This window comes from Gluconobacter sp. Dm-62 (genome assembly GCF_018256155.1).
Classification (GTDB): Bacteria; Pseudomonadota; Alphaproteobacteria; order Acetobacterales; family Acetobacteraceae; genus Gluconobacter.
The window spans coordinates 57,672-115,342 of sequence record NZ_JAERLY010000007.1 but is presented as its reverse complement, the minus strand read 5'-3'; the positions used below and the strand labels follow the sequence as shown (position 1 = coordinate 115,342).

The following is a 57,671-nucleotide window of genomic DNA, read 5'->3' as shown; positions in this document are numbered from 1 at the left end:
GGATGCGAAGAAGTGACCGAGGCGCCCGAAGGCGGTGACCACTTCGTCTGCGATGAATTTGATGTCGTATTCCCGGCAGAGTGCCTGAATGCGTTTGTGGTATCCTTTGGGAGGAACAATGACGCCGCCCGCCCCCATGATGGGTTCACCAATGAAACACGCGATGTTTTCTGCGCCAAGGCGTTCGATTTCGTGGCGCATGTCTGCGACGAGCACGTCTGTGAATTCTGCTTCCGTCATGCCGTCACCGTCGCGCCAGTAATGCGGCTTCTTCAGGTGGTGCACGATCCCTTCGGCTTTTGACCACCCTTTCGAGTAGGCTGGTGTCGTCATTGCGATCGAGAGATAGGTCGAGCCGTGATAGGCCCCATGGCGGCTCAGGACGAGTTTCTTGGTCGGTCGGCCCAGACGCTCGTAATAATGGTGCAGGATGCGCACGGCACCGTCATTCGCGTCTGACCCCGATGTGGAGAAATGCACGCGGTTCAGGTTTCCCGGTGCCAGTTCTGCCAGCTTTCGGGCCAGCGCGGCTGCTGTGGGATGCGTGAAGGTGTAAAAGGTTGAATAAAAATCCAGTGTTGAGAGCTGGTTTGAGATGGCATTGATGATTTCACGGCGTCCGTGGCCGACATTGACGCACCACAGGCCGCCAATTCCGTCGATCAGTTCATGACCGTTACTGTCGCGTACCATGACGCCTTTTGCAGCGACGATTGCAGTGCGTGCATGGGGTTCTTTCAGGCCGTTGAGATCAGCCCAGGACTGAACGAGATGTGCATCTGCCGCGAGAATATCATCTGTGGTCTGGGGTAGTTTGGACGACATGTGCATCTCTTCCATCCGAATTCGCTGCCCTGGGGTGCAGCCTCTGATACGTGATGGTAGGGTGCTGCCAGATGGGAAGTATATTGCCCTAAAGGGGTATAAGCCGGGTGTCAGATCAGCAGGAACAGCAGCTTGGTGCCGTCATTTCGGCTCTGATGACGCCTGCATTCGAACAGCAGTTTGTGGCGTGGTTTGAGAGTTGTGTCCTGATCGATAATCTGACTGTTCTTGCATATGTGGGAGAGGGGCGGCCGAGATGTCTGTTTGCCCATTCGAAAGAGACAAACGTTCACGCCAGTTTTGACAGTGCCTACTGCGCAGGAATTTATCTGCTTGATCCATTCTTTGTTGTGGACAGGGCAGGCGCGGCTTCCGGATTGTATCGCCTCGAGGATATTTCTCCGGACTATTTTGCCCAGTCAGATTACTACCTGAAATACTACAGGGACACGAATATTCTGGATGAGATGACGTATCTGGTCCGGGTTTCTGCTGAACTATCCATTCATATCTGTCTGGGGCGCGATATCAGTTCCGGCAGGAAATTTGTGCCTGAGGAGTGGGAGAAGGCTTTGGCAATCCGGCCGGTTGCTGAGGCTCTGGCTGTTCGACACTGGTCTGATCTTGCGGAGGATCAGGGTGAGTGCGTGCGTGATGGAGAAAATGCCATGACGCAGTTCTGGGAGCAGTTCAGGAAGACATACGGAGTGGTGCTGACGGCACGTCAGTCACAGACAGCGTTGCTGATCCTGCGTGGACATTCCTCGGGTTCGATTGCAAAGCTGATGGGGGTCAGTGTGCAGACTGTGAAAGTGTTCCGCAAACAGATCTATATGCGATGTTCCATTTCATCGCAGGCTGAGCTTTTTGCGATGATGATGCCGATATTGGTCAGGCTCGGTGAACGATAATTGGGTGGTAGAACCTAGTAAACGAACGGAAGGCAGGCATATCTCCGGCCTGCTGTGACCGGCTGAACGGCGTGCAGGAGGGCGCACGAAAATACAATGGCGCCACCTGCGGGAGCTTTGAATGTCTGTTGGCCGAATTCAGGGAAGATCAGTTCTCCTCCGTCGTATCCTTCATTCAGATTGAGTGAGACTGCAAACTGCCGATGCGCGGAGCTGGGGACCGTATTGTCGCGGTGGGCATCGAAGAAGCCGCTGTCCGTAGCGTCGTAGGAACTGACCAGCATTCTGTCCATTTGCGTGGCCTGGAAGCGGAAAGCCCGGAAGATTTCCGGTACGACGCGGCGGATGATGCGGTTCTGTAGATCCGTAACGATCTGTCGGTCGCGCAGAGGGGTATCCAGACGTCGTTTGAAGCTGGGAGCGATGGTTCGGATTGGATGTCCTGCGGCATCAGAAGTCAGGATGGGAGAGGGCTGGGGATTGTGAGACAGGTGATACTGGATCAGGGTCTCACAGAATGCCGGTTCAAGGACATGGTCGAGCATGAGCACCGGAACAGGCCTGTCGCGCTGCGAAGCCGTGGCCTTTTGCAATAATGCCGGGAACAGGAGCTGTTCCAGACCGGGGCTGTGAAGGTGGGTGTTCAGGACATGCATCATTGGATCAAGTTCGATCCAGCCCGGAGGTGCATTTTTAGCAATGCCGAACGCATCATGACACGTACGGTCAGAGTCATAAAGAAAGCAGACCGATTTGAGCCCGGACCGGGTTTTGAGGTGTTCAGCATCTGCAGCGTCGAGGGTAACCCCCAGGAACAGACAGTCTTTACGGTTCAGAACATCGGCATATCGGGACAACTGCTGCAGGACGTCGTTGATTGCGGGATCGGTAGAGGACGGGAAGAACAAGAGAAGGGTTCTGCGACCACCGGTCATGTCGAAGGAAAGTGCCCCGGAACTGGTGCTGGCTTTCTGTACGAATGGCGGAATGGGGTCGCCCGTTTCAACCGTGGTCCAGGACATAGGCGCTCTCATGGGTGGAGACGTATTTGGACGGGCAGCATGCCCAAAGCGGCGACTGATCACAAGATCAATATGTCTATACAAGTTGAAAAAGAAGGATCAATGAGCGAGGCGGAAATCTTCTCCGGTGAAGATTATGTCAGATTCGCAAGGGGGGGAGGTGCCGTTTTCGCGTTAAAACTGGCGGAATATCATTGTTTTTCGATGGAGGTCTGAGGCAAGGAATTCTTTGCATCCTGTTGAAGTGTTTTTTGAGCATGGACACTTAAGGTGAGGGTAGAAAATTTTCTGAAACGAATTTTCTTGATTTAAGTCACTGTTATAAAACATGAAAATTGATTGTATGGAAGGAGTCGGGGATATGTCCTGTCATGTTATGGTAATTAAACAGTTGCATATGCAACCAGACATGACATTGTGACTTCGATACGAAAATAACCCTGAGCAGGTGCCATGCCAATCGTCAAAAGCCGTCATGCTTGTGTTGCTCTCTCCACCATGACGTTTCTGGCGTCGACCTCTCTGGCTGGAGCTGCGGCACCGACGCATTCGCATACCAGATTGCCGGCCCATGTTGCTGCGACCCCGCAAAAAAGAAAACCGCACGCTGTCAGTGCACATGATCCTGAAGTCATTTCCGTTCATGCTGCGGGTGAGGATGGTGCGTATGGCAAGGTCCGGCATATCGCGGGTGGCGGACTGATGGCAGTTCAGACGGGCGGCGACATGCGCAGCACCGTGACCTCGGAATATATCAACAAGCAGGCTTCGACGACGACGGCCTATCAGGCTGTTTCGCTGGCTCCCGGCGCCAATCTTTCCCAGAGCGATCCTTATGGGTTTGCCGCCAATTCCCTGCTCAGCGTACGTGGACTTGGCGGGAATGAGATCGGGCAGGTCTGGGAAGGGATGCCTGTCAACGATATCGAAACTTACAACGGTTATCCGACCTACTGGGCCGATGGGGAAGATATTGATTCCGTCAGCCTGACGCAGGGATCGTCATCCATTACCGCGCCTGTGGTTAATGCGTCGGGCGGGCAGGTCACGACCTCAATGCGCGATCCTGCCCATAAAATGGGCGGCCTGATCGACTACAGTTACGGAACGCTGAACCTGCAGCGTTTCTATGGACGTTTCGATACCGGGGATATCGGGAATACGGGCCTGTCCGCCTATGTCTCGTTTTCCAACGGGACCGCGAAAAACTCGCTTGGCCCGGGACGACAGATGCGTCGGCATATCGATTTCGGGTTCAAGAAGGAATTTGCGAACGGGGACCAGATGAAGCTGGTCGGTTCCTATGTCGATATGAACTACATGTACAACCCGAACCCGACACTGGCTGACTGGCAGGCTTCGGGGCGGAGTTATGCGTGGAACGGGACATTTTCACCTGGGAGCTCGGATTACTGGCGCCAGAACCGCTGGAAATGGGAGCAGATCATGATGAGTCTCCCGTCCGACTTTACGCTTCCGGGCAAGGTGAAGCTCAATGTCACGCCGTATTTCCTGTATGCGATGCAGAATTCACCGGCATCTTCCACGCTGTCGTCTGATGGAAATTATTACGGGACACAGCCTGTTTCCGTAAATATTCCGGATGCTCAGGCCTCGGGAGGGAGCGTGCGAAGCGATTATGTGGGCGCGCAGTCTGTCGGCGGGTTCAACGCGTCGCTTTCGCGCCAGTTCGGTGTTCAGAAGGTGACGCTGGGATACTGGTATCAGTACAGCGTTGATGATCTGTCGATGCCGTTTTCGTCGGTTGATTCGATTGGAAATGCTGCTTCGGCCTGGAGTCTGCAGAATGTGACCATGGGCAATGGTCAGCCATATCTTGCCGAGAAGGAGCATACCGTTACGCAGACGAATGCGCTTTATCTGCAGGACGAGATCTCGCTTCTCAATGATCGCCTGAAGATCGTGGGTGGCATCAAGACGCTGATGATGAGCAAGGCGGGAACCAATGGTCTGCCGGGGACGCAGTATCATGTGGGCGCCAATAATTTCCAGCCGCTGCCCCGTGTCTCGGCGACGTACAAGATTGATTCCCACAATCAGGTCTTCATCAATGCGAGCACCAATACATTAATGCCGATTGATGACACCCTGTATAATTCCTATTCCGGCGGGGCGGTTTCAACGCAGGGTAATCCGGCGATCAAACCTGAATATTCGATCTCTGAAGAGCTGGGCTACCGGTATCAGGACAAAACCGTTCATGCCAGCCTGGCGCTGTTCAACTACAACTTCACGAACCGTCAGGTTTCCAGCCTTCGCTATGTCAATAACGTCCCCGTCTATTCGACGATCAATGGTGGCGGGCAGACGTCTCGCGGTGTGGATTTCGAAGCCGGACTGATGCCGTTTTATGGCTTCTCCCCGTATGTTTCCGTCGAATATCTTCACGCAACCATCGATAACAATATTCAGGTTGGAAACGACTATCTGCCGACGGCGGGGAAAACGGCGGTCCGCAGTCCTTCGTTCCAAGGCTCTTTCGGCCTTGTGTATGACTACAAGAATTTCTTCGGAACGTTTTCGTTCAAGTACACCGGGTCCCAGTATTCGACGTTCATGAACGACGAGAAAATGCCCGCTTACAAGACGTTTAATCTGTCGCTGGGATATCGGCTGCCGAGTGTCGGATTTGTCAAACATCCGGAAATCCGGGTCGCATTCATCAACCTGACAGACGAGAAAGTCCTGTCCGGTATTGCGTCGCCCCAGCTGAATGCCCAGACCGCAAGGGGCATTTACGGGACCTCGATTGATGGAAGTTCTCCCGGATATTACATCGCGCCGCGATTTACGACTGCGATGACCGTGGCGGCCGGCTTCTGAACTTTTCCAAACCTCTTTCTGTTCCTGTGAAAATGGAGACCTTACTCATGGTCAATTCTCCTTCCGTGTCTTCCCGCCTGTCGAATGATCGTGTGATCCGTGCCGACCATGGCTCCGAAATCACTGCGAAGTCATGGCAGACTGAAGCGGCCATGCGGATGCTGATGAATAACCTCGACCCGGAAGTCGCGGAGAAGCCTTCGGAGCTTGTTGTCTATGGCGGTATCGGTCGGGCAGCACGCAACTGGGACTGCTATGACCGGATCGTGGAATGCCTGCGGGAACTTGGCGATGAGGAGACGCTGGTTGTGCAGTCCGGCAAGCCGGTTGGGGTGTTCCGGACGCATTCCAATGCGCCGCGTGTCCTGATTGCGAACTCAAACCTCGTGCCGCACTGGGCCACCTGGGAGAAGTTCAACGAGCTCGATCGGGCGGGTCTGATGATGTACGGCCAGATGACGGCCGGGTCCTGGATCTATATCGGAAGTCAGGGAATTGTTCAGGGAACGTACGAGACCTTCGTTGAAATGGGCCGTCAGTATTACGGCGGTGACCTCAAGGGGCGCTGGATCCTGACGGGTGGTCTGGGGGGCATGAGCGGTGCGCAGCCGCTGGCCGCCGTGATGGCGGGTGCATCCATGCTTGCCGTGGAATGTGAGCCGTCGCGTATCCAGAAGCGTCTGGAGACGGGGTATCTGGACCGGCAGGTGCAGGATCTGGATGAGGCGCTGGAAATCATTCATGAGGCCTGTGCGAAGGGCGAGGCTGTTTCCGTGGGTCTTTTGGGAAATGCTGCTGAAGTTTTTCCGGAACTGGTGCGGCGTGGCGTCCGTCCGGATGGGGTGACGGACCAGACGTCCGCCCATGATCCGTTGAACGGCTATCTGCCTGCGGGCTGGTCGCTGGAGAAGGCGGAGAAGCTGCGGATCACGGATCCGGCGGCGGTTGAAAAGGCGGCGCGGGAGTCCATGCGGCTTCAGGTCGAGGCCATGGTGGCGTTTCACCGGATGGGCGTACCGACGTTCGATTACGGCAACAATATCCGCCAGATGGCGCTCGAAGAGGGGCTGGAAGATGCCTTTGCGTTCCCGGGTTTCGTCCCTGCCTATATCCGGCCGCTGTTTTGCCGTGGGATTGGTCCGTTCCGCTGGGCGGCGCTGTCGGGTGATCCGGAGGACATCTACAAGACGGATGCGAAGGTCAAGGAACTGCTTCCGGACGACAAGCATCTGCACAACTGGCTCGATATGGCGCGGGAGAAAATCCAGTTCCAGGGCCTTCCGTCCCGGATCTGCTGGGTAGGTCTCGGGGATCGTCACCGGCTGGGTCTGGCGTTCAACGAGATGGTGGCCAACGGAGAGCTGAAGGCTCCGATTGTAATCGGGCGCGATCATCTGGACAGTGGTTCGGTGGCGAGCCCCAATCGTGAAACAGAGGCTATGCGCGATGGGTCCGATGCCGTTTCCGACTGGCCTTTGCTGAATGCACTGCTCAATACCGCTTCGGGGGCGACCTGGGTGTCGCTGCACCATGGCGGCGGTGTGGGCATGGGATTTTCCCAGCATTCGGGCATGGTCATTGTCGCAGATGGCACAGAAGATGCCGCGGCCCGTCTGGGGCGTGTGCTGTGGAATGATCCGGCCACGGGCGTGATGCGCCATGCCGATGCCGGCTATGACATTGCTGTTTCCTGTGCGCATGAAAAGGGCTTGAACCTGCCCATGATTACGAACAGGAAATGAGGCCTCAAAGGCGCATTCTTTCGGGGATGCGCCTTTTTTTGATTATGACAGGATAACTGCGATCATTATGACAGGGATACACGCGACCCGTTCTTTCCCGGGGCGGCAGCTTCTGCTTCTCGCTCTGGGGCTCAGCATCTGCTCCGGGTGTGCGTATCTCGGTTCATCCGTCATGCCCTTTCAGATCGATGCGCTGATGTCGGGGCTGCATCAGTCCGCCAGTCGGGCGGGGATGTTTGGCTTTTTCGAAATCATGGCCTTTGCGGTTTTCATGATGGTGCTGTCCCGTCTGAAGGGGCGGGTTTCAGTTGTCATGACGGCTTTTCTGGGGGCAGGGCTGGCGGCTGTTTCGTCGCTCCTGACGGCGGCTGGCCCTGCATCATCGCTGTGGACATGGGGCTGCGCCATCCTCTTTGGTCTGGGAGAGGCATTTCTGGGACGGTCCTATGTCTGTGCGGCATCGGCGAGTAAGAACCCGGACCGGATGTACGCCATTTCAAACGGTGGGGGACTTATCGTTCTGGTTGCGGTGATCGATGCCATTCCTTACGCAACCCGGAGTTTTGGCGCGCTGGGCGTGTTTGTTGGTATCGCGGCCATTGTTGCGCTTATTGCGCCTTTCATGGTGACGCTCCGTCATGCCCCGCCGCTCCCTACTCGCCAGAGCACGGAAAAGATGCGTCTGACGCCCGGCGGGGTAGCCCTGCTGTTTATTTGGGTCGGATCGTCTCTGGGATCGAGCATGGCATGGTCTTTTGCCGAGCGCGTTGGCCGGGCCATTCATCTTTCAGCTGACTATATTGTCTTTCTCTCGACGGTAGGGATCGTGTCGAGTGTTCTGGTCAGCTTTGTTGTCGGAGCGCTGGCGGGCAGCCTTCGCAGGGAGATCATTCTGCCTCTGACGCTCGTGGGAACGGGGGTCGGAGGGCTTCTTGCGTGTTCAGCGTGGGATTCCTGGAGCTATACGGCGGGCGTCATCATCTACTGGAACTGCTCCATGCTGTCTTACGCATGGCTGCTCGGCAGTGCGGCTGCGCTGGACCATACGGGGCGGACCGGGACGTTCTGTGGTGGTATGGACCGTATGGGATATGCTTTGGGGGCGCCGTTTGGAGGGCTGATCATTGATCATTCCTCCTTTACGATGCTGGGTATTGCAGGCTGTGCGGCTTGTGTTGTCAGTATTCCGTTCGGGTTGCCGGTGCTGCTCAGGGAAATCCGACAGTCCGAAGGGAACGCACGGCAGGATGCTCCTCTGACCGAAGCCTGCTGACTTCTCGCGTCAGGGGGAGGGGCCTTCCTGCATCAGGACTTCGAGACGGGCGATATCGGCCGCCAGAGGATGGTCTTCTTCATAGAGGGGGATGATGCCCCGCACGCTGTTGTAGAGAGCCCGTGTATGAGGGGCGACTTCCTGAGTGAGGTCTGCGAGATCCCTGGCCTGACAGAGGGCCAGCAGTTCGATGGCGAGAATGGAACGTGTATTGGTGACAACGTCGCGCGCCTTGAGGGCGGCGGGTGTTGCATGCACCAGAATATCTTCCTGAAGCCCTGAGGTAACGCCGCCGTCCAGACTGGCTGGTAAGGCATTGCGGCGGTTGGCGCTGACAAGTGAGGCGGCCGTGTACTGGGCGATCATGAAGCCGCTTCCGGTTCCGGAATCGCTCGACAGGAAGGCCGGGAACGGGCTGGTCAAAGGATTGACCATGCGGTCCAGACGCCGTTCGGAAATTGCGCCCAGAGAGGCCAGCGCGATGGAGGCCTCGTCCATGACTCGTGCGATGCTCGCACCTACCGCATGGGCTTCGGAAAAGGCGCCGATGCCTGTTTCGTCTTCGAGAATGGCAGGGTTGTCGGACAGGCTGGCCAATTCCTGTGTGATGGTCTGGCGGATACTGGCGAGCGCATCGTGAACAGATCCGTGAATATGGGGAATGGCGCGCAGGCTCAGGGCATCCTGCGTTCGCTGGCCCTGAGACTTCGCTATCCGTGCCGAGCCTGCCAGGTCCCTGTTGAGGGCGTGCGATACGGTCTGATGGCCGGGCATGGTGCGCAGTCTGGCTGATCGAGGATCGAATGCACGCTGCTGTCCTCCAAGGACGTCAAAGGTTGCGGCGGCGATCCGGTCCGCCCACTGCAGACAGGTGGTGGCCTCTTCGGTGACGAGGCTGGCAATTCCGGTGGCGCAGGACAGGCCGTTGACCAGACACAGGCCTTCTTTTGCTTCCAGAACCAAGGGTTCGAAACCGAGCCGCTTGAGAACTTCCGCGGCGGGCTGTTCCGTGTTGTCCACCTTCAGAGTTCCGTACCCGATCAGGGTCAGGGAAATATGGGCCATATGGGTGAGATATCCGACTGAGCCATCTCGTGGGACGATCGGAAGGCAGTCGTAATTCAGAAGTGCAACAAGGCGATCGACGATTTCTGCGCGCAGGCCTGAATAGCCCAGACAATATTCATTGACGGCGCAGGCCATGATGGCGCGTGTTGCTTCGGCGCTGAGCGGTTGCCCAATGCCGGTGGCATGGCTGAACAGAATTTTGCGGGACAGGGTGGACTGTTTTTCCGGAGTGATCAGGATGTCGGAGAGGCCGCCAACACCCGTATTGAGACCGTAGGCGGCCGCTTCTCCCTCCACCAGGATGCGCAGGCGTCTGTGCGCGTCCTCAAGCCGCTTTCGTGATGCTTCAGAGAGCCGGAGCTTTTTTCGGTTTCGTGCAATGTCGCAGATGTCCTGCGGAGAAAGCGGCTGATCGAGCAGGAGTTCGGTCACGAAGGCACTCTTGGTTGTCTATACAATAAGAAACCTTAAATGCCCTGTGTTGCGGCCGTCAATCCACCGCAGCAGCCGATCCGGAACTGTTTTTCAGGGCCGGTAACGTCCGCCGAAACTGTAGCGGTTGCCCGAATATGTGAAGATGCCCTTCATGACGACCCGGCCTTCGACCCAGGTCCGGCGCATCAGTTGCAGACAGGCTTCGGGCTTTTGGAGTTGGAGAAGGTCGCAGATGTGCTGGGGCGGGGTTACCGCGAACACGACATGCTCGATCTCTTCCGGGCCGGCGATGCCGTACAGGTGGCGGTGAGGATTGATACGGGTGAAGTCCTGCTCCAGATAATCCGGCGCAAAATGCGGCGAGACATACCGCTCTTCCAGCTGAAGTGGCAGGTCGTCCTCGTAATGGACGATCAGGGAGCGGAACAGGCGCGCGCCGGGGCGTTGCTCGAATGCGGTTGCAAGATCGCTGTCGGCGCGGACGGTCTCGATGGCAATGACTTCAGCACGATGCTGGTGGCCGCTGGCGACGATGTCGTCAATGATATCGCGGATTTCCAGAAGCTCGACGCGTTTTGCGGGCTGGGCGACGAATGTTCCAACCCCTTGGGCGCGGCGGACAATGCCGTCGGCCGTCAGTTCACGTAGCGCCCGATGAATTGTCATCCGCGAGACGCCGAGCTGTTCGACGAACTCATGTTCTGATGGCAGCCGATGGCCGACCTTCCACTCTCCACAGTCGATGCGTTCAATGATGAACGCCTTCACCTGTTCGTAGCGTGCAACCGTCTTCGTCTTGTCCAGGATCTGCGACACGTCTCCCCTGCCTTTTCTTCTCTTGAGGACTGATCTGCCACCTGAAGACGGGAGATCATGTTTGATCCTGCCGGGTTGTTGTACTTACATATGATACACACCCCTAAGCAGGCGTAGGACCATATGAAGCCGGATCCGGAAAATGACAATCTTTTCCCGCTGAACCGTATGCCGCAACCTGTTGACGGTGTTCCGTCACAGCCTTGGCGAAACGGTGGTGGGCTGACCAGAGTCATCGCCAGTCATGAGGGCTGGCGCCTGAGCGTAGCGGATATCACGCGGGACGGCGCATTCTCGCGCTTTCCGGGGATTATGCGGCATATTGCCTTGTTGAAGGGGCGTGGTGTGCGGCTTCTCCTTTCCGATGGTACGGAGCGGGAGGTTGTTCGGGCTGGCGAAATCGTCACGTTTTCCGGAGAGCTCGGTGTTGATGCTGTCCTTGTGGATGGTCCTGTGCAGGTGGTGAACCTGATGCATCCATTTTCGCATGCCGGTCGGCTGATGGCCTTCACGGCAGCGGATGATCAGGATTTCGATGTGCCCTGCGGTGCCGCGTTTGTCAGTGTGCGGGGGCGGTGGAGGTTCGCAAGCGCTACCGGACAGGTGCGGATCTGTCGGGAAAGGGAAGTTCTTGTTTTGCCCGATGAGGTGGGCGGAATTCTCAGATCAGAAGTCGGGGATGATGCTCTTCTGTATCTCGTCATCCCCGATTAATCATGCTGGCGCTCAAAACTTGGAAGCAGGGCGCCAGTCGGTAGCGGCATCAAGCAGTTGTTCGATCGCCGTGGAGAGATGCGCGGCGGTCTGAAGATTGATCGGCCACGGATCACGTTCGGAAGCCAGATAGGTGGATTGTGCGATTTCCAGCTGAATGGCGTGGATGTCAGAAGCGGGTTGGCCATAGTGACGGGTCGTGTAACCGCCTTTGAAGCGGCCATCCCGGACATGGGTGTAGGACGGCAGTGTTTCTGCACGGGCCATGATTGTTTCGGCCAGAGCCGGGGCGCAGGACTGGCCGCTGTTGGTGCCGAAATTCAGGTCCGGGAGGCGTCCTTCAAACAGTCTGGGAATTTCCGAACAGATGGAATGGGCGTCCCACAGAATGGCCCATCCAAACTGTTCTTTCAGGCGGTTCAGTTCAGCCTGTACGGCGTCGTGATAGGGCTTCCAGTAGCGCTCCGTCCGTTCGGCGATCTCTGCTGCATCCGGCTCTTGCCCTTCCAGATAGATGGGCTGGCCATCGAACCCCAGCAGGGGCACCAGACCGGTGCTTGGCCGGCCGGCGTACAGGGCGGCGTCATCCCGGCCGCGGTTCAGGTCAACGACATAGCGGGAGAAATTCGCACGCAGGATACCGATCCCCTTTGAAAGGGCGAAGGCATACAGGTGCTCCATGTACCAGTCGGTATCGGGCAGTCTTCTGCCGCGTGGGGTCATGCGCTCGTCCATGCCGGGCGCTAGACGGTCACCCGCATGGGGGATTGTGACCAGGATCGGGAGGGTGCCGGAGGTAAAGGAGAATATGTTCGTCATGGTTCTGGTCCGAAAATATCAGGCAGCCATCAGGGTGCGCAGTGTTGCGTGGAAAGCCTGTGTCAGCCGCACTTCGTCGGCATGGTGGCCGTCGGTGATGCGCCATTGTCCGGCGCACATGACGTGGCGGACCGGGGGATGTGAGGTGGCGAAAATGGCTGAATCGAGAATGTCGTCTTCCTGCAGGTCCGGCAGGGACAATGCCTGCTCGTCGATGACGCAGAGATCTGCGCGGGCGCCTGGACGCAGGCCATCAAGGGATACGCCACAGGCCTGTGCGCCTCCGGCAAGGCACTGATGATACAGCCAGGCGCCGATTGATCCTTTCTGGCCCGGGGGCAGGGCGATGCAGCGTTTCTGGCGTTGCAGGCGCAGGCCATATTCCAGCAGGCGCAGCTCTTCCCACGGGCTGAGCAGGACGTTGCTGTCGCTGCCGATGCCGAAGCGGCCACCCTGGGCAACATAGGCTTCGAACGGGAAGATCCCATCGCCAAGATTGGCTTCGGTAATCGGGCAGAGCCCTGCCACGGCTGTGGAGCGCGCGATGGCGGTGACTTCGTCGTCTGAGAGATGCGTAGCGTGAACCAGACACCAGCGGGCATCGATGGAAGCATGGCTCATCAGGTGATCTACGGGGCGCTGTCCCGTGATGGACAGGCATGTGTCCACCTCACGCTGCTGTTCGGCAATGTGGATATGGATTGGTGCGCCTGGCCCTGCGGCCTGCAGGAGAGGTGAGACACTTTGGATGTCTACCGCTCTTAGCGAATGCAGCCCAATGCCTGTTCTGACCAGCTGTGAGCCGTGCCACTCGGCCTGAAGGTCCGAAAGAATGTCGGCGATCGTCTCAGAGGTGCTGGAGAAACGCTTCTGGGCTTCATTCAGGGGGCTGCCGTCAAATCCGCCTCGGGCATAGAGGGTCGGCAGCAGTGTAATCCCGATGCCTGCATCCGTGGCTGCGGCGGCGAGGCGGGAGGACATTTCGGCCGGGGACGCATAGGGACGTCCGTCCACCGCGTTATGGAGGTAGTGGAACTCGGCAACCTGGGAATAGCCGGCTTTCAGCATTTGCATATACAGGAATGCGGCTACGTCCTGCATCTGTTCGGGCGAAATGCGATGTGCGAGCTGATACATGCGCGTGCGCCATGTCCAGAACGTGTCGTCCGGGTTCTGTTTCCTTTCAGCGAGGCCGCCCATGGCGCGCTGGAAGGCATGCGAATGGAGGCTGATCTGGGTTGGGATCACCACGTCGTAACGCTGCATGTCTGCGCTGAAGGCGCTGTCAGGGATAATGGATGAAAAAGTCCCGTCTTTCGCTACGGTGATTCGGACATTGCGGCGCCATCCGTCTGGAAGAAGGGCCTGTTTTGCAAACAATTCGGTCATCACGAAATTCCAGGTTGCACGGCACGGAAGCCTTTGGTGAAAGCGCCTCCTGTTCTCCGGAAAGGATCATAATGGGATTGACTGATATGTATATACATATATCACCGTAGGCGGAACAATACGGAGAAGAACCATGTGGGATACCCTTTGGCTCAATGTCCATCTTGCGACAGGCGATGACACTCTCATCACACCTGAGGATGGGTATGGATGTCTCCGTAACGGGGCCGTGGGAATCCGGGATGGCATGATCTGCTGGGTCGGGGCAGAAGCAGATCTGCCCGGGACGCCGGAAAGTCTAGCCGGCAGGATCGAGGATGGCCGTGGCGGATGGCTGACACCGGGGCTGATCGATGCCCATACGCATGTGGTTTTTGCGGGCGATCGCAGTCATGAATTCGCGCAGCGCCTGAACGGCGTGTCTTATGAAGACATTGCCCGCAAAGGCGGCGGCATACTTTCCACGGTGACAGCAACACGTGCGGCCTCGGAGCATGAGTTGCTGGACGTCTCTCTGAGGCGGGTCAAGACAATGATCCAGGAGGGGACGACCTCGCTGGAAGTGAAATCAGGGTATGGTCTGACGCTCGCGGATGAACTGAAACAGTTGCGGGTCGCGCGAGCCATCGGTGAGACGCTGCCGATCCGTGTCCATAAGACATTTCTGGGCGCTCATGCTGTGCCGCCTGAATATCAGGGCCGTGCTGATGCCTATCTGGCATTTCTGATTGATGAGGTTTTGCCGGCGCTTCACGCTGAGAAGCTGATCGATAGTGTGGACGCCTTTTGCGAAACCATTGCCTTTTCGCCTGCCCAGACGGAAATCCTTTTTGAAGCCGCACGGAAGCTTGGACTTCCAGTGCGTATTCATGCGGAGCAGCTTTCTCTGGGTGGGGGGGCTGTTCTGGCGACGCGTTATAATGGGCTGTCAGCCGATCATCTCGAATATGCGGATGAAGAGGCCGTCGTCAGTATGGGGCGCCAGAAGACGGTTGCGATGCTGCTGCCGGGGGCATTTTACTTCATACGGGAAAAGCAGGTTCCGCCCGTTGAATTGCTGCGCAGGCACAAGGTCGATATCGGGCTCGCCACGGACTGCAATCCCGGAACATCCCCGGTTCTGGGGCTGACTGCCGTTATGAATATGGGATGCACGCTTTTTCGTCTGACACCCGAGGAGAGTTTCCGGGCGGTCACGTCCGTGGGGGCGAGGGCTCTGGGGCTTGAGCGTGAAGTCGGGATGCTGCGTGAGGGAATGCGGGCCGATCTGGCTTTGTGGGATATTACAGGTCCGCCCGAGCTGTCTTACTGGATAGGCGGCATCCGGCCCGTCTGCCGTGTTTATAATGGAGTATGCTCGGAAGTTTAGGTCATATGATGGTCGATGGGCCTGCTCCAGAACGCTGTTGCGGGCAGCCATCGTGCATATTTTGTCAGCCTAACGGTCAGGCCCGGGGCCAGAGAAGAGAGCTGCAGGGCGCTTACTGGTAGAGCGTCAGTGCCGGTTGCCAGGTGAAGCAGGTATTCCTGCAATCACTCGGCTCCCGGTTTCAGTCGGTCTGAGAATGGAACTTTAAAATCCAGTCGAGACCGATACCAGTGCGGCAAACCCGCCACCGACGATGTAGACAGGGCTGGTGCCTTTAATGGTGTTTCCGTAAATACCCTTGGTGGCTTTTGCTGCGCCTGTCGCACTTGAGGCGCCGGACAGATAGTTATTATCACCCAGATTGACGAGGTTCAGCTGAAGGGTCGGGTGCTTGGCCGGTCCGAACTGCTTCATGCGATATCCGAGCGTCATGTTGGATGTGACATACGAGTGCAGGGATTCGTCGTTCATAAAGGTTGTGTACTGTGTGTCGACGTAGCGGAGCGCGAAATTCCCGAAGAAATGACCATCGTCATACCGTAGCCCGATCGAGCCCGTAAACTTGGGAGAGCTTGGAGCTTTCTTGCCTGCGGTTGGCAGATAGTCGCTGCCTGCATTGTAGTTGTTGTCGATCGTTGCGTGCAGATATTGCCCGGACAGATAGGGGCTGAAGTGATGCCAGTTGCCCAGGGCAAATTCAGCCTGAACGCCACGGGCCGTTTCGCCACCGACATTCAAAGGTTCGGAAACAAGGTTGTTGGTCCCGGGCAGGTAGCCGTAGGACGTCACCTGATGGTTTGTAATGTTGTAGTTGAAGAACGAGATCGCAGCATTATAGAAGCCGTGATGACGGTAGCCGATTTCTTCACCGATGGAATATTCAGGCTTGAGGTTTCCGGGCTGTTCGACGGCCTTGTTTGATGACGGATCGAAAAGCTGGGAATAGACCTCGACCGAACCGGGAGCACGGAAGGCGGTGGTGCCGTTGATATAAACCTGATCGTGCTCGGTTAACTTATAGGACGCATAGAACTGGGGCATCGGTTCGAAGTAGTTTTTGATGTTCTTGTAGGGATCGGCCCCCGGGACGAGATTGGTGCCCTGTCGAGACAGCATTGTCGTCTTCAGTCCGCCTGTGATCTGAAGGCGATCATTCAGAAGATGGACCGTATCTGCGAGATACAGGGTATTGGACTGCTGTTTGAAGTTCAGGTCCCAGGGGGTCAGGATCCGGCCATCAGCAACACGGATCGGATCATTATTAAAGCCGGAGATCGAATTTCCCTGTGCATCCGTCTGGATGTAGTTCGCCATTTCTTCGTGCTGGGTGTAGGCATACCAGTAACCGAAGGTCAGCGTGTTGTACTTCGTGCTCCATACAAGCGATGCGTTGAGGCCGGAGGATTTCTGGTTCCAGGGATCAACGGCCTGCGTGGTTGCCATTCCGTCGGATGTCAGGTTCGACAGGTTGAGGTTTCCTGCCGGGCCCGTCCCGAAATAGCTGTTGGCGCTGCTGATGTTCTGTCCCCACAGCGATGGGCCGAACATATGAACGTAATACGGGGCGACGTTGAGTTTCAGGGAACGGGTGAGGGTGAAGTGTGAGGGCGCCATGACCGTCATGGCGTTATTGATCGTTGGATTCAGCTTGTAGTAATTGGCATCGCCGAGTGTGTACTGGCCATCATAGTTATAGCTGCGCCCATACTGCTTCCACTTCGCCATCGTGGGGTCGAGATAGGCCGTATATTTGGTCGCATTGTAGCCGAAGATCGCTGAAACGGAGTTGCCCTCTCCCCATTCCTTGATGAATTTGGCGTCGGTATGATGTCTGGTGCCGCCGCCTGGTCCACGCCAGTTGTTCCATCCCATATGGGAGTAGGAGATGAAGCCACGGATACCGGAATGACCGATATCGCCGGTCTCAAGGCGCAGGAATTCCTTGTTGGTACTATGTGTGCCGCCTGTCAGGGAGAGAAACCCGCCAGCTTTGTGGTCAGGGTTAATCTCCTGCATCGTGATCTGACCGCCAACCGCATTGTAAAGCGGGGCATCAACGTCCGGAGAGCCCTGAGAAACGGTGACTGAACCAAGGTTTTCGGTATCAACGATGGTGCCGGTGTAGGGGGCGTAGCGGATCGGATCGGCAATCGGAACGCCTTCGAACAGGTAGCCGATCTGTTCTTCGTTCATGCCGCGGATGTTGAGGGAATCTCCCGTAACGCCCAAGGGGTCCTGACTGTATGTCACGACGCCCGGCAGGTTGCCGATCATGGCCTGCACATTGGATGTGGGGCTGACCTTGGCGATGTAATCGCGGGTGATGCCACTTTGCGAGCGTGGTGCGGTCTGAACGGGCATCAGGCCGCCGCCCGGTGTCGTATTGCTGACGCCATCACCATAGGATGCGCCTGTAACGCGAACGCTTTCGTCAGCATGTGCTTCAAGAGCGGACGGAGCAGAGTGGTGCACGGCACGGGAGGCAGCATGAGGCGTGGTAGTGGATACCGGTGCCATTTTATGGGCTGCAGCGACCGGGCGATGCGCGGGATGTGTCTTGTTTTTGGCTTGGGCGCTGGTGGCGCAGGCCACTATTGTGGAACACAGGAGGGCAATCCGGAAGCTGGTGTTGGTCATGGGCAGCTCATAAATTCTGAAGGCGACCGCGTTTCCGTATCGGGTGCGGAACAGATCCACCGTAGAAACTCTGTAAATTTATTGTCAATAAAAAAACGATCACAGACGTTCGTTTTAATGATCCTCTGTGCTCGATTCGTGTGAAGGGCTGAGTGTTCTCTGGGTTGTTGGAGGTGAGAACTGCTTCTTGTTTCATCCTGTGTCTCAGGGCTGAGGGACGAGTATCTGTTCTTTTTGTAGGGAAAAAGAGGCTGGAGCGATCGGAAAAACCGGCGAGATCCGGACGGGACCTTTCTCCAATATTGGCTGTAAAGGTCAGGAAAACAGGCTTTCTGGCACTTATCAGGATGGAATTCAGAGCTGCTCCATGTGGCGAGCTGAGGTTTTTGCTGTGGCAGCCAACGCTGCGAAAGGCAGGTGAAAGCTCCCAAAACGATGTTTTTAAGGCGCAACGATAAAAATCACTCAAAAAGATTGCTGATTCGATCAGAATGGGTTCAGGTATTGATCTGAAACTGTAAGGAAACCTCGGATGATTAGGACTTCTGCTTCTCCTGCTGGTGCTTCCTGGAAAAAAGCCTGTCTGGGTGCTGTTCTTCTGGCGGGTGTTGCCATGAGCGGGTTCGCGAATGCGGCCGTGCCGGCGCTGATGCCTGTTCCGCAGAGCATTTCAGAATCTGGCGGGGTTTCTTCCGTCGCTGCGGGAATTCAGATTGTATGGGATGCACCGCCATCCCCGCTGTTGCAGCGTGCCGCCAGCCGATTTGCGTCCCGACTTGCGGAGGTGGCAGGACCGGTGGCGGCGGGGCGCCCATATGTCCTGCATGTCAGTGCCGCTCAGGATCCGGCCTATCTGAGCATGGGCATGAAAGAGCATTATACGCTGACGACATCGGCGTCCGAAGGGCATCTGCAGGCAGACGGTCCCGCAGGTGTTGTCCATGGTCTGGCAACCCTGTTGCAGCTTGTGCACAAAACATCGGACGGAGCAGTTGTCGACCAGCTGCACGTTGATGATGCGCCGCGCTTTGTCTGGCGCGGTCTGCTGCTGGATGTCTCGCGTCATTTCGTCTCGGCTGATGCCGTCAAGCGACAGCTTGATGCCATGGAGCTTCTTAAGCTCAATGTCCTGCACTGGCATCTGAATGACGGAACCGGGTTTCGGGTGGAGAGCCATGTCTTTCCGAAGCTGACGACAGTTGGATCACACGGGCAGTTCTATACGCAGGACCAGGTACGGGACATCGTGGCCTATGCAGCGGATCGCGGTATCCGCATTGTTCCGGAATTTGATGTCCCCGGTCATGCACTCTCGATCCTTCAGGCCTATCCGGCGCTGGCCGCGCAGCCTTTGCCTGATACGAGGGCGGTGGGCGAGAATCTCAATAATCCGGCGATGGATCCGACCAATCCGAAGACACTGAGTTTCATCCGTGCGCTTTATGCGGAAATGGAGACACTGTTTCCCGACCATTATTTCCATTCGGGTGGGGATGAAGTCCTTGGAACTCAGTGGACTGCCAATCCACCGATTGCGGCTTATATGAAGGCGCATGGTTACAAGGATGCACCGGCTCTTCAGGCCGCATTTACGGCGCAGGTTGAGAAAATCCTTTCCAGCCAGGGACGTGTGATGATGGGCTGGGATGAGGTGAGCGAAGCACCCATTCCCAAGAATGTTGTCGTGGAGGGCTGGCGCGGCTCGAAATGGACGGGATCGGCTACAAAGGCAGGGCATCCGGTCGTTGTGTCCTCAGGGTACTATCTGGATCTGTTGACACCATCGCGTACGCATTATGCGGTGGACCCCTACGACACGAAAGCGGACGGAATTTCCCCGGCAGAAATCGCGGAATCACATCCGAAAATTACCCCTCTGCTTCAGGCATTCCTGCAGGACCCGGATGCAGCGCCTCTGAGCGATGAACAGAAAAGCATGGTGATGGGCGCCGAGGGCGCATTATGGACGGAAGTTGCATCCGAAAACATGGTGGATGCGCGTCTGTGGCCGCGGACGGCAGCTCTGGCTGAGCGCTTCTGGTCTTCTGAAAAAGTCAGGGATGCGGATGATCTGGAGCGCCGGCTGCCTGTTGTCATGACGGAGCTTGAAGCGACTGGTCTGCAGGCCAAGCAGCATGAGCAGGCCTTGACTGAGACGCTCGCACCAGGGCACGCGGAAGTTCTGTCGACCCTGCTGAGTGCCACGGTTCCTGTCCGGAACTATGCGCTGAACCACCTTGCCGCCAGAAGCGGGGGTGCGGTGCTCTCCATGCCGGTGGCGATTTCCAATCCAGATGCGTTTGATGCCACCCGTTTCAACGCCATGGCGCAGCGTTATGCCGCGGGAGAAAAAGGGCTGAAGGCGCCATTGAAGGCGATGCTCGAGCGTTGGTCCGCCAATAACGGGGCGTTTGTGGAGATCGCGAAAAATGTCCCGGCTCTGGAAGAGGTGACGCCTGTTTCTTATACGCTCACGGCACTGTCCAATGCCGGGCTGAATGTTCTGAATGGCGCGTCAGGAACTGCGTGGCGGGAGGATGCGCAACATCTGGTCGCGGTGCAGGACGAATTTTTCCATAATTCGTCGAACCATCTGCTGTCTCTGAGCCGGCCGCAGCCGCCGGGGGGGCTGCTGATTGCAATCCTGCCAGGGATCAAGTCCCTGCTTGGAATGGCGCACTGATCCCGACGGTATTTTCCGTGGTGTGAACTCAGCCCCTCCATCTTCGGGGGGCCTGAGCCTTTTATGCAGGAACGCGCGGCATCAGGTTATGCGGCGCGTTTCCACTCTGCCGCCGCAGCGTCATCCATGATGATGGTGCAGTCCTTGTGGAGACGGATTGCGGACGCACTGATATCGGGCGTCATCGGGTCGAGCAGGGCCTTGCGGATGATGGCGGCCTTGCCTCCCCCGACAGCCAGAAGCAGCAGGCGTTTTGCATCCAGAATGGTCCCGACACCCATCGTCAGGGCACGTTCGGGAACGGCATCGGGATTGTTGCCGAACATGCCGGCGTTCTGCTGACGGGTGATGGGGTCCAGCACGACGGGCCGGGTGCGCGTATCGAAGGCTGATGGCGGTTCGTTGAAGCCGATATGGCCGGTTTCCCCGATGCCAAGAAGCTGGAGATTGATACCGCCCGAGGCCCTGATGCGGTCTTCATAAGCCGCGCATTCGGCATCCAGATCCGCAGCCATTCCGTCGGGGACATGGCCATGTCCTGCCTGCATGTTGACCTGATCAAACAGGTGTTCATGCATGTAGGTATGGTAGGATTGTGGAGCCGATGCCGCAATTCCCACGTATTCGTCCAGATTGAAGGATGTCATGGACGAGAAATCCAGCGCGCCTTTTCTGTAGCGCGCGACAAGCAGAGCGTAGAGGCTCTCCATGGTGCGTCCGGTTGCAAGTCCAAGTACGGGGGCTGCATGACTGCGGATTTCGTCGGCGACGATTGTGGCGGCTTTTTCCACAGCCTCGGTTGAGGTGGGGACAGTAATGATATTCATGTGATGTTCCGAAGACTGGGACGCGAAGGAGGATGAGGCGGTCATGTCAGACGGTCCGCTGTCCATTCACCCAGACTTCGCTTACGGCCAGAGAGGCATCGAGGACGGTAAAGTCTGCAAGAAGGTCCGGAGCAAGAACGCCACGGTCATGAAGGCCGAGATAGCGTGCGGCGTTGGTGCTGACGAGTTTGGCGGCATCCGGAAGCGATGTGCCGGCCTGAATGGCATTACGCAGGGCCTGATCGAGGGTGAGAATGCTGCCGGCAAGAGACCCGCCGGGGAGGCGGACGGTGCCATTGCTGATGACGACATCCTGCCCGCCGAGCTGACTGAGGCCTTCGGGGCCACCCGTACCACGCATGGCGTCCGTGACGAAAAGCAGGCGGCTGTCCATCAGGCGTGAGGCAAGGCGGAAGCTGGCCGGATGGACATGGTGCGTGTCGAAAATCATTTCGGCATAGGCGACATCGCTGCACATCAGGGCCGTGACAGGGCCGGGTTTGCGCCCCTCGATCGGAGACATGGCATTGAAGAGATGTGTGGCGCCGATCGTTCCCCCGGCTGCACACACGACGCAGATGGCGCGCTCCGTGCCTTCATAGTCGGTTGTGGTGTGACCGAGACTGACCCGGACGCCTGCTTCTGCAAACAGGCGCATGGCGGTCTCTGCATGATCCAGTTCGGGGGCGAGCGTCACGACGCGGACGCAGCCTGTGCCGATGGCTTCCGCAACCCTGTCGGGACTGGGAGCAATGGCAAAGGGTGGTTGCGCACCGAGCTTGTGCGGACTGACAAAAGGGCCTTCCAGATGGGCGCCGTGGATGCGGGGGCCTCTTTCCATGCCGGTTTTGCGGACTTCGGCTACGGCATGGAGAGCGTTCATCACGTCGTGCCAGGGGGCCGTGATGGTGGTGGGGAGGATCGTGGTCGTGCCGTGGTTCATGTGGAAGCGTGAGAGCTTCCGGATGGCGTCGGCACCGTCCATCGTGTCGGCGCCATCGCCACCGTGGACGTGTCCATCCACGAAGCCGGGCAGGATGTAGCGGTTCGCGGGCTGGGTGACGGGGTCAATCGCGCGGATATGGCTGTCGAAGGTGATCCGCCCGGGAAGGATACGGTCGGGAAGAACGAGATTGCCGTCGAGATGCAGGGTCATGGGGTCTGGTCCAGGGGAAGAAGGCCGGTCTGCCCGTAGCGGCGGGCGTAGAAAAAGACTGCGAAATAGGATGGGATGACCAGCAGGGCGAACATGGCCTGAAACCCGACGAGAGGCTTCAGGGCGACGTAGATCTGCGGGATGATGGCCCCGCCGCTATAGGTCATGACCAGCAGCGCCGAGGCGAGGGGCGTCCACGGGCCGGCCCCACGGATGGCGATAGGGAAAATCGTCGGCATCATCATGGCGTTGGCAGCACCCAACAGGGCGACGCAGGCAACGGAGACATACCCCGTTGTCAGGAAGGCCATGAGAGTCAGAATAATGCCGGCAATGCAGGACAGTTCAAGGAAGCGTTCCTGCGTAATGATGCGAGGGACGATGGCGAAGCCCAGCAGATAGCCGAACAGCATGGCGCCGAGCGTAAGAGAGGTGAAGAATTTCGTCTGGCTGAGTGGAAAGCCGAACTGCTGCCCGTAAGTCCCAATGGCATCGCCAGCCATGACCTCAACGCCGATATAGAGGAACATGGTGAGAATCCCGAAGACCAGATGGGGCCGGAAAATCCGGGTCCCGCTGTTCGGCATCCCCGGGATGGGTGGGGCCTGAAGATTGGGCAGAGGGCAGAATACGACCGCGACGGCGGCGACAAGCAGAAGGATCGCCATTCCCATGTATGGGGCATAGATCGCATGGACGAAGGCATTGAGAACGGCATCGCGGGCGGCGGCATCGGGCGCGGCACTGGCGCTCTGGGCGACGTGATCAATGTCACCCATGACGACGGTTGCGAGTACGATCGGGGCCAGAATGCCGGCGAATTTGTTGCATACCCCCATGACGGCAATCCGCTGGGCGGCACGGTCTGACGGGCCGAGCAGGCTGACGAGGGGATTGACCACGACCTGCATCAGCGACAGCCCCGCGCCAAGGATCAGAAGGCCTGTCAGCGCTCCGCCGTAAATGCGCATGGAGACGAACTGTCCGAATGTGGCCACGCCGAGGGCGCAGAGAAGCAGGGCCACGGACAGACCCTTTCTCAGGCCCAGCGACCGCGCCAGAAACGATGCCGGGATCGAGAAGATGAAGTAGGAAATGTAGAAGACCATCGGCACCATGAAGGCCGCGACGTCCCCCAGGGAAAAGGCAACACGGACAAACGAGATCAGCGGCCCGTTCAGCCAGGTCACGAAACCCATCATGAAGAAGATGCCGGCGGCGACACCAAGAGGACCCAGCCCATAAGGGGCTGTCAGGCTGCTGTGCGAGAGAGACTTGGGAAGAGCCATGTCAGAAGAAATCCGTCAGCCTGGAAGCGGGGGCATGGTCAGGGGAAAGGTCGGGAAATAAAGACTCTCAATGTCCAAGCCCTGCGTCCTGCAGGGTCTGGGCAACGGTGCTGATCCAGCGGTCATCCACGGGCCATCCGGCAAGTCTGGCGGCCGTGAGAAGGCCGCCACCGATCGGGGAGAGGCGCGGGCATGTGGGCGCGCCACAGGTCTCGGCGATCGCACTGCGCAGGAACGGGCTCTGAAGTGTTCCGCCCGCGTAGCTCCATGGAAGATCGGGGCGGGAGAGCTTGCGGCGGGCCGTATGGACATGAAGGGCCAGTTCCGCTGCGGCATCGTGCATCAGGCGGCGGCCGGTAGGGCAACCCTGTTCGGCCTGCTGGGCGACGACGCGGGTCAGGGCGGCTGCCGCGGAGCGTTCATGCGTCAGGGTGCCGTACCAGTCCAGCAGGGCAGCGGCGCATTCGGCAGGATTGGCAGGAAGGTTCAGTTCTTTCTGGAACGGTGCCAGAAATGCGGTGTCAGTCGTATTGCGGCCATCAAGAATGGCAGTGATGACGCCGAGGGCTTTGCGGCCGATCCAGAAGGCGCTGCCCTCGTCGCCCAGCAGGCTGCCCCAGCCTCCGACGCGACAGGTTGTGCCTTTGCCATCTGTGGCCCATGCCATGGACCCGGTGCCCGAAAGAAGAAGGACGCCCTCCTCTCCGGCAAAGGCGCCGTTGCAGGCCATGTCCACGTCATTGGTCAGGAAGTGGGGGATATGCTCGAAAATTGAATGGATCAGACTGCGCTGGCGCTGATTGAGCGTGGCGCTCTCGCCAAAGCCGGCGAGGCCCAGTCCGGCGCCCACGGTATTGTCTGGAAGGCGGGAAAACAGGCCGCTGAGGGTTTCGCGCCACAGGGGCTGGTCAAAGGGATTGGAGCCTTCGGCACGGCCGATATCGGAAATGGTGCCATCCTGGCGCAGGACGACCAGCAGGGTCTTGCTTCCACCGCCGTCCATTGCCGCAATACAGGGCTGACTCATGAAAATACCTTCGAAACCCGCGGATCAGATAACGGAATGAATTTTATCTGGATGTACATAAAGTTTTGACGAAGCGCCACAGGCCTGATCGTAAATGTCCAGAACGGCATCCACTGCGGAAAGAATAATATCCCGTGGATGCCGCGGGAGCAGACCCGCTCGGATTTTCTCGTACTGGACAGGGAGAAACTGGCTCAGGAGAGGATCGGGCAGGCCCGTTTCTTCAAGCTGGGACAAAAGGGTCGTGACAGCAGCTTCCGCATCAGGTTGCGGCCAGTAATAGCGGATGCGGTCACTGTAGGCATAGTGGCGGAGGATGGCGAGTTTATCCTGCGGTCCCTCATAATGGCCACGCCATTGTGCAGGGTGTTCCGTCATGATCCGTTCCATGACGCTCCGCAGGCTCTCCTGATGGGGGAGGAGAACGGACCGGATGCTGTCCAGTCCATACAGAGCCTCACGCAGCGCAAAGGTCAGACCCGGCCCGACTTTCAGAAGCAGGAAGCCGTCTTCCACAAGCGCACGAAGGGCGGGAAGCGGCTGGTAATCCGTGGAATGCGCTTCAAAGATCTGGCCCGGCATCTGGTTCAGCGTCGCCGAAAGGGCTTTTGCACGGGGACGGTCATACACCACCACGTCTTCCACGCCGAACTCGACGCCCGGCTGGACGACCAGTCCGATGACGCGGGTCCAGGTGGCGTCTCCCAGAGTGCGACGGAAAAGCGTTTCGTGAATCTGGAGGGTGGTGGTGGCAGCCTGTGGCGCCGTTGGTTCGAGATGATCAAGAGCTTCAGCCGCCCCGCCCGGGACCGGGACTTCCGTGCCGATGATATAGACGGCCTGACCGGGCGCGACACTTTCCGCGCGTTGGGCAAGGGCGCATGCCCGTTCGGCCACGGTTTCGTCAGGCAGCGCGGCAGGCTCTCCTGCACAGCCCATGCTGGCGTCGAGATGCAGCTTGACGAAACCCGCTCGGGCAAAGGCTTCGATCATACACAGGGCCTTGTCCATGGCTTCCTGTGGAGGCAGGGACTTCCATGGATTGGGGCCAAGATGATCTCCCCCCAGCAGAACGAGATGCTCCGGGCAACTGACTCTGGAGGCGATGCCCAGAACAAGCTCCCGGAAATCCGCGGGGGTCATTCCAGTATAGCCCCCGTCCTGATTGACCTGATTGCAGGTTGCTTCGATCAGAACAGGCTGTCCGGTTCGGGCGGCCCGTTGCAGGGCGGCTTCCAGAACCAGCGGATGCGCGGAGCAGACCGAGGCCAGCCCTTTGCGCTGTGCAGCCGGGACGGCCGGATCGTGAGCCTGATGAACGAGGGGCAGGAACGGGGAGATGCTCATGGTCAGGCGATCGTCACGACTTTGGTGAGATGGCGCGGTGCAAGGGTGTCCAGTCCTTTGGAGCGGGCAACGTATTCGCCAAACAGCTGAAGGACAGGCAGAACCACCAGCGGACGGACATCCGCGCCTTCGCTGACGGACAGGGAGACCGTGCCCGGGCCGCCGATCCCGAGAACGCGTGCGCCCTTGGCCATCAGGTCTTTGGCCAGAATGCTTTCCTCTTCCAGGGTGTCAGGATGGTAGAGGAAGACAACAAGGGAGTTGTCATCGATCAGGCTGATCGGGCCATGGCGATATTCCAGCGGATGATGTGCTTCCGTCTGGCTCAGGCTCATTTCCTGAAGTTTCAGGGAGCCTTCACGGGCGACGCCATACAGGGCTCCGGCGCCCAGAAACACGAAATGGGAGCGGCCTTCGAGCAGGGGCGTAAGCTGCGGGTCTGCTTCGGCGAGGAGTGTTTCAGCCGCGGCAGTTGTTTCCGGGGTGACGGAAATTCCGGCATAGCGCAGGCCCATCAGGAGCATCAGACTGGCAGACGCCGTCATGACGATCCCTTCTTCCGCATGGGTTTCAGCCAGAACGGTTTCGTCGGCGTTTTTTTCCAGACCCGTGTTTTCGGCGCAGGTGAAGGCGGTGACGTGCAGGCCTTTTTTACGGCTCTCGATGGCGGCGGCAACCGTTTCCGTGGATTCCCCGCTGCGCGAGAGGGCGAGGATATTCGGGCGGATGCTGGACGGCACGTAATCCTGCGGGCGGCGTGTCCATTCGTTCCCGGCGACGGCGCGCGAGAAGACACCATTGGCGTTCAGGCCGGCAGCAATCGCATCCGCGATATGGACGGACGTTCCGCAGCCCACCACGACCGTGACGGTTTCCGGGTCCGGTCGCACATCCTGCATGTCGACTTTGTTCCAGAGGGGAAACTGTTCGCGAATGCCGCGTTCGGTAGCGTTCATGAGGACGTGTCTTTCAGAAGGAAGGCTAACAGAAACGTATCTGTTTCGTAACAGGTACGTCCGCGGAGGTCAGATGGCGTGTGGAACGGTAACAGCAAAACTTTTCGGGGCAGGCGTCTGTGTCTGAATTATAAAATCCGGCAATACGATCATGTCAACTCAATAAAATGATTGCTATTGATCAATTCGATCATTTTTCAGTTGCTTTCCAAAGAAAACCGAGGCGCGTAGAATGAACGCGGTAAGGCTAACCAGGGAGACATGATCTTGGCATCCGACCGTCTGATGCAGATCCGGCACTATCTTTATCTGAACGGGATGACCGGGATTCATGATCTGGCCAGCGAAGTCGATGCCTCGCTTGCGACCATCCGCCGCGATCTGCAACGTCTGGAAAAACAGGGCCTCATCATCCGGACACATGGAGGAGCCGCGCTTGCGGACTCGGTGGATCGGGAAGTTGCTTTTGAAACCCGCGAGAGCCATGCGCTCGATCACAAGCGGGCGATTGCAAATGAGGCGTTTCTGCATCTGGAACGCGGATCGGCGGTGTTTTTCGATGCTGGTACCACGGTTTTGCAACTGGCGCGGCGTCTGCGTATTGATCCCATGCCGCTGACGGTATTTTCTAACAACATTACCGTATCCGAAGCCCTGAGTGGGATCGAGGGCGTCGAGATGAATTTGCTCGGTGGGCGGCTGCGGCATGCGAATCGCAGTCTTGTAGGAATTCTTGCGGAACAGGCGATCGAGAACCTGTGGTTTGATCAGGTGTTTCTGGGAACCAGCGCCGTGCAGTCCGATGGCACGATTTCAACACCCGACAGCGAAGAGGCGAGCCTGAACGCGGCCATGATGCGCCGGTCCAAAGAATGTTTCCTGCTCACGGACAGCACCAAATTCGGCCGACGCTCCACCTACCGTGTTGGCCATCTGGATCAGATTTCCTGCGTTATTACAGATACTGATATGGATGACGCCCAAGTGCTGGCGCTGCGGGAACGTGGCCACACCATCATTCTGGCCAGTCATTCCAATGACGGATTACCGGAGCGCTGAGAGAGCGCCTGCGAAAGCAGAATGGGCTGATCGTGGCCTATTCTGCTTTCAGTACACCGCCTCAGACTCCTTCCGAAACATCCGGCGGCCGTTACGCCTCAGTACCGCTCGGGGACGAGCATGGTTTCGGGTGTGGGTTCACGTTCGTAATCCGGATGGAATACCCGCTCCGGCAGGACGACTTCGGGGCGGCTGACGGGTTCGTAAGGCACGAGCGAGAGGAAGTGGGCAATGCAGTTCAGGCGGGCGCGCTTTTTGTCCACGGCCGGGACGACCCACCACGGGGCTTCCGGAATGCTGGAGCGTTCCAGCATGACTTCCTTGGCCAGCGTGTAGTCTTCCCAGCGACGGCGGCTTTCCAGATCCATCGGGCTAAGCTTCCACTGCTTCAGCGGATCTTCGATCCGGGCTTGGAAGCGTGATTCCTGCTCTTCATCCGTGATCGAGAACCAGAACTTGATGACACGGATCCCGCTGCGGACCAGCATCCGCTCGAATTCCGGCACAGAGCGGAAGAACTCCTCGTATTCCTCATCGGTGCAGAAGCCCATGACGCGCTCAACGCCCGCGCGATTGTACCAGCTGCGGTCGAAAAGCACGATTTCGCCCGCGGCAGGAAGATGGGCCGTATAGCGCTGGAAATACCACTGTGTGCGCTCGCGGTCATTCGGGGCGGGGAGGGCGGCAACACGGCAGATGCGCGGGTTCAGGCGCTGGGTGATGCGCTTGATGGCACCGCCCTTGCCGGCAGCGTCACGCCCTTCAAAAAGCACGACAATCCGCTCGCCTGTCGCCTTGACCCAGTCCTGCAGCTTGATGAGCTCACCCTGAAGGCGGATCAGTTCGCGGAAATAGGTGCGACGGAATGCGCGGTCCGCAGGATCGAGGCCTTCCCCTTCGTTTTCTTCCAGGGAGAGTTCGAATTCTTCATCCAGGTCATCGATGATTTCGTAGCGCATGCGCTCCCGTGCCTGTTCGTCTGGCGAGAGGCCACCGAAATCGTTGTCCTGCGTCATGGATTGCTTCCTTTGTCATCGGCGTCTCAGGCCGTGAGCGGAACCTTACCGGGCACAGGGGAGGCGAAGTTTGAAAGTTAATTGAAATCATCACGCAGGTTTTCAGAACGTCGTGGTCATGTTCAGCCCCACAACAGCGCCGCGTGATGCCGAGGCCGCACCTATTTCCGGCTCCTGTCCGCCCAGATTCCAGAAATACTGGAAGTCCGGCTGGAGCGTGACGTAATCGCGGACCGGCACCTGCCATGTCAGCTCGACATGATTTTCCGGCACCAGAAGTCTGGCCGAACTGTCGGACAGGCGGATGATGTCCCGCGCGTTCTGCTTTGCGCGATGGCTGTAAAAGCCGGTGCCCCAGCCAATACCGATCACGTCATTGGGGCGGGAGGGGACGAAGCCCTGAAAGGTCAAACCGGCCTCCACTTCCGTCGTGAAGCGGTTGCGGGTGCCGCTGGCTATGGTGGCACGGACGAAGGTGTTGATCGCTTTGACGGGCTCGCTCACCGTGCGCCACAGGGCCTGATCCAGCACGACATATCCAAGCCATGTGCCAGAATGGTAACGCGGAATTCCTGTGCTGTCCGGACTGCCCAGCAGGCCGCCCTGACTGTCATAGCGCGGGTCCGGGAAACGCCCGGTATCGTACAGCCCGCCGATTTTCCACGTTCCCGGCATGGCAGGCGCATCCTTGCCGGAAAGGCTTTGCGCGGCATCCACCCAGAGCTGCGCCTCGCCCATGAAGAGGGTTCCGCCGCTGGTGGAAAAGGTGGTGCCTGACGGGTCGATCCGGGTCGGGCTGAGGGTGCTGTAGAAGGGGCCTTTTGTCGGGTTGTCGTCGGTGATGGCCAGCATGAGCACGAGCGGATAGGCGGGAGACCACTTGATCCGTGTTCCCACGGCGGAAAACGGCCATGACGGGCCGCCCGAATAGAGATTGCTGGATGTCGAGAGCGGCCAGCCAAAGCTGGCATTCAGGAACAGGGACGCGTTCTGGCTGACGAGGAACTCGGTATCCAGATCGATCGTGCCGACGCGGATATCCAGCCGGTTTCCGAAAAACCCCTGCCCGTACCAGAGCTCGAACAGACGGGTCGTGCGTCCGGCGTCGTAACCACTGACGGGGTTCAGCGACCCAAGACGCTCCCCGGCCAGCGAGCGTCCGCGCACCTGAATGGCGCTGATATTGAGAAGCCCGTCATGCCAGCCAAAGGCGCGCCGGGTTTCCAGCAGAAGTGTTGCGGCCGTCATGCCGTCATAGGTCGGGCCGGGATGCATGCCGCCCGAGGTCAGGCCCCAGACTTCCTCGACGTCCTGAAGATTGAACCTGATACCCTTGCGGGTCAGCCAGGAGCGTGCGCCACCCACATCGCCCAGAAGTTCGGTCCCGGTGTCCTCGGGGGGCAGAACAAATCCGGGCGCGGGCGAGGGCAGGGGCACGCCTGACGGCAGGACATCCGTGACCAGTGGCGCCGTGGCGGCGTGTGCTGTCCCGATCAGGACCCCCAGAACACTGCACAGACCGGCCAGACGCCAACGATCCGGAACGCGGTCTGACAAGACGGGTCCCCTTTACCCAAGGTGCTGGAATGTCACGATCATTCACAGCACGGGGAGAGGGATGGGAAGTGAAGTTATTATGACGTCCGCTCAGGATCAGGCGATCAGGCGATCAGGCGCTCAGGGCCAGCCGGACAGGACCCTGTCTTTTACGGCTGCGGGCAGGGGCACGTAATCCAGATCCCGCGTGGCATCATCGCCCTGTTTCAGGCCGTATCTGAAAAACGCCTTTACTGCGGCGTGCGTTGCGGGGGCCGCCGGATGGACGGGGATGAGGGCGAAGGTCGCGCTCATGATCGGCCAAGCCTGAGCCCCCGGCGCGGCCAGAAGATTGACGGCATAATGGTCCGCATGGGGCCACTCCGCGCTGAGGGCGGCATTCGTGAACGCGGCTTTTCCGGGGGCGACGAACTGTCCCGCATGATTTTGAAGCTGCACCGTATTCAGCCGGTCCCGACGCGCAAACGCATATTGCACAAAGCCGATCCCACCGATGGACTGCCGCACGCTGGCCGCCACCCCGTCATTGCCCCGCGCTTCTGAGCCATCGCCCCACATCCCGGCTTTCCAGTCCGGCGCGACGGCATGGAGATAGTCGCTGAAGACCTGACTGGTGCCTGATTCTTCCTCGCGGTGGATGGGCAGCACATCCAGATCCGGCAGACGCAGCCCCGGATTGAGCGCGCGGAGACGTGGATCGGCCCAACTGGTGATCTTCCCGTCAAACAGCGCGGCGAGGGTTGGTCCGTCCAGCTTCATCCGGTTGGATGCGACCCCGGGAACATTGATGACCACCACGATCGCGCCAATGGCGGTCGGGAACTGATACAGGCCCCGCGCTTGCAGAACCGGCCCGGCAAGCGGCAGATCCGACGCCCCGAAATCCACATCGCCAGCCATGACGCGCCTCTGCCCCTCGCCGGAGCCGACACTGCGATAGGTCAGGGACAGGCCGCTCTGGCGCTGGAACCCCTCGCTCCAGGCCCGGTAAAGCGGCGCGGCAAAGCTCGATCCGCCGCCCGTAAGACCAGCGGAATGGGCTGTTCCGCAGAGCATGACGGCCAGGGCGGCGGTGATGCCGCGTGCGATGAACCTCACACGATGAAACATGCCTGATCACGCTCCGCTTTAATGTTCCGGCTGCCCTGTCAGTATCACTGCGGGGAGCATCATGACCATGACTGTCATCAAGGTTTAAGGGTTTACCTGTGGCCGTGAGGCAACAGTGCCATTATTACACAATATTGCTAATGAGAATCATTTGCATTAGCAATTAAGTTGCGGGAAACAGGGCTCAGTCAGAACGTCACGACGGTTTTTTGCCTGCAAGGATGTGTCCATCCGTATCAGACAGACGCCGTCGGAAGATCTGTGAAGTTTCCAGAGTTCAGGTGCTGCATGCCTTCAGAAAACGATTTTCCGCTCTCATCGCCATCGGGCACGTCTTTCAGATCCTCCCGCGAGGGCTCGGGTCAGAAATGGTCGGCTCTCGTCATGCTGGCCCTCGGCGCAGGTTTTGGCGTCGCAGAAGCCGGGGATGCCGAGGCGCAGGACGGAACGGATACTGCAGGCACGACCGCAACCGACAGCACGATCAACCTGTCCGCCGTGCGCGTTCACGGTCAGGTGGACGCTGACAGCAGCAACACGAACAACACGTCCCTCGATATCGGGCGCATGCCAGGCACGGTTCGCGACACGCCGCAGACCATCAGCGTCGTGCCCAAGGACCTGATCGTCCAGCAGCGTCTGTTCACGCTGGATCAGGCGCTCGCCAATGTTCCGGGCATTACGATGTCCACGGGGGAGGGCAATGGCGGCCTGAACGGCGACCAGTTCCGCATTCGTGGCCAGCAGGCGCGCGGGGACATCTATGAAGATGGCCTGAAGGATTTCGGCACCTATGTGCGCGACACGTTCAACACCGAGAGCGTCGAAGTCATCAAGGGACCGAGCGGCGAGTATTTCGGCGCGGGCAATGTCGGCGGCGTGATCAACCAGACGCTCAAGAAGGCGCATCTGGGCAATCATTACGATTTTGACCAGACGATCGCCAGCGGCATGCAGTATCGCGGCGCGGCTGATGTGAACTACCAGCTCGGCAAGCATACGGCCCTGCGCGTGAACGGCATGTACAACAAGCAGGACGTGGCCGATCGCGACAATGTCCGTTCGGACCGTTACGGCGTGGCGGCGGATCTCGGCTTCGGTCTGGGCACGAAAACGACCTATCACCTGAACTACCAATGGCTCGGAAGCCGGGGCACGTCGGATTACGGTGTTCCGATGATCAAGATCGGCAATATTTCCACGCCGATCACCAGCCACGGTCTGGACCGCGATACGAGCTACACGCGCAGCTTCAATATGGACAATTCAAACATCCATATGGTCACGTCCAAGTTCTCGTCGGAAATCGCGCGCTGGCTGACCTTCAACAACGATACGCGCTTCACCCATTATCACCGTGACTATTCCGCCTCGAACCCGAGCGCCTGCACCGGAACCTGCGCGACGTCCTTCCTCGCAGGCGGCAATCCGACGCTGGCTTATGGCGCGGGTGGTGGTGCTGCCTATCAGCAGGATGGCTGGGGCATCCAGAATGTCATGATGGGCCGGGCGAAGTTCAACACGGGCTTCCTGCATCATGACATCAGCGCGGGTGTGGACATCAACTACACCAAGGACAACCGGGTCATGGGCACTTATGTGAACCGCCTGAATGACCAGACGATCCGCAATCCTTACTATTCCGCACCGAACACCTACATCACCTGGCCGTCTTCGGGCCACCGGACGGCGGATTTCCGCGATCTCGGCCTGTTCCTCGCGGACAAGATCCACATCACGAAGCGTCTGTCGCTTTTCGGAACGTTCCGTTGGGACAGCTTCGAGAGCACATACTGGAGCGCAGCGGCGGCCTCTGCGGGCGTGCAGTCCCAGAAGTCCAGCAAGTTCAGCCCGTCTGCGAGCCTGATGTATGACGTGGATGACAACAAGACCGTCTATTTCACGTTCTCCCGCTCCTACAAGCCGGTCGGAACGGATGCGTCTTCCGAAGTCACGACCATGTCGAGCGTGGGTGACGTCCCGGTCAATGGCCGTGACCTCAAGCCGCAGCGCAGCGACCTGTTCGAGGTCGGCACCAAGATGGACTTCCTCAACAAGCGTCTGGGCGTCACGGGTGCGCTGTATCAGATCAACCAGAACAATTCCTACACCTATGACGACAACGGCAACATCATCACGGGCTTCCAGGATGCAGGAACCGGCCGCCGGACCCGTGGCGCGGAGCTGAGCGTCACCGGCAAGATCACGAAGGACTGGGAAATCTACGCAGCCTATTCCTACATGGGCGGCAAGGTGACCAACGCCACGACGACGCAGGGCAAGCAGGCGCCTCAGCTTCCGCACAACAACTTCTCGGTCTGGACGTCCTACAACCTCTCGCCGCTGCTGCTTCGTCCCGGACAGGGCAAGCTGACGGTCGGCGGTGGTGCGCAGTACAGCTCCGCTTACTGGGCTGATGAAGCGAACACGGCGCGCATGCCGTACAACTTCTCGCTGAACACCATGATCTCGTACCAGTACGGTCGCTATCATGTGCAGTTCAACGCCAACAACCTGTCCAACCACCTGAACTACGCTTCGGCCTTCAGTTCAAGCCGTGCCGTGCCGCAGTCCGGCCGGACCTTCATGGGCAATTTCGGCGTCGGTTTCTGATCCGAACTCCGCGTACAGCCTGAATATTCCCCCGGTCTTTGATCGCGCGTGAAAGACCGGGTCCAGAGAGGAATGATATGTCATCAGGGTCAGGAGACCATCAGGATAACGGGATGTCCCGCTCTGCGCCTTTGCCTGTTCCGTCACAGGTGAAGGCACAGTTGATTCTGGCGCAGAGTCATCTGGATGCAGGGCGATCGGAAGACGCCTTTTCCTGTTTCGGGATCGCCGCACGCAGCGGACATCCCGTGGCGCTGAACATGCTTGGCCGTGCCTATGAACGCGGCTGGGGCGTGAAACGGAACCCGGTCATGGCAGCGCGATGTTTTGAAAGTGCTGTCGGGGGTGGAGACGGCTGGGCGATGTTCAATCTGGCCGATCTGTTTCTGGCCGGGGACGGGGCGCCGAAGAACGAACAGCTTGCGTACCGGTTGTATGTGGATGCCGCTCGGACCGGAAACGCTAAAGCCCTGAACATGCTGGGGATCATGCACGAGGACGGAACCGCGCCAGGAACGGGGCCTGACCTTCGGGGTGCGCATCAGTTCTATCAGGCCGCAGCAGAGGGTGGCGACTGTTGGGCCTGGCTCAATCTGGCGCGTCTTGCCCTGGAGCGTGGTGCGCGGTCCGAAGCCGCGCAATCGCTTGAAAGGGCTCTGGATTCCGCGATCATCGGCGTGCCGGATGCAGTGCTAGCCCTGCTCCAGCCCCATAAGGGGGAGCGCATTTTTCAGGCCGTCATGATCCGGTGCCTGACGCTGCTGGAAGCCCTGTCGGACAGGGGCGTATCCCATGCGGCCTGAAGCGCAACAGATGATTACAAACCGCGCCTCTTTCATACAGAATGAGGAGGTGACAGCGCCCGAAACCATGACAGGATACTGGTCCAGAGGAAGGATTTCGTCTCATGGATGATCGCGTCACACAGGTTCTGGAGCTTTATCACGAGCGCCTTCAGACCGAGCAGGAAGAGCGCCGCGCCGGCATTCACCGGCCCAATTCCGAGCGGTTTCTGGCTGTGGGGCGACGGACCGGACAGCTCATCAGCATTCTCGCGCGCGTTCTGGACAAGCCAACCATTCTCGAACTTGGAACGTCCTACGGCTATTCCACAATCTGGCTGGCCGAAGCGGCGCGCACCTCCGGTGGACGGCTCGTCACCATGGAGCTTGAGGCGCACAAGATCGCCTATGCCCGCGACATGGCCGAACGCGCCGGATTGGCCGATCACGTCGATTTCCGCCATGGCGATGCGCTGGACCTGATCGGTCAGATGGACGGCGGCATCGACTTCGTCCTGATGGATCTGTGGAAGGATCTTTATGTGCCCTGCCTCGAAGCGGTCCTGCCGAAACTCAACCCGGGCGCCATTATCGTTGCGGATAACATGCGCGTTCCCGGCGGCGAAGAGGCGCGCAAATACCAGCAGGCCGTCCGCGCAATCCCGCACATGCTGAGCGTGCCGCTGCCCGTGGGCACAGGGCTCGAAGTCAGCCGTTATCTTCCCGCGTAATTCCGTTCTCACCTCAACCTGCGTCCGGGGCTGTCCCGGCACAAGAAAGCAACATGTTCAAGACATTCATGAACCGATACGGGACCCCACTGACGACCGGGTTCTTCATTGTCTCCGGCGTCACGGGTGTGGCGCTGTTTTTTCACCGGGCGCCACAGTCGTTTCATCCCATCCATGAATGGCTGAGCATGGTGCTTCTCGCGCCGTTCATCCTGCACCTGGTGAAGAACTGGACGTCTCTGGTCAATTACGCCCGGCGCAAGACGCTGTATGTGCCGCTGATCATCGCGTTCGCGGCCTGCGTCCCATTCTTCTTTCAGGCTCCGAGCGGACATGCGGGCAACCGGCAGACCGCGTTCATGGCGCTCCCGGTGCTGGAACATGCGCCGCTGTCGGATATCGCCCCTCTGGTTCATCTGGACGCGGATGGCCTGATCCATCGCCTTCAGTCTCAGGGCTACACGGTCACATCGGCGGACCAGACCCTCGACGATATTGCAAAAGCGTCGGGACGCCCCGCCAATGATACGGTGGTCGCAGCCCTTCAGCGCCCGCATGACCATGGCGGTCCGGGAGACGGATCGGGCCATGGGGGCCATCACCAGCATCCTGAAGGACATCAGGACTGAGACACCAAGCCCCGGTCGGACCGGGGCTTTTTTCATTTCAGGCCCGAAAGCGCGCGCCGGACACGATACGACATGCAGGAGGATGCGAATCATCCTTGATAGTGAGAATGACTCTCATTATCGTTGGTTTAATAGTCCCGCAGTTCCTACAGGTGCCGTGATGTCCCTTAGCTTTTCCCCCTGGCAGATGTTTCTCGACGCCGGCCCGGTCGTGCGGGGCGTCATGACCATCCTTGCGATGGCCTCGCTCGTGACCTGGACGATCTTCATTGCCAAATCCATCGAACTCCAGCGCCTGCGCTCGCGTCTGAAGAAGTCGGAAATCACGCTCGAAGACGCCGAGACGCTGGATATCGGCGAGGAATGGACGCGCACCGGATCGGGCTCCGGTATCGCGCACGCGATGGTCATGGCCGCCGAAGTGGAGCGTCAGCGCTCGCAGGATATTCCCGGCGACCGTGAAGGCATCAAGGAGCGCATCGTGCTGCATCTTGAAAGGCTGGAAGCCGCTGAAGGCCGTCGCCTGATGCGCGGGACGGGCGTTCTGGCGACCATTGGCGCGACCTCTCCGTTCGTCGGCCTGTTCGGTACGGTCTGGGGCATCATGTCGTCCTTCACGGGCATTGCGGCCGCCCATGCCACCAGCCTCGCGGTGGTGGCACCCGGCATTGCCGAAGCGCTCCTTGCCACGGCGCTCGGGCTCGTCGCCGCCATTCCGGCGGTGGTCATCTACAACCATCTCGCCCGTCAGACGGCAGCCTGCCGCGCCTGTGTTGCGGATCTGACATCGCTTGTGATGCGCCTCGTTTCGCGGGATCTGGCGCGCGGGATCAATGGCGGCAAGGTGCTCCGCTTCGGCCGCGATACGCTGGCTGCGGCAGAGTAAGCTTCCATGGCCATCCGGATCCGCCACGCGGACGAAACCGTGCTTGAAGCGCACGAAATCAACGTCACGCCGTTCATTGATGTCATGCTGGTGCTGCTCGTGATCTTCATGGTCACGGCCCCGCTCACGACCGTCAATGTTCCCGTCGATCTTCCGTCTTCCACGCAGCAGACAGCGCCCCGGCCGGACGAGCCCGTGTTCCTGACCGTCAAGGCGGATCATAATCTGGCACTCGGTGAAAACGACGTACCCGCCGCGCAACTGACCGAAGCGCTTGCGACCGCGACCAAGGGCAACCGCGACGAACGCATTTTCCTGCGCGCCGACAAGACGGTGGATTATGGCACGCTCATGGACGTCATGGATCATCTGCGAAGCGCGGGCTACCTCAAGGTGGCGCTCGTGACGTTGCAGGGCCAGACGACGGGAACGACGCCCTGATGTCGGATGGGCTGATCTCGGCGCAAGCGTCGCTGCCAAGGTTTCGGGAGTGGTACGCCGCAACCTGCCGTGTGGAAGACCGCCGGAGCGCACGGCTCTGGGGCGGCTCCGCCCTTGGTGTGGCCGCTCTTACGGGGGCAGTCCTGTTCTGGGCGGTGACGTCCGCGCATCCCCACCCCATTCTCGCGGCTGAACCGCCTCCGGCTGCGATCAGCATCGATCTTGCACCTGTCCCCGCGCCTGTTCCTGCCCCGCAGCAGGATGTCGATCCCGGTCCGCAGCAGGCCGTGGCCTCCACGGAGCCGCAGCCGGAAGATCCGCCCAAGGTCGAAGCGCCGCCAAGCTCCGCACCCAATCCGCCTGTTCCGGTGCCCAAAACGGAAAAGATCAAGCCGCACAAGCCGAGTGTGCACAAGCCGCTGCCGCCCGTACCGGTGAAAGCGCCCCCTGCGGAAAAGACCACGGCCCCGCGCAACGTGGAAGCGCCGCCTACGACCAGCCCGAGCGCCGCTTCGGCCACCACATCGAGCCATGCATCGCATGATCCTGTAACCTGGCAGGGCGAGCTTCTGGCTCGTCTGGAGCGGTTCAAACGCTATCCCGAAGCAGCCCAGTCCACGCATCAGGAAGGAACGTCCCTCCTACATTTCGTCATGGACCGCAAAGGACATGTTCTGAGCGCCAGTCTCAAACGCAGCGCAGGGCATGACCTGCTGGATGCGGAGACGCTGGCCCTGATCCGCCGGGCCGAACCGCTGCCCATTCCGCCTGACAGCATCAAGGGCGATCCGCTGTCGCTGACCGTTCCCATCGAATTCTATCTGGAACACTGATCCGCTTTCCCCGTAAATATCGCGCAGGGAGAGAAGACATGGATCTTGTTCTGGGGGCCTCAGGGCATGTGGGCCGCACAGTCGCCCGGCGACTGCTGGAGCAGGGACGTGCGGTTACGGTTGTTCTGCATCGTCCGGAGCAGGCGGCAGAATGGTCTGCCCGTGGGGCCAGCGTGGTCGTGCTCGATGTCCACGACACGCCATCCCTGACGGCGGCTTTTTCCAAAGTCCGGCGCGCATTTCTGCTGAACCCGCCTGCCAGCCCGTCGCTGGATGTGGACAATGAAGAACGTCGCACGGTTCATTCCATTCTCAGGGTTGTTCAGGGCGCCTCGTTGGAAAAGATCGTCGTGCAGTCAACCTATGGCGCGCAGGATAACCCGCATTGCGGGGACCTTGGCAGTCTGTACGCTTTCGAGCAGGGGGCACGGGAAACGGGAGTGCCGCTCTGTGTCATGAGGGCTGCGTATTTCATGAGCAACTGGTTCGGCGCCCTGTCTACTGCGCGGCAGTCAGGGGTATTTCCCAGCCTGCTGCCAAAAGATTTCAAAGCCCCAATGGTCGCGCCGGAGGATGTGGGCGAACTGGCGGCCCGTCTTCTGGTTTCATCCGTAGAAGAGACGGGCACTTACAGCATCGAAGGCCCCGAGACCTATACGCCGGAAGACGTCGCAACAGCCCTCAGCGCCGTGCTGGAGCGGGATGTGACAGTGGACGAAATCCCGCGTTCGCGATGGCCGGAGTTCTATCACAGTCACGGCTTCTGCTCCGAAGCCGCGCAGTCTTACGTCACCATGACGGGGATTTTCGTGGACGGGCGATATGACCGTCCGCGCACGCCCCTGCGGGGTGCGACGGACCTTCAGATCTGCCTGCGCCATCAGGCGTCGATATCGTCCAGATAATCGGCTGACGGAACGAAAAACAGCGAACCCGTAACAGGGCGGCTGTAATCCAGCAGGCGGTCGTAATTCCCTTCCGGCTTGCCGACGAACATATTGTGAAGCATTTCCTCGGTCACGGACGGGGAGCGGGCATAGCCGATGAAATAGGTGCCGAACTCGCCTTTGCCAGCTTCACCGAACGGCATGTTGTCGCGCAGGATATCGACCTGCTTTCCGTTGCGCGTCACGACATTCAGCGCGTTATGGGCGTAAGCGGGCTTTGTTTTGTCATCGAGCTCGACATTGGAGAGCTTTTTGCGGCCGATGATCTTTTCCTGCATCTCGATCGGCAGGGTGTTCCAGGCTTCGAGATCGTGGAAGTATTTCTGGGTGATGACGTAGCTGCCGCCTTTGAAAGCCGCGTCTTCATCGCCGATGATCGCAGCTTCGCAGGCTGCGGCGTTCTCGGGGTTTTCCGTGCCGTCCACGAAGCCGATCAGGTCGCGGTCATCGAAATACTTGAAACCGTGCACTTCATCGACAACCGTGCAGACGCTGCGCAGGCGATCCATGACCAGCTTGGCCATCTCGAAACACATATCCATGCGCGTGGCGCGGATGTGAAAGAGCATGTCGCCCGGCGTGGAAACGGCGTGATGGACGCCTTTGATTTCCTGAAACGGGTGCAGTTCTTTGGGACGCGGGCCGGGAAAGAGACGGTCCCAGGCAGCAGAGCCAAAGCCGAGAACGCAGGAAAGCTGTCCGTTCAGGTCCCGGAAACCCACCGTGCGACGCAGGCCCGAAAGGTCCGCGCACAGGCTGCGGATGGTTTTTTCCGCATCCGTGCCGGGATTGATGTTCAGGACCAGAAAAATGGCGGCCCGGGTGAGGGGCGCGGCAACGGGCTGGGGCGTGGCGTCGGACATCGGAACAGTCTTTCCATCAGCGTGGCAATCTATGTCTGCCTGTTGATAGCGCGGTCCATGTCGAGAGAACAGGTTATGAAAATGGTCGCTCCCCGTTTTGAAATACGGACTGCGTGCAGTAGTGTCCGGCCACAAACGGAAAAAGGTCATCATGGACAGTAATCTGAAATGCCCGGTCTGCGGGTGCGAACACGTTTATCCGGATGGTGCGCTGTGGATGTGCCCGGAATGTGCGCATGAGTGGAACCCGGCCGAGACGGCGGCGGAAAGCGGTGAGGCGTCCGGCGAGATCCGTGATGCCAACGGCAATGTTCTGGCCGATGGCGACACCGTGACGGTCATCAAGGATCTGAAGATCAAGGGCTCGTCCATGGTCGTCAAGGGCGGCACCAAGGTGAAGAACATCCGCCTTTCGGACGGTGGCGACGGGCACGATATCGCCTGCAAGATCGCTGGGATCGGTGCGATGAACCTCAAGTCCGAATTCGTCAGGAAGGCCTGACGGTCGGTGGGGGCACAGCCGTGTCCCCAAGGATCTGGTGGGCGGCTTTCAGTGCCGTGTGCAGTTCGGCGTAGATATTGCCTCCCCCCAGCGCCTGCGTGATGTGATGCCGGTCCATATCGGCTTGTAAATAGACGCTCACCCGCCCGAAAATCAGCGCGATGCCGCGCTGATGCAATTGTGCGATCAGGTCCCGCAGGTCGGCGGCAGCGGAATAGTCGATATCCGTGACCGGGCTTGCATCGAGCACGACGCAGCGGACTGGATGGGGAGCATGGTCCACGAGACCCAGCAGATCCTGCCGGAAGCGCGTCGAATTGGCGTAGAACAGATCCGCGCAGAACCGGAACACCATCAGTCCCGGCGCACTTTCCAGCCCGTCCTTCGCGGGTAGCGCTTCCAGAACCCCGGCGGTCGGGGACTGTTGCAGGACCATCGTATGCGGCTCGTAACTGTGCCGGACGTGGCGAAACAGCGACAGCGTGATGGCGAGGAAAATGCCTTCCTCAACGCCGACCCCCACCACGACGGCGGCTGTCGAGACGGCCAGCCAGAACTCGCCCGGGCTTTCCTGTCGGATCGCGCGCAGGCTCTTCAGATCAATCATGCCGATGGCGACGGTAAACACAATGCCCGCCAGAACGCAGCGCGGCAGGGCTTCGAGCGGGCGCGTGAGAAACAGCAGGACCACAAGCGTCACGCAGGCGAACGTCACCTGCGCCACCTGCGTCCGCGCGCCCGAACGGACAGCCATGGCCGTCTGCGTCGGGCTGCCATTGACAGTGAAAGTCCCGCTCAGACCCGCGGCCACGTTGGCCGCCGACAGGCCCAGAAGATCGCGGTTTTCATCCACGGTTTCATGAAACCGCTCCCCGAACACGCGCGATGTTGCGGCACTCTGTGCGATGATGACGAACACGCAGGACGCCGCGACGGGCAGGAGGGCCAGAAGCTCGTTCCATGAAACACCCGGCAGGCCGAAATGCGGCAATCCGCCCGCGACATGCCCAAGGGTGGGAACGCCATGATGAGGCAGGTTCAGCCCCATGCTCAGGGCGATGCTCCCGATGACGACACAGAGCCCAGCGGGAAGATGCGGGGCAAGGCGCTGCCCGGTCATGAGGATGCCGACCGTGACCGCTGAAAGGCCCGCGACCATGAGGCTCCCATGCGGGATCTGCCGGAAGGTTTCGTAAGCCTGCACCAGCGGATTATGCGCGTTGACGGACACGCCCAGCATGTCATGCAGCATCGCGATGCAGACCTGCACGCCCACCCCGGCCAGAAATCCCGTCAGCACGGTGCGGGAAAGAAAATCCGCCAGAAACCCCAGCCGGAAAACCCGCGCCACCAGCAGAAGTGCCGCGCAGAGCAGTGCGGTCATGCTGACGAGCGCGATGTAATGCGCACTCCCCGGCAGCGCCATCTTGCCGATGGCACTTGAGAAAATGGCCGCCGTCGCGGAATCGGCGGCCACGACCAGATGCCGCGATGATCCGAAAGCCGCGAACGCCACAAGTGGCAGCAGAACCGTATAAAGCCCCGTGACTGCCGGCATGGCCGCAATGCGCGTATAGCCCAGAACCTGCGGAATATTCACCGAGGCAAGGGAAAGACCTGCGACAATATCCGTCCATCCGCGACGGGTTCCGGTAGGGTTCTGCTGTTCCGACATGACCTGTGTTCTAGGCCTTTGACGAAGGGATGTCTTCACAATGTCAGGGGGGTGGTTGGGTCCGGCCCGAAAATGCCTCATGATCTGGCAGCTTAAAGACGGATCTTTCGTCAGCGCAGTCAGGAAGGAACAGGATCATGACCCAGAGAGTAGCGCTCATTACCGGCGGATCACGCGGCATTGGCGCGGCCATCGCGCTGAAGCTGGCGCAGGATGGTTTTGATATCGCCATCACTTACGCCCGCAACGAAAAAGCCGCGCAGAAAGTTGTGTCGGACATCGAGGCGCTGGGCCGCAAAGCCGTCGCCGTTCAGGCCGATGGCGGCAGCACGGACGGCAATATCGCCGCCATCACGAAGACGCATGAAGCGTTCGGACGTCTGGACGCACTCGTGTGCAATGCGGGCATTTACCCCTATGGCCCGATCGCACAGATGACCGTCACGCAGATCGAGGATGTCCTGAACCTCAACCTGCGTGCGGCGATGATCGAGACGGTCGAAGCCCTGAAATACATGAAGACGGGTGGCCGCCTGATCTATATCGGCTCGGCCTTTGGTGAGCGTGCACCGTTCCCGGGCATCTCGCTCTATTCGGCCACAAAGGCCGGTCTGATCGGCTTTACGAAGGGTGTGGCGCGGGATCTCGGACCGCAGGGCATCACGGCGAACATCGTCGAGCCCGGCCCGATCGCAACCGACCTCAACCCCGAAGACGGAGCGGCGGCCGCCGTCATCCGCAAGTTCACGGCCACGGAATCCTACGGCAAGGTCCATGACATCGCCCGTACCGTGTCGTTCCTCGCCAGCCCCGATGCGTCCTATATCACGGGTGCGTCCATTCTGGTGGACGGTGGTCTCGTCGCCTGAGACCAGAAACGGCTCCCTCGCTGTGAGGGAGCCGTCGTTGCTTCAGAAGCTGGTGGAGAGCGAACCCATCATCGAGAAGGGCGGCTGGATGTAATAGGACGGTGCGGAGTCCGCGGCGATCTTGTTGCCATAGACCCCGGTCGTGGCACGGGCGTTTTCCGCGAAGTAATACACGCCACCCAGCTTGTACTGGCCGGTCAGGTTGGTGAAGTTCAGCTTGAAGACCGGTGCCTGCGCGATGAAGAACTTCGGCAGGTGATACCCCAGAGACAGCGAGTCCGAGAAATAGGACGGCATCGTCTGGTCGTTCATGAACGTCGAATACTGCTTGTCCGTATAGCGGATGCTGGCATTGAGGAAGAACGGACCTTCCGTATAGGTCAGGCCGATGCTGCCCATGAACTTCGGCGTCATGATCGGCGTCTTGCCTTTGGTCTTCAGATAGTCGATCGACCCGTTATCGGCGGCGATGGGCAGGTTGTTGTCCATCGTGGCATGCAGGTATTCGAACGACAGATACGGCCGGAAGCGGTGGAACAGCGGCTTGGTGGACAGCATCAGGTCCACGCCCCGGATCGTCTCGCCACCCGTATTGAGCGTCTCGCTGACCGGAACGTCATTGCTGTAGGTGTTGAGTGACAGCAGGCGGTTGCTGACGTTGAAGTTGTAGACGCTGACATCCGCCAGGAAGATGTCACCCGTATAGCGGTATCCCAGCTCTTCCTTGATGGAATACTGCGGCTTCGCATTCGCGCCCGAGGTCGTCATGGCGCCCGTGGACGTGCTGTATCGCGTGATCAGGTTGACGGGCGAGGGCGCACGGAAATCGCCTTCCGCATCGAAGTAGATCTGGTGGTGCGGTGCGAAGTCCCAGGACCACGACATGCGCGGCATCGGCGAGACGAACGTGTGGTTCGAACGGCTGGCCGTGCTGGCAAGGAAATCCTGCCCGCGCAGGGTTTCGGACACGACCTTGATGCCCCCGGTCAGCGCCATCTTGTGGTTCAGGAAGTGCTGCGTGTCTTCCATGAAGCCGGAATTGAGGCTGTAGGACCCGACATAGTTGGTCGAATAATAGATGTTGCCGCTTGTGGTGCGGTAATAGGCCGACGTATCCGTGTCCGAAGGCTGTGCACCCGTAACCTGGTTCATGCGCGACAGCGGCGTCTTGAGGGAATAGGAATTCTCCTCGTGCCAGTAGCCGATCTGGCCTTCGTTGTTCTCGGCATGCCAGTGCAGGCTCGCCACGACGCCGCCCTGCTGGTTGACGGACATGGAGTTGGTCGAAACTGCCGCGCGCGTGGCCGTGCTGATCTTGCCGTCGCCGTTCAGATCGACCTTCTGCAGCGCCGTTCCCGCATAGGTATGACCTTCCTGCAGACGCGAAGCGCTGTTCAGCGTGATGGCCCCGCGCTGGTAGTAAGGCGTGATGCTGACACTGAAGAGGTGGTTCAGCGCGAAATGCATCGGCAGGGACGCGTAGAACTGATCCTTGTCCGAGCCATGCGTGCCGTAATAACTGCTGGGAGACGTCGCACTGAAGGTCGAGGTGTAGCTGATGGGCGTTGTGAGCGGCAGGCCGTTCTTGTCCGCATAGAAATTCGCCATCGTCGGATAGCGGTTCTGGTAATAGAACGAGTGGTTGTAACCCACGAACAGATCGACAGTGCTGCGCTCCCCGATCTTCTTCGTCATCCGGAAATCCATGTGCTTGCGCTCGCTGGTGCCCGAACCGCGCCAGGCATCCGAATGCATGTTCGAGAACGAGGCATAGCTCGTGATGCCGGAATGGCCGATCTCGCCGCTGTCCAGACGGATGAATTCGCGCGACGTGTTGAAGGAGCCGTAGCTTCCCGAGATGAAACCGCCGAATTTCTGCGCCGGTGCCCGCGTCGTGATGCTCAGTGCACCGGCCGCGGCGGAGGTCAGCGGATCCTCGACCGAGATCGAGCCCGGCGTCATGGATTCCGCCACGATGTTGTTGCTGTCGATATAGTTCTGGATGAAGTTCGACGCGGACGTCGAGGAGCCGTTGGCAATCGGCATCCCGTTCAGCAGAAAGCCGATATCGTTGTCATACAGGCCACGGCTGCTGATGGAGCCACCTTCATTGCCGGAAGGATCTGGCGTCGAAATATTGACGCTGGGCAGGTTCTTGATCAGGTCGAGCGGGGAGCTGGTCGGGCTCTGCATCTCGATATAGGCCTGCGTGACGGACTGGATGGACCGCGCAGCCGTCTCCGCCCGCATCATGCCGCCACCCGGAGCCTGTCCGCGCTGGCCCAGAACGCTGATGGATTCCTGCCCGCCCTTCGGCTCCGCAACGGTGCGTGTTGCGTGCTGGGCCGCCTTGCGGGCGTGCTTTGGCTTGGTGCTTTCCGCGGCATAAGTCGCATTCGCGGCCAGAACGGTCGCGCTGCTCAGGATCGTGGCAGCGGCCAGAATATGTTTTCCACGCCCGGCAAGAAAGGAGAGCGCGGGCAGTCGGCAGGGACGCACGGGGTCTGACGGGGCAGGGATTCTGGAAGACATGTCTGGCGGGATCCTGAAAAAAACTAACGCTACGATACCGTTATGAATCTGGGGCTGAAGATAAAGGAGACGATCATAAGAACATTCCGAAGAAATAATTGATAGTTTCATAGTCTGTCATGAAGCAGGGATTTCTATTCCGCCACAAAAACATGGGGATGGCGGAACGTTCCCGATCAGAGCAGACGTCTGGCTGCGAAAATGGCGGTGGCCGAGATCAGGGCGGTCAGGCCTAGATAGAACGCCGGAGCCAGCTCCGTCCCGCTCCAGGACATCAGGGCAGCATTGGTCAGCGGCGCGAGACCGCCAAACAGGACGACGCCGAAGGAATAGCCGATCGTCAGGCCACGTCCGCGCAGACGGTCCGGGAACAGAATGCCGATGAAGCCGTCGAGTGCGGCGAAATAGAGCAGGCCGACAACATTGAACAACAGCGGCATGACCAGAATGCTCTCGGGCCAGACCGAGACCAGCCGGAACATCGGCCATGGCAGGCAGAACAGAACCGCGCAGGACAGGAGCATCGGTCTGATGCTGTGGGTCCGGTCGAAATGGTCTGCCAGCTTCCAGCGCAGCGGCGTGAACAGAAGCTGCCCCCCATAGGTCAGCAGGGCAGAGGCATAAGCGAGATTGGCCGCGACATGGAAATGCAGCCGGGCATAATGGGGCATGTAGATGCCCAGATAGGTGATGCCGCTCCCCAGCGCGACGGCCCCCATTACCGCCAGCGTACGCAGCAGGTTTTCCCGGCGCAGAAAGGGAGAGGCAGGGACGGCTTTCGCAACCAGAGGCGCCGGGCGCGTCCGCAGAAGCCTGAACCGCAGGACCAGCGCCAGAAGCCCGGCCAGAGCGCCAAGCCCGGCCGCGATCCGGAAGCCGTAGCTGTCGAACCCCTGAGCGGGCAGCAGCAGCGTCAGGCCCAGTGTAACGATGGCGGCGACAAGGGAGGCGACGATCTGCCCGATGGCCTGCCAGCTCGCGGCCCGCGCTTCATGCCCCGGAGCCTGTTCGATCAGGAATGAGGTTGCGCTTCCGAACTCCCCGCCAAGCGAAAATCCGTGCAGCAGACGTGCGGTGACGATCAGCAGCGGCGCGGCAATTCCGATGCTCTGATAGCCCGGCGTCAACGTAATCAGCAGGCTCCCGATCGCCATGAGCGCGATGCACAGGATCATCGTGAACGTCCGGCCCCTGCGATCCGTGCAGATCCCCAGAACGACGGCGCCGATGGGGCGCGCGAGCAGGGTGAAGCCGAAGGTCGCAAGCGTCAGGGCGATCTGCGACAGGGCCAGCCCGGCTGGAAAGAACGTCTGCCCGATAGATGTCGAGAACGATGCGTAAATAACGAAGTCGTAATATTCTATGATATTGCCCAGAATGGAGGCGATGACAGGCAGCGTCATTCCGTAACGCGGAAAAGGCCTGTCCTGTGTGCTCATGACTGTCCGGGATCGGCGTGCCCCGCTCCTGTCTGGCTCAGACCTGTATGGCGGTCGCCAAGATTGCGCATCATGAACTGGATGAAGGAATGCAGCGTCGGCGCGCTGTAGCGTTCCTTGTGATAAAGCAGATAGATCGGCCGTGAGGGCAGGGTGTAATCGGGCAGGAGCGCCTGAAGCGTCCCTGCTTTCAGATCGTCCTGCACCAGATCGGTCGGCAGCATCGCAATGCCCAGCCCGCCCAGAGCCGCACGCCGCATGGCCTGCGTGCTGTTGAAGAGCCCCCGCCGGCGCATTTCCACCGTCACGCGGCCCTTGGGGCTCTCGAAATGCCATTCATGCCGCGCCCAGTGCCAGGGCGACGACGGCGTATAGGCAAAGGCCAGCGCATCATGCGTCGCAAGCTGTTGCGGAACCAGAAGTTCATCCCGGCGGGCGAGATAATCCGGGGAGGCGCAGAGCGTCATGCGGTAATCCGTCAGACGGCGGCACATGAGCGAGGAAGGCTCCGGCACGCCAAGGCGGATCGCGATGTCGAACTTCTCATGCGTCAGGTCCACACTGCGTTCCGTCAGCACCAGATCGACATCCACGGACGGATTTTCAGCCAGATACCGCGCCAGACAGGGCGTAACGCTCTGGGTGCCGTATGTGACGGGGGCCGTGACCCGCAAAGTGCCGGAGGGGAGGGTCTGCGCCGCCTGTGCCAGATGTTCGGTCTCATCCAGCAGGTTGAGAATGGACTGGCATTTCTCGAAATAGACCGCGCCGAAAGCCGTGAGGCTCTGCCGGCGCGTGGTGCGTCGCAGAAGGCTCGTGCCCAGACGTTCCTCCAGCAGGCGCACGTAATTGCCCACCATCGTGGGAGAAATGCCGCACCGTTCTCCGGCAGCGGTCATGCTTCCTGTTTCGACGACCGCCATAAAGGTGGTCATGGCCTGAAAAACGTTCATTGCAAACCACTGGTTGATAATGTTTCCATCATAGCAGCATTTATCGGGGCGATTGAAGGCCGTAACGATCCTGTTACGATGTTTTCCGTTCCGACTACGAAAGTTTCTGCTGCGTCATGCATTCCAGACCCTCTCTTCCGTCCCGCCCATCGTCCTGCAACCGCCGTATCCGGCGGCGTGCCAGTGTGCCCGGAGTGCTCGGAATGATGGGTCTGGTGCAGACGCTGGCGCTGGGCGGATGCGCGGAAACGGACCATCCTGCACGCAGCGCGGCCGTGATCGCACAACCCAGCACGGCCCAGACCTCCATGGCTGCAACTGCCAATCCGCTGGCCTCACAGGCCGCGATGGACGTGATCCGCCGTGGCGGCAGCGCGGTCGACGCCGCCATTGCCGGTCAGATGATGCTCGCCGTTGTTGAGCCGCAGGCTTCCGGTCTGGGCGGGGGCTCCACGATTCTGTACTGGGATAAAAACGCCGGGAAGCTCTCGTTCTATGACGGTCTGGCAGCCGCCCCCGCCATCGTGCCGCAGGATTACGCGCATGATGCGGACGGCCACGCCATTCCCCACGCGCTGCTGGAACGTAGCGGGCGCGTCGCGGCCGTTCCGGGCACATTGCGGACGCTGGAACTCCTGCACAAGCGCTACGGCAAGCTCCCCTGGGCCGATCTGTTTCAGGCCGCCATCGCCACGGCCCGCAACGGCTATGCGATGCCCGGCTATCTGCATCTCGTCCTGACCGAACGCCCGGAACTCGCGCAGAAAGCCAGCTTCAAGGCTTATTTCGATGTAGACGGTCATCCGCTGCCCAAGAGCACGATCCTGCATAATCCGGCACTGGCCGGGACGCTGACGCAGGTGGCGAACAAGGGCGCGGATTACTTCTACGGCCCCGAATTTTCGCGCAAGATCTCCGCTGCCGTGGCCACCGGACCGTATCCGGGTCACATCACCCCAAAGGATCTCGCGTCCTACAAGGTCCGTGAGCGCGCGCCGCTCTGTGTCGAGGCGTTTGGGCGCCGCATCTGCTCTGCAGCGCCTCCGGTTGCGGGTGGACTGTCCGTGCTCCAGCAGCTTGCGATTCTTGATCGTCTGAAGATCGGCCAGTACCGTCCCGGCAGCGTTGAGGCCGCGCATCTTCTGCTCGAAGCCTCGCGTCTGGCGGAAGCCGACCGCCGCAAATACGCCGCCGACCCCGATTACACACCCGTTGCAACGGACGAACTGTTGAGCCCCGCCTATCTGGACGCGCGTGCAGCCCTCGTCTCGACGGGAGAAGCCGCAGGGCAGGTCCGTCCGGGCGTACTGAAGAGCCGTCTGGCCAGCCTCCCTGTATCCGATGCCATGACAGTGCCCGCCACGACGCATCTCGCCATCCGTGACGCGGCCGGTGATGCGCTCTCCTTCACCACGACCATCAACCTCAATTTCGGGGCGGATATCGTCGTGGACGGTGTCGTCCTTAACAACGCGATCACCAATTTCTCCACACGCCCGATCGTGGACGGGCAGGCTGCCGCCAATATCGCAGCCCCCGGCAAGCGGCCCATCACCACCATGGCGCCGACCATCGTGTTCGGCGCGGATGGCCAGCCTGAAGTGATCATCGGCGCCGGTGGTGGCGCGCGGATCATTGATTCCGTGGTGCAGACGCTGGTCGGGCATCTCGCCTGGGGCCAGAACATCCGTACGGCCATCGAGCAGCCGCGCATCGGCGCGCAGAACCGTGCGGAAGAGCTGGAACACGGCACATCGGCCGCAGAACTAAAATCCGCGCTTGAGAGCATGGGCCATCACCCGCATGCTGCCGTGATGAACGCCGCCGTGCAGGCCATCACCATTGGCCCGGACGGGCTGAGCGGCTGGGGTGACCCGCATCGTGACGGCGTTGCCCTCGGCCAGTAAGTCGTTTCCTGCCCGCTACAGATCCTTATTCCCGTCGCTGGAGAACATCATGAAGAAGTTTCCCGCCCGCCTTTTCCTGTGTGCCAGCGCACTGGGAACGCTTGCCGCCTGCGCCACCCCGCAGCCCGCACCGAAGCAGCAGGTCACTGTCGCCGAGCCGGACCGTCCGCATGGAGACGGTGGCGTCAGCGCCTTCTATCAGCCACCGGCGCAGCTTCCCGCAGGGCCGGGCGTCATGATCCGGACCGAAGACATTCAGGGCAAGCACCTCCCCGATAACGCCGGACAGGCCTTCCGCACGCTCTATACGTCCATCAGCGGGGTCGGCGAGCCCGCTCCTGTGGCGGTGTCGGGGCAGATCATCTTTCCCAAAGGCACACCGCCGAAAGGCGGCTGGCCGATCGTGGCGTGGGAACATGGCACGACCGGCATTGCCGATATCTGCGCACCCTCATGGCGGGGCTATTTCTCGCGGGACCGGGCCTATCTGGACCGCTGGCTGGCCGCAGGCTTTGCCGTGGTCGCCAGTGACTATCAGGGCCTCGGTACGCCGGGACCGCATCCGTATCTGATGTATCGCCCCGAAGGCTACAGCGTGCTGAACGGACTGCGGGCGTCCCTTCAGCAGTACAAGGGCACGCTGCGCAACCAGATCATTCTGGTCGGTCAGTCACAGGGTGGAGGCGCGGCACTCGGGACCGGCTGGCTCGCTCCGCAATATGCGCCGGACCTGCATGTGCTGGGTACGGTGGCGACGGGTGTTGTGATTGCGTTCCATACCCCGGCGAAAACCGCTCATCCGCAGCTTGTGCGTGACAATCCGGAATCCCCGCATATGTCCGCGTCCTACGGCATTCTGACGGTCGAAGGCTCCATGACCAGCCTGCATCCGGATGCAGATGTACGGCAGTTCATGACGGAGAAGGGACGCGACCTGTCCCATCAGGCCCGCCAGTCCTGCCTTGGGGACCTGTTCAAATACACCGACGCCCATGACATGACGGAAGAGAACGTCTTCACCGGCGACCGCGCCCCGCTGGAGCAGGGGTTCGATACCGCCTTCACCATCCCGGATGCGCATCTGAAAATGCCGGTCTTCGTGGGGACGGGGCTTGCGGATGATGAAGCCGGTGTGGCCCAGCAGTATAACGCTGTGGCCGCGATGTGCGACGCCGGAGCCTCCGTCACCTGGAAGCAGTATCCGGGCCTGACCCATAACGGCGCGGTCAATGTCTCGGCCAATGATTCCGTGCCCTTCGCGTTGAGCCTTCTCAAGGGCATCAAACCGCGCGGAAGCTGCCGGACCATCAAGCCGACTTCAAAGCTGGAAAAGCCGCTGCCGGGCATCCACTGGAACAACTGAGACGACGTCTGGGGCGTTTAATGCCCCGGAACAGGTTTCGGCAGAGTTGTAGGAAAATCAGCTGCATGGTTTCCTGATGCTGGTTTTTCCCGTCTCACCGAAACCAAGGACAGACTTCATGACCGCGCCGCTTACGATCTATGGCATTCCCAACTGCGATACGATGCGCAAGGCGCGGGCGTGGCTGGCCGAACACGGCGTGGCGGTCACGTTCCATGACTATCGCAAGAACGGTGCTGGCCAGGCGCAGCTTGAAGACTGGGTCAAACAGCTTGGCTGGGAGAAGCTGCTGAACCGTTCGGGCACGACATTCCGCAAGCTGTCGCCAGAGCTTCGGGAAAACCTCGATGCACAGCGCGCCATCGCCCTCATGCTGGAACAGCCCGCCATGATCCGGCGTCCGGTTCTGCAAGGGCCTGACATTCTGCTGGTCGGATTTCGCCCTGATGAATACGCGGCGACTTTTTCCGGCGCTAGTGCTCCAGACCAAGCGCCCTGATCTTGCGATGCAGTGTCGCGCGGCTCACGCCCAGCAGGCGGGCGGCGGCGCTGACATTCCCATGGACTGTCACAAGCGCTGACCGGATCACCTGCGCCTCGGCACGCCGGAAGCTGGGTTCTTCCTGTGTGTCGAGAAGGGGGAGCAGGGCCGGGAGGTTGGAAAGTTCGCCCTCCGGCCAGTTCATATGTCGGCGACTGGCATGCGTCGCGCCACGGATATGACCGTCCCGGTCAAGCGCCACCAGCATGGACGAGGATGATGTTGATGGCCCCAGGGTCACGATCATGTCCTGTCCGAAGCGGTCATGGAACAGCTTCTCTTCCACACGTCGTGCAGTCGTCTGCAGCGCGTCCATCAGAAGTGGCGCGGCAGGTAGGACATGTTCGGCCGTGAATGAACTGATATCGAGTGCGCCAGCGAGTTCCCCGATGGAATTATAGACCGGGACGGCCATGCCGGTCAGTTTGCGGAAACACAGCCGCCAGTGCTGGTCATGGACAACCATGACGGGGCGTTCCTCACGCAGACAGGTGCCGATCGCATTCGTCCCGGCATTCTGTTCGTCCCAGACCGCGCCTGCCTGAAAGCGCCAGCGCCGACAGCCGCTGAGCTGACTGCGCTGGGTATGGCGGGAGAGGACGATGCCGGTGGGATCGGCCAGCATCACCATGAAATCCAGCGGATCCACCAAAGTATGCAGACGCTGCATCTCCGGCACGGCGCTCTGGATCAGGCGCTGCGTGCGTCCGCTGACGAAGCGCAGTTCAGGCTGGCTGAGGACCTGCGTTTCCCAGCGTTCGGAAGGGTCCAGATTGTAATTCGTGGAGCATCTCGCCCAGGAGTCCGACAGGCAGGTGCGCGGTGTCGTTGTGGTCATCGCGCTCCTCGCGATGCGACATAAGGCACCGGGTGCCGGAAACCTGTCGCAGTTTTGCGACAGGTGCGACGCAGACGGTCACAATCGGGTGAGAGTTCGACGATGTGGGATAGCCCGTGGTGATGACATTCAGGAATGACGGTTTCTGGAAAAGGCGAAGCGTTGCGTAGCGGGTGTGTTTTTTCGCAGGCCATCTGTAACGCAACACTCCTTTCTTTTCCGGTTCAGTGCTGTGGGTCGGAAGGGAAGCAGGCATGAAAGCCGGAGCTTTTGCAAGCACCGGTCAGTGTCGCTCCTGACGCACGAACAGGGCTGTCCCGTCCGCCACAGCCATGACGGAGCGCCAACGGTATCGCGTTCCGCCGATGATCAGGAAAGACAAATCATTTCAGAGAGAATGGTTTTCGTTTTTCACAAGAACGAGGTGTCATGTCTGCTTCACTCCAGAGGGTAATGTCTCCATTAACCTCTATCCTGCTCGCGCTTGTCGGGCTTTTCCTGCTGGGAGGGGGAGGATATCTCCTCGTTCTCGGTGGTTCGTGGTTCTACGCCCTTCTGGGCCTCGTGATGCTTGCGGCTGCGGGCATCAGCTTCCGGAACCCCCTGCTGGGTGCGCGTCTGTATGCGGCCCTTCTGCTGGTGGCGACCATCTGGTCCGTTTTTGAAGTCGGGTTCGACATCTGGGGTCTGGAAGTCCGTCTCTTCACGCTCGTCGGTATCGCGGCCTGGATGCTGCTTCCGTGGGTGTGGCGCACCGGCCAGAACTGGGTTTCGGACAAGCGCGAACTGCTCGGCTCGGCCGTCATTGCGATGGTTGCGATCATCGCAAGCTGCTTCACGTCCTACTCCATCAACGGCACGCTCCCCGCTGACCGCATGGCCGCGACAGGGCAGTCCGATCTGACGGCGAAAGACACGCCCGAAGCCGACTGGCCCGCTTATGGCCGTACGGTGGGCGGTGATCGCTACAGCCCGCTGGGCCAGATCACGCCGGCGAATATCAGCAACCTCAAGCGCGCCTGGGTGACCCGCACGGGTGACGTCCAGAAGGCCGACGAAGGTGTGGTTGCCGGACCGGATCAGGGGCACGAGTTCAACCTCGAAGTCACCCCGATCAAGGTCGATGACACGCTCTATCTCTGCACGCCGCATAACTGGGTCATGGCGCTCGATGCCAAAACCGGCAAGGTGAAGTGGAAGTTCGATCCCAAGCCGGCCGCGGCCGATCTGGCGGCGAACGTCTATCTGGCCTGCCGTGGAGTCTCCTACTACAAGGCCGCTGACGACTATCAGGCGCCGGACGGCTCCAAGGCCTGCCAGAAGCGCATCTTCTCCCCGGTCGGCGACGTGCGCCTGCTGGCTGTCGATGCCGAAACCGGCAAGCCCTGCGAAGACTTCGGCGAGCACGGCTTCATTTCCCTGCGCCAGTATCTCGGTCATGTTCCGCATGGCTTCCACTTCGTGACGTCGCCGCCGCTGGTGGTGAAGGATCGCGTGGTTCTGGGCGGCTGGATCTTCGACAACCAGGCGAATTTCGAGCCTTCCGGTGCAATCCGTGCGTTCAACCCGCTCACGGGTGAGATCGAATGGGCCTGGGATGCCGGTCACAATCCGGAAAACTGGAAGCCCGGCCCGAACGACGTGCTGACGCGTGACACGCCGAACGCATGGGGCGTCTACACGGCCGATCCGGATCTGGGTCTGCTCTATCTGCCGATGGGCAACTCTCCGCCGGACAACTGGGGTGGCTCGCGCCGTCCGTTCGACGACGCAACCTCCAGCGCCACGATCGCGCTCGACATCGAGACGGGTGAACGCCGCTGGACCTTCCAGACCGTGCATCACGATCTGTGGGACATGGATCTGGCCATCGGACCGTCCATGGTTGATCTGCCGGGCCCGAATGGCGAGAACATTCCTGCTCTGATCCAGACCACCAAGCGCGGCGAGTTCTTCGTTCTGGACCGTCGGACCGGCAAGCCGGTTCCGGGTTACCCGGTTGAGGAACGTCCGGTTCCGACCGCGGGTGTTGCAGCGGATGACCATGTCTCCCCGACGCAGCCTTACGCTGTTGGCCTGCCGTCCCTGACGCCGCCGGACCTGAAGGAAAGTGACATGTGGGGCGCGACGCTGCTGGATCAGATGATCTGCCGCATCCAGTTCCGCCAGTCCGCTTACGAAGGTCAGTTCACCCCGCCGCATGTTGGCAAGACGACGATCGTCTATCCGGCATTCTATGGTGTGGTTGACTGGCAGGGTGCCTCCATCGATCCGCAGCGCAAACTGCTGATCGCCAATGCGAGCTACCTGCCGTTCCGGATCCGTCTGGAGCACCGTCAGAAGGCCGAAGACGCTGGCATCCTGCCGAAGTGGAACGGTCAGGGCGACAAGCCGGAAGCCAAGGGCGATGCGCTGAGCGTCTCCCCGGATTACGGCACGCCCTACATCGCCTACACCAGCCCGTGGCTGAACCCGCTCGAGATCCCCTGCAAGGGACCGGTCTGGGGCAAGATCACGGCCATTGATCTGGTGACCAAGAAGATCGTCTGGCAGCACCCCGTCGGCACCACGCGCGACACGGGTCCTTTCCGGACGCATAACAACCTTCCGCTTCCGACCGGTATGTACAACATCGGTGGCAGCGTCCTGACCAAGGGCGGCGTGTCCTTCATGGGTGCGACGGCCGACGATTACCTGCGCGGTTTCGACATGTCGAACGGCAAGGTCATCTGGCAGGACCGTCTGCCCGCAGGCGGACAGGCCACGCCGATGTCCTATCAAATTGATGGGAAACAGTATGTTGTGATCGCCGCCGGCGGTCATGGGGGCCTTGGCACCCGCAGCGGTGATTATATCATCGCTTACAGCCTGAACGGAGACCAGGGCGCGACCGCGCACTGATCATCCGCTTACGGATGGAGCGTGCCCCTTGCGGGCACGCTCCACACTCCCGCTCAATAGTGATGGAAATTCATGTCATGCGTCGGAAATTCACGCTCGGAGTGCGCCTTGGTGCCCTGACAGCCTGGTTGCCTGCTGTTGCTCTCGTTCCGGGCTTTGCCGCTCATGGCGCGGATATTCCACTGGCCATCATCGGACCGCACGAATACGACCTGCCGGTGGACTTCAAGCCGTTCAATGTGGTCGTGCAGTATGGTGACGGAAACGCTGCCGGATCGGTCTATGACAGTGGCGGCCAGCGCCGGGCGCGGGGCGGCAGTCACACCTGGAGCGGCATGACGAAATACGTGCATTTCCGCAGTTTTGACGCGATCCCCCATGTCAGCTTCGCCTTCGAGTTGATCCAGTCCGAGGCCTATACGCTGGCCAGCGGGCAGAACTGGGGTGGCCTCGGTACCACGATTGTCGGACCGGCGGCCTGGTTCAAGCCCAACAAGCACAGCACGCTCGGGATCCAGACCTTCATGGAAACGCCGTCGGGCACGCGGGATTCCATGGCGATGCATTACTGGGCCAACCTGTCGAGCATCATCTTCGATTACGAATGGAAGCATTTCAGCTTCGACGGCGATCTGGGCAGCGTCGTAAGCTCGACCAAACACCGCAATGGCGATCACAGCTATTCGGCTGGAAACGTGTTCTACACCAACCTGCGCTTCAGTTGGAAAGCCTCGTCACGCATCGAGCCGTTCTTCTCGCTCGACTGGCAGAACAGCGGTGGGATGCACGACAACACGTCCAATCTGTGGGTCGCCAATTCCAGCAGCCGCGAAACGGCGCTGGGTGTCGGTGCGATGTTCTACATCACCAAAAGTCTGTCGTTCACGCCGCGTTATTCGCATTCCGTCGAAGGCCGGAACGTGCCGGAGACGAATGCCTACTATATGAAAGTTGCCTATCTTTTCTAAGCGTCAGGCTGCGACCTTCGGACGAAAGCGCGCCGTGGTGATATCACAGTCATACTGCGCCGCCGTTTCGCAGGGATTGCTGGCGAGTTCATTGACAGCGTTCAGAATGCGCTCGACCTTGCCGTCATCCATCAGCACGCTGAAATTCAGGCGCGTCCAACCCGGCTTTTCGATTTCCTGCCCGGACAGGATGGCGCTACGGATCAGCCCGGACTCACCCTCGTCAATCCCCAGCAGACGGTGCGCATAAGGCCCCGCACACGCACAGCCACCGCGAACCTGAATGCCGTAACGGTCCGACAGCATCCTCGTGAAAAGCTGCTGGTGAATGAAGCCACCATTCTTCATATCGCGGATCCGGAACGAGAAGATCGGAAGTGCGGCAGCGGTCGGATGACCAAGGATTTCGATAGCGGGATTGCCGCTCCAAGCCTTCACGGCGCGCGTCCGTAGCTCGGCATTGCGCTGCGCCATATGGGCTTCCCCGATCACGTCCTTAACGATGAAAGCGAGGGCCGCACGGATATCCCCGATCACATTCGGCGTGCCGCTCTCTTCGCGGGCAGC

Annotated in this window: 47 protein-coding genes (2 of these 47 cut by a window edge); 24 read left to right on the top strand and 23 right to left on the bottom strand. The window is 59.8% G+C overall.

Annotated features, from left to right (window positions below; all coding sequences use genetic code 11):
• Positions 1–825, bottom strand: the 5' portion of a protein-coding gene (locus JK202_RS09275) for an aminotransferase class III-fold pyridoxal phosphate-dependent enzyme (RefSeq protein ID WP_211560405.1). It extends 555 nt beyond the left edge of the window; only the first 825 of its 1,380 coding nucleotides appear in the window; the start codon lies at positions 823–825; its stop codon lies off the left edge, out of view.
• 107 nt (positions 826–932) lie between these two features.
• On the opposite strand from JK202_RS09275, the gene JK202_RS16505 reads away from it, so the two are divergent.
• Positions 933–1,736: a helix-turn-helix transcriptional regulator gene (locus JK202_RS16505; protein WP_211560403.1), complete on the top strand. Its 804-nt coding sequence runs from the start codon at positions 933–935 to the stop codon at positions 1,734–1,736.
• A 14-nt stretch (positions 1,737–1,750) separates the two neighbouring features.
• Here JK202_RS16505 and JK202_RS09265 read toward each other — a convergent pair whose 3' ends face one another.
• Positions 1,751–2,758: a 2OG-Fe(II) oxygenase gene (locus JK202_RS09265; protein ID WP_211560401.1), complete on the bottom strand. Its 1,008-nt coding sequence runs from the start codon at positions 2,756–2,758 to the stop codon at positions 1,751–1,753.
• A 39-nt stretch (positions 2,759–2,797) separates the two neighbouring features.
• Here JK202_RS09265 and JK202_RS09260 point away from each other — a divergent pair, with 39 nt between their 5' ends.
• The 4 genes from JK202_RS09260 to JK202_RS09245 all read left to right on the top strand — a co-directional run bounded on the left by JK202_RS09260 (position 2,798) and on the right by JK202_RS09245 (position 8,617).
• Complete coding sequence (locus JK202_RS09260) at positions 2,798–2,974, top strand: hypothetical protein (protein ID WP_211560399.1); 177 nt, start codon at positions 2,798–2,800, stop codon at positions 2,972–2,974.
• Positions 2,975–3,211: 237 nt separating this feature from the next.
• Positions 3,212–5,602, top strand: a complete 2,391-nt coding sequence (locus JK202_RS09255) for a TonB-dependent receptor (RefSeq protein WP_211560398.1) — start codon at positions 3,212–3,214, stop codon at positions 5,600–5,602.
• A 65-nt stretch (positions 5,603–5,667) separates the two neighbouring features.
• Entirely contained in the window at positions 5,668–7,344 is a 1,677-nt protein-coding gene (gene hutU / locus JK202_RS09250) for a urocanate hydratase (protein ID WP_211560489.1), read from the top strand.
• A gap of 67 nt (positions 7,345–7,411) precedes the next feature.
• Positions 7,412–8,617 (top strand): hypothetical protein, encoded by a 1,206-nt coding sequence (locus JK202_RS09245; protein WP_211560397.1) that lies wholly within the window; start codon positions 7,412–7,414, stop codon positions 8,615–8,617.
• Positions 8,618–8,626: 9 nt separating this feature from the next.
• Here JK202_RS09245 and hutH read toward each other — a convergent pair whose 3' ends face one another.
• A complete protein-coding gene (hutH, locus tag JK202_RS09240) occupies positions 8,627–10,117 on the bottom strand; it encodes a histidine ammonia-lyase (protein ID WP_211560396.1) in 1,491 nt (496 codons plus the stop codon).
• Between the two features lie 93 nt (positions 10,118–10,210).
• Entirely contained in the window at positions 10,211–10,936 is a 726-nt protein-coding gene (hutC, locus tag JK202_RS09235; protein WP_211560395.1) for a histidine utilization repressor, read from the bottom strand.
• Positions 10,937–11,059: 123 nt separating this feature from the next.
• Between hutC and JK202_RS09230 the strand changes: the two genes are divergently transcribed.
• Entirely contained in the window at positions 11,060–11,650 is a 591-nt protein-coding gene (locus tag JK202_RS09230) for a HutD family protein (RefSeq protein ID WP_211560394.1), read from the top strand.
• 12 nt (positions 11,651–11,662) lie between these two features.
• Here JK202_RS09230 and hutG read toward each other — a convergent pair whose 3' ends face one another.
• On the bottom strand, positions 11,663–12,469 hold the full coding sequence (gene hutG / locus JK202_RS09225; protein WP_211560392.1) for an N-formylglutamate deformylase: 807 nt from the start codon (positions 12,467–12,469) through the stop codon (positions 11,663–11,665).
• Between the two features lie 18 nt (positions 12,470–12,487).
• A complete protein-coding gene (locus JK202_RS09220; RefSeq protein WP_211560390.1) occupies positions 12,488–13,858 on the bottom strand; it encodes a formimidoylglutamate deiminase in 1,371 nt (456 codons plus the stop codon).
• 133 nt (positions 13,859–13,991) lie between these two features.
• Between JK202_RS09220 and hutI the strand changes: the two genes are divergently transcribed.
• Positions 13,992–15,227 (top strand): imidazolonepropionase, encoded by a 1,236-nt coding sequence (gene hutI, locus JK202_RS09215; protein WP_211560388.1) that lies wholly within the window; start codon positions 13,992–13,994, stop codon positions 15,225–15,227.
• Between the two features lie 204 nt (positions 15,228–15,431).
• Here the strand turns inward: hutI and JK202_RS09210 are convergent, their stop codons facing one another.
• Positions 15,432–17,864, bottom strand: a complete 2,433-nt coding sequence (locus tag JK202_RS09210) for a TonB-dependent receptor (RefSeq protein WP_249199876.1) — start codon at positions 17,862–17,864, stop codon at positions 15,432–15,434.
• A 532-nt stretch (positions 17,865–18,396) separates the two neighbouring features.
• Between JK202_RS09210 and JK202_RS09205 the strand changes: the two genes are divergently transcribed.
• The gene (locus tag JK202_RS09205; protein ID WP_211560386.1) at positions 18,397–20,547 is read left to right on the top strand and encodes a beta-N-acetylhexosaminidase; all 2,151 of its coding nucleotides are present in this window, start codon (positions 18,397–18,399) and stop codon (positions 20,545–20,547) included.
• An 86-nt stretch (positions 20,548–20,633) separates the two neighbouring features.
• Here the strand turns inward: JK202_RS09205 and nagB are convergent, their stop codons facing one another.
• From nagB to JK202_RS09175, 6 genes are all read right to left on the bottom strand, one after another.
• Positions 20,634–21,374 carry a glucosamine-6-phosphate deaminase gene (gene nagB, locus JK202_RS09200; protein WP_211560384.1) on the bottom strand — a complete coding sequence of 247 codons (741 nt, stop codon included), beginning with the start codon at positions 21,372–21,374 and terminating at the stop codon, positions 20,634–20,636.
• 46 nt (positions 21,375–21,420) lie between these two features.
• Positions 21,421–22,530 (bottom strand): N-acetylglucosamine-6-phosphate deacetylase, encoded by a 1,110-nt coding sequence (nagA, locus tag JK202_RS09195; protein ID WP_211560382.1) that lies wholly within the window; start codon positions 22,528–22,530, stop codon positions 21,421–21,423.
• Entirely contained in the window at positions 22,527–23,819 is a 1,293-nt protein-coding gene (gluP, locus tag JK202_RS09190) for a glucose/galactose MFS transporter (protein WP_211560381.1), read from the bottom strand. The genes nagA and gluP overlap by 4 nt, the downstream gene beginning before the upstream one ends.
• 67 nt (positions 23,820–23,886) lie before the next feature.
• Positions 23,887–24,846 carry an N-acetylglucosamine kinase gene (locus tag JK202_RS09185; protein WP_211560380.1) on the bottom strand — a complete coding sequence of 320 codons (960 nt, stop codon included), beginning with the start codon at positions 24,844–24,846 and terminating at the stop codon, positions 23,887–23,889.
• A gap of 24 nt (positions 24,847–24,870) precedes the next feature.
• The gene (locus tag JK202_RS09180) at positions 24,871–26,193 is read right to left on the bottom strand and encodes a D-tagatose-bisphosphate aldolase, class II, non-catalytic subunit (RefSeq protein ID WP_211560379.1); all 1,323 of its coding nucleotides are present in this window, start codon (positions 26,191–26,193) and stop codon (positions 24,871–24,873) included.
• Between the two features lie 2 nt (positions 26,194–26,195).
• Positions 26,196–27,149, bottom strand: coding sequence for an SIS domain-containing protein (locus tag JK202_RS09175; RefSeq protein WP_211560378.1), 954 nt, complete (start codon positions 27,147–27,149; stop codon positions 26,196–26,198).
• Positions 27,150–27,410: 261 nt separating this feature from the next.
• Between JK202_RS09175 and JK202_RS09170 the strand changes: the two genes are divergently transcribed.
• Positions 27,411–28,208: a DeoR/GlpR family DNA-binding transcription regulator gene (locus JK202_RS09170; protein WP_249199875.1), complete on the top strand. Its 798-nt coding sequence runs from the start codon at positions 27,411–27,413 to the stop codon at positions 28,206–28,208.
• A 98-nt stretch (positions 28,209–28,306) separates the two neighbouring features.
• On the opposite strand, the gene ppk2 is transcribed toward JK202_RS09170, so the two are convergent.
• From ppk2 to pstS, 3 genes are all read right to left on the bottom strand, one after another.
• On the bottom strand, positions 28,307–29,224 hold the full coding sequence (gene ppk2 / locus JK202_RS09165) for a polyphosphate kinase 2 (protein WP_211560377.1): 918 nt from the start codon (positions 29,222–29,224) through the stop codon (positions 28,307–28,309).
• Positions 29,225–29,326: 102 nt separating this feature from the next.
• Positions 29,327–30,781, bottom strand: a complete 1,455-nt coding sequence (locus JK202_RS09160) for a carbohydrate porin (RefSeq protein WP_211560376.1) — start codon at positions 30,779–30,781, stop codon at positions 29,327–29,329.
• Positions 30,782–30,901: 120 nt separating this feature from the next.
• Positions 30,902–31,891, bottom strand: a complete 990-nt coding sequence (gene pstS / locus JK202_RS09155) for a phosphate ABC transporter substrate-binding protein PstS (RefSeq protein WP_211560374.1) — start codon at positions 31,889–31,891, stop codon at positions 30,902–30,904.
• Between the two features lie 288 nt (positions 31,892–32,179).
• On the opposite strand from pstS, the gene JK202_RS09150 reads away from it, so the two are divergent.
• From JK202_RS09150 to JK202_RS09115, 8 genes are all read left to right on the top strand, one after another.
• Complete coding sequence (locus tag JK202_RS09150; RefSeq protein WP_211560372.1) at positions 32,180–34,504, top strand: TonB-dependent siderophore receptor; 2,325 nt, start codon at positions 32,180–32,182, stop codon at positions 34,502–34,504.
• A gap of 113 nt (positions 34,505–34,617) precedes the next feature.
• On the top strand, positions 34,618–35,307 hold the full coding sequence (locus tag JK202_RS09145; RefSeq protein WP_249199873.1) for a tetratricopeptide repeat protein: 690 nt from the start codon (positions 34,618–34,620) through the stop codon (positions 35,305–35,307).
• Positions 35,308–35,411: 104 nt separating this feature from the next.
• The gene (locus tag JK202_RS09140) at positions 35,412–36,017 is read left to right on the top strand and encodes an O-methyltransferase (protein WP_211560368.1); all 606 of its coding nucleotides are present in this window, start codon (positions 35,412–35,414) and stop codon (positions 36,015–36,017) included.
• A 53-nt stretch (positions 36,018–36,070) separates the two neighbouring features.
• Complete coding sequence (locus JK202_RS09135) at positions 36,071–36,646, top strand: DUF4405 domain-containing protein (protein WP_211560366.1); 576 nt, start codon at positions 36,071–36,073, stop codon at positions 36,644–36,646.
• Positions 36,647–36,806: 160 nt separating this feature from the next.
• Positions 36,807–37,532, top strand: coding sequence for a tonB-system energizer ExbB (gene exbB / locus JK202_RS09130; protein ID WP_211560364.1), 726 nt, complete (start codon positions 36,807–36,809; stop codon positions 37,530–37,532).
• Positions 37,533–37,538: 6 nt separating this feature from the next.
• The gene (gene exbD / locus JK202_RS09125) at positions 37,539–37,973 is read left to right on the top strand and encodes a TonB system transport protein ExbD (protein WP_194260630.1); all 435 of its coding nucleotides are present in this window, start codon (positions 37,539–37,541) and stop codon (positions 37,971–37,973) included.
• Positions 37,973–38,806: an energy transducer TonB gene (locus tag JK202_RS09120; protein ID WP_211560362.1), complete on the top strand. Its 834-nt coding sequence runs from the start codon at positions 37,973–37,975 to the stop codon at positions 38,804–38,806. The genes exbD and JK202_RS09120 overlap by 1 nt, the downstream gene beginning before the upstream one ends.
• Positions 38,807–38,844: 38 nt before the next feature.
• Positions 38,845–39,711, top strand: coding sequence for an NmrA family NAD(P)-binding protein (locus tag JK202_RS09115; protein WP_211560361.1), 867 nt, complete (start codon positions 38,845–38,847; stop codon positions 39,709–39,711).
• On the opposite strand, the gene JK202_RS09110 is transcribed toward JK202_RS09115, so the two are convergent.
• The gene (locus JK202_RS09110; RefSeq protein WP_211560360.1) at positions 39,687–40,616 is read right to left on the bottom strand and encodes a Dyp-type peroxidase; all 930 of its coding nucleotides are present in this window, start codon (positions 40,614–40,616) and stop codon (positions 39,687–39,689) included. The two genes, JK202_RS09115 and JK202_RS09110, sit on opposite strands and share 25 nt — an antisense overlap.
• A 151-nt stretch (positions 40,617–40,767) precedes the next feature.
• On the opposite strand from JK202_RS09110, the gene JK202_RS09105 reads away from it, so the two are divergent.
• Positions 40,768–41,118 (top strand): zinc ribbon domain-containing protein YjdM, encoded by a 351-nt coding sequence (locus JK202_RS09105; protein ID WP_062108574.1) that lies wholly within the window; start codon positions 40,768–40,770, stop codon positions 41,116–41,118.
• Here JK202_RS09105 and JK202_RS09100 read toward each other — a convergent pair.
• Positions 41,105–42,793 (bottom strand): SulP family inorganic anion transporter, encoded by a 1,689-nt coding sequence (locus JK202_RS09100; protein ID WP_211560359.1) that lies wholly within the window; start codon positions 42,791–42,793, stop codon positions 41,105–41,107. The two genes, JK202_RS09105 and JK202_RS09100, sit on opposite strands and share 14 nt — an antisense overlap.
• 137 nt (positions 42,794–42,930) lie before the next feature.
• On the opposite strand from JK202_RS09100, the gene JK202_RS09095 reads away from it, so the two are divergent.
• A complete protein-coding gene (locus JK202_RS09095; RefSeq protein WP_211560358.1) occupies positions 42,931–43,662 on the top strand; it encodes an SDR family NAD(P)-dependent oxidoreductase in 732 nt (243 codons plus the stop codon).
• Positions 43,663–43,704: 42 nt separating this feature from the next.
• Here JK202_RS09095 and JK202_RS09090 read toward each other — a convergent pair whose 3' ends face one another.
• From JK202_RS09090 to JK202_RS09080, 3 genes are all read right to left on the bottom strand, one after another.
• The gene (locus JK202_RS09090) at positions 43,705–46,194 is read right to left on the bottom strand and encodes a TonB-dependent receptor (RefSeq protein WP_211560357.1); all 2,490 of its coding nucleotides are present in this window, start codon (positions 46,192–46,194) and stop codon (positions 43,705–43,707) included.
• A 176-nt stretch (positions 46,195–46,370) separates the two neighbouring features.
• Positions 46,371–47,633 carry an MFS transporter gene (locus JK202_RS09085; RefSeq protein ID WP_249199871.1) on the bottom strand — a complete coding sequence of 421 codons (1,263 nt, stop codon included), beginning with the start codon at positions 47,631–47,633 and terminating at the stop codon, positions 46,371–46,373.
• Positions 47,630–48,568, bottom strand: a complete 939-nt coding sequence (locus JK202_RS09080; protein ID WP_249199869.1) for a LysR family transcriptional regulator — start codon at positions 48,566–48,568, stop codon at positions 47,630–47,632. Before JK202_RS09080 ends, JK202_RS09085 begins: the two co-directional genes overlap by 4 nt.
• A gap of 134 nt (positions 48,569–48,702) precedes the next feature.
• Between JK202_RS09080 and ggt the strand changes: the two genes are divergently transcribed.
• The 3 genes from ggt to JK202_RS09065 all read left to right on the top strand — a co-directional run bounded on the left by ggt (position 48,703) and on the right by JK202_RS09065 (position 52,355).
• The gene (gene ggt, locus JK202_RS09075; protein WP_249199867.1) at positions 48,703–50,493 is read left to right on the top strand and encodes a gamma-glutamyltransferase; all 1,791 of its coding nucleotides are present in this window, start codon (positions 48,703–48,705) and stop codon (positions 50,491–50,493) included.
• A gap of 49 nt (positions 50,494–50,542) precedes the next feature.
• Positions 50,543–51,856, top strand: a complete 1,314-nt coding sequence (locus tag JK202_RS09070; RefSeq protein ID WP_211560354.1) for a lipase family protein — start codon at positions 50,543–50,545, stop codon at positions 51,854–51,856.
• Between the two features lie 118 nt (positions 51,857–51,974).
• Positions 51,975–52,355 (top strand): ArsC family reductase, encoded by a 381-nt coding sequence (locus tag JK202_RS09065; protein ID WP_211560352.1) that lies wholly within the window; start codon positions 51,975–51,977, stop codon positions 52,353–52,355.
• On the opposite strand, the gene JK202_RS09060 is transcribed toward JK202_RS09065, so the two are convergent.
• The gene (locus tag JK202_RS09060; RefSeq protein ID WP_211560350.1) at positions 52,330–53,235 is read right to left on the bottom strand and encodes a helix-turn-helix domain-containing protein; all 906 of its coding nucleotides are present in this window, start codon (positions 53,233–53,235) and stop codon (positions 52,330–52,332) included. The genes JK202_RS09065 and JK202_RS09060 overlap by 26 nt on opposite strands.
• A gap of 429 nt (positions 53,236–53,664) precedes the next feature.
• On the opposite strand from JK202_RS09060, the gene JK202_RS09055 reads away from it, so the two are divergent.
• Complete coding sequence (locus JK202_RS09055; protein WP_211560348.1) at positions 53,665–56,136, top strand: membrane-bound PQQ-dependent dehydrogenase, glucose/quinate/shikimate family; 2,472 nt, start codon at positions 53,665–53,667, stop codon at positions 56,134–56,136.
• A 77-nt stretch (positions 56,137–56,213) separates the two neighbouring features.
• Positions 56,214–57,104 (top strand): transporter, encoded by an 891-nt coding sequence (locus tag JK202_RS09050; protein ID WP_211560346.1) that lies wholly within the window; start codon positions 56,214–56,216, stop codon positions 57,102–57,104.
• Between the two features lie 3 nt (positions 57,105–57,107).
• Here the strand turns inward: JK202_RS09050 and JK202_RS09045 are convergent, their stop codons facing one another.
• Positions 57,108–57,671, bottom strand: partial view of an aminotransferase class V-fold PLP-dependent enzyme gene (locus JK202_RS09045; RefSeq protein WP_211560344.1) — the 3' end only. Its footprint extends 912 nt past the window's final position; only the last 564 of its 1,476 coding nucleotides appear in the window; its start codon lies off the right edge, out of view — the gene reads right to left on this strand; its stop codon occupies positions 57,108–57,110.

Excerpts from the sequence above, each read along its gene's own strand:
- ppk2 (WP_211560377.1), bottom strand. The coding sequence starts at position 29,224 with ATGACGCAGGACAACGATTTCGGTGGCCTCTCGCCAGACGAACAGGCA.
- JK202_RS09185 (WP_211560380.1), bottom strand. The coding sequence starts at position 24,846 with ATGAGTCAGCCCTGTATTGCGGCAATGGACGGCGGTGGAAGCAAGACC.
- JK202_RS09175 (WP_211560378.1), bottom strand. The coding sequence starts at position 27,149 with ATGAACGCTACCGAACGCGGCATTCGCGAACAGTTTCCCCTCTGGAAC.
- exbD (WP_194260630.1), top strand. The coding sequence starts at position 37,539 with ATGGCCATCCGGATCCGCCACGCGGACGAAACCGTGCTTGAAGCGCAC.
- JK202_RS09170 (WP_249199875.1), top strand. The coding sequence starts at position 27,411 with ATGATCTTGGCATCCGACCGTCTGATGCAGATCCGGCACTATCTTTAT.
- JK202_RS09210 (WP_249199876.1), bottom strand. The coding sequence starts at position 17,864 with ATGACCAACACCAGCTTCCGGATTGCCCTCCTGTGTTCCACAATAGTG.
- JK202_RS09070 (WP_211560354.1), top strand. The coding sequence starts at position 50,543 with ATGAAGAAGTTTCCCGCCCGCCTTTTCCTGTGTGCCAGCGCACTGGGA.
- exbB (WP_211560364.1), top strand. The coding sequence starts at position 36,807 with ATGTCCCTTAGCTTTTCCCCCTGGCAGATGTTTCTCGACGCCGGCCCG.
- nagB (WP_211560384.1), bottom strand. The coding sequence starts at position 21,374 with ATGAATATCATTACTGTCCCCACCTCAACCGAGGCTGTGGAAAAAGCC.
- JK202_RS09050 (WP_211560346.1), top strand. The coding sequence starts at position 56,214 with ATGCGTCGGAAATTCACGCTCGGAGTGCGCCTTGGTGCCCTGACAGCC.
- ggt (WP_249199867.1), top strand. The coding sequence starts at position 48,703 with ATGCATTCCAGACCCTCTCTTCCGTCCCGCCCATCGTCCTGCAACCGC.
- JK202_RS09180 (WP_211560379.1), bottom strand. The coding sequence starts at position 26,193 with ATGAGCATCTCCCCGTTCCTGCCCCTCGTTCATCAGGCTCACGATCCG.
- JK202_RS09085 (WP_249199871.1), bottom strand. The coding sequence starts at position 47,633 with ATGAGCACACAGGACAGGCCTTTTCCGCGTTACGGAATGACGCTGCCT.
- JK202_RS09260 (WP_211560399.1), top strand. The coding sequence starts at position 2,798 with ATGCCCAAAGCGGCGACTGATCACAAGATCAATATGTCTATACAAGTT.
- hutI (WP_211560388.1), top strand. The coding sequence starts at position 13,992 with ATGTGGGATACCCTTTGGCTCAATGTCCATCTTGCGACAGGCGATGAC.
- JK202_RS09055 (WP_211560348.1), top strand. The coding sequence starts at position 53,665 with ATGTCTGCTTCACTCCAGAGGGTAATGTCTCCATTAACCTCTATCCTG.
- JK202_RS09150 (WP_211560372.1), top strand. The coding sequence starts at position 32,180 with ATGCCTTCAGAAAACGATTTTCCGCTCTCATCGCCATCGGGCACGTCT.
- pstS (WP_211560374.1), bottom strand. The coding sequence starts at position 31,891 with ATGTTTCATCGTGTGAGGTTCATCGCACGCGGCATCACCGCCGCCCTG.
- JK202_RS09265 (WP_211560401.1), bottom strand. The coding sequence starts at position 2,758 with ATGTCCTGGACCACGGTTGAAACGGGCGACCCCATTCCGCCATTCGTA.
- JK202_RS09065 (WP_211560352.1), top strand. The coding sequence starts at position 51,975 with ATGACCGCGCCGCTTACGATCTATGGCATTCCCAACTGCGATACGATG.
- JK202_RS09090 (WP_211560357.1), bottom strand. The coding sequence starts at position 46,194 with ATGTCTTCCAGAATCCCTGCCCCGTCAGACCCCGTGCGTCCCTGCCGA.
- JK202_RS09205 (WP_211560386.1), top strand. The coding sequence starts at position 18,397 with ATGATTAGGACTTCTGCTTCTCCTGCTGGTGCTTCCTGGAAAAAAGCC.
- JK202_RS09120 (WP_211560362.1), top strand. The coding sequence starts at position 37,973 with ATGTCGGATGGGCTGATCTCGGCGCAAGCGTCGCTGCCAAGGTTTCGG.
- JK202_RS09080 (WP_249199869.1), bottom strand. The coding sequence starts at position 48,568 with ATGACCACCTTTATGGCGGTCGTCGAAACAGGAAGCATGACCGCTGCC.
- JK202_RS09140 (WP_211560368.1), top strand. The coding sequence starts at position 35,412 with ATGGATGATCGCGTCACACAGGTTCTGGAGCTTTATCACGAGCGCCTT.
- JK202_RS09100 (WP_211560359.1), bottom strand. The coding sequence starts at position 42,793 with ATGTCGGAACAGCAGAACCCTACCGGAACCCGTCGCGGATGGACGGAT.
- hutG (WP_211560392.1), bottom strand. The coding sequence starts at position 12,469 with ATGACGAACATATTCTCCTTTACCTCCGGCACCCTCCCGATCCTGGTC.
- JK202_RS09115 (WP_211560361.1), top strand. The coding sequence starts at position 38,845 with ATGGATCTTGTTCTGGGGGCCTCAGGGCATGTGGGCCGCACAGTCGCC.
- nagA (WP_211560382.1), bottom strand. The coding sequence starts at position 22,530 with ATGACCCTGCATCTCGACGGCAATCTCGTTCTTCCCGACCGTATCCTT.
- gluP (WP_211560381.1), bottom strand. The coding sequence starts at position 23,819 with ATGGCTCTTCCCAAGTCTCTCTCGCACAGCAGCCTGACAGCCCCTTAT.
- JK202_RS09255 (WP_211560398.1), top strand. The coding sequence starts at position 3,212 with ATGCCAATCGTCAAAAGCCGTCATGCTTGTGTTGCTCTCTCCACCATG.
- JK202_RS09230 (WP_211560394.1), top strand. The coding sequence starts at position 11,060 with ATGAAGCCGGATCCGGAAAATGACAATCTTTTCCCGCTGAACCGTATG.
- JK202_RS09060 (WP_211560350.1), bottom strand. The coding sequence starts at position 53,235 with ATGACCACAACGACACCGCGCACCTGCCTGTCGGACTCCTGGGCGAGA.
- JK202_RS09145 (WP_249199873.1), top strand. The coding sequence starts at position 34,618 with ATGTCCCGCTCTGCGCCTTTGCCTGTTCCGTCACAGGTGAAGGCACAG.
- JK202_RS09245 (WP_211560397.1), top strand. The coding sequence starts at position 7,412 with ATGACAGGGATACACGCGACCCGTTCTTTCCCGGGGCGGCAGCTTCTG.
- JK202_RS09220 (WP_211560390.1), bottom strand. The coding sequence starts at position 13,858 with ATGACCGAATTGTTTGCAAAACAGGCCCTTCTTCCAGACGGATGGCGC.
- JK202_RS09110 (WP_211560360.1), bottom strand. The coding sequence starts at position 40,616 with ATGTCCGACGCCACGCCCCAGCCCGTTGCCGCGCCCCTCACCCGGGCC.
- JK202_RS09105 (WP_062108574.1), top strand. The coding sequence starts at position 40,768 with ATGGACAGTAATCTGAAATGCCCGGTCTGCGGGTGCGAACACGTTTAT.
- JK202_RS09135 (WP_211560366.1), top strand. The coding sequence starts at position 36,071 with ATGTTCAAGACATTCATGAACCGATACGGGACCCCACTGACGACCGGG.
- JK202_RS09095 (WP_211560358.1), top strand. The coding sequence starts at position 42,931 with ATGACCCAGAGAGTAGCGCTCATTACCGGCGGATCACGCGGCATTGGC.